This is a genomic window from Telluria sp. GW821-FHT07G12 (assembly GCF_059418525.1).
This window is the reverse complement of sequence record NZ_JBWKQA010000009.1, coordinates 121981-174979: the sequence shown is the minus strand read 5'-3', so window position 1 is coordinate 174979 and position 52999 is coordinate 121981. Positions and strand designations below refer to the sequence as shown.

Here is a 52999-nt window from a genome sequence, read left to right as displayed (position 1 = left end):
TCCGTCTTCGCGCTTTACCTAGATAACGGTAGGCGTTGACAGAGCTGGCATCAAGGGGAGTTTTTCAACGGAATAGGTCGTTTGCGGACAATCAAGACACCTCATAGGATTTTTACGTTCACAAAATGTTATGCCGAACCGACGATCGGCAGCTTCTCAATCCGGACCTTCGCTGACCCAAGCCTGCGGCAGAGCGATTTTTCTGTTCTGCCGTTCCACATGTATGATCTACAAACTCGGCCATGAGCCTTGCAATGTTTGCCCATGAGTGCGGAGGCAAGTCACCCGACATGGTGGCAACTCTGCGAGCATCGGGCCGATGAAACGTGTGGGAAGCAACGATGAGAAGCATTTTATCTGTCTGTTCAACAGCAGGGCTGATAGCTGCGTGCGCGCTGTCTCTTGTAGCCTGCTCGACACCAAAAGTTCAGCCAACGAAAGCTGGTGGGGGCTATTACCTCAACGATGGTCCACCAAAAGGTATAACGCAGGCGCAGATTGATGCAGTCAAGGAGCCAGTACCCAGGGCAGAGCGGTTTGTCACTGGTACGCTCAAGCCGTATGTTGCTATGGGAAATAGCTACCGGCCGATGAACAAGTTAATGCCCTACCACGCGCGTGGCGTGGCAAGCTGGTACGGAACCCGTTACCACGGTTTGCCGACGGCGAGTGGGGAACTCTACGACGTGATGAAGCTCACCGCTGCGCATCCGACCCTCCCCATCCCCTCTTATGTCAGGGTTACCAACGTCGAGAACGGTCAAACGCTGGTCGTTCGCGTGAACGACCGCGGTCCGTTTCTCTATGACAGAATCATCGATCTATCATACGTAGCCGCAGCCAAGCTCGGCTATGCGGCGAAAGGAAGGGCGCTGGTCGAGATCGACCTGATCCTGCCATAAAGGCTCTGTACATGTTGAGACACATAGGTCGGCTATTCGCCAATAGCGGACTTTCAGCGCGTTGACATCAGTGGTGCAATCTTTCACCGGCAGACATGTACTCAATCCTATTTTTTCTCGTTTTTTTGATCGGTTTCGCAGGAATCGTTACCAGTCGTGTCAGGGACTTGGCGCGCGGCCACGAAGACGGCATCCTGCCGTGTATCGATGAGGAATTCCGAGCACTTGTCGTCAACAGCACGGTTCCGAATCTGCGCTTCGATGGGCGCACTGCCGAGATAGTGGACGAGCACCAAGAGCATTCTGACGAAGGAAGCGATGCCTCCACATTGGTGAGGGTCCAACGATTTGCGCGGAACGAGTACGGGGAATACTTTTTCTTTATCTCTGAAGGCGACGGCCAGCCTTACCTCAAGCATGTGTCACATACTAATGCCAGGATCGCCTTAGGCAAAAAGTACATTGAGCCCACGGCTTCTATTGACGGCTGAGAACGCTCAACAAAACCTGTTGGCCCGCTGCAGGCCATGTATTGCTGGCGGTGCGACTGCTTCGCGTGAGCAACGGACGAGTGTGATAGTTCGAGACTTTTTGACGGTCGGCAACCTGCTATGCTGAGTCAAACGGCCGAGTTCGGCCAAGACCGGACCTTACCCCGGACAAAAATTAGTGCTAAGAAGCTCAGCAATGAAGTAGTTTGGTGGGACGCGGCAGAACGCGGCTTACTAAACCGCCACACATTCACAACTCATCGATTTGTGCTCATGAACATTTTTCAGCGATTTGTCGTCGGCTTGACCGCTTGCTTGGCCGCGCCTTGTTTTGCCGGTCCACTTGTCGATTCTCAGATGGGGCAAATGCTCAATTTGAAGGAAGCGCACAAGATCTCTTTGCTCGACATGCACGGCAAGCCCGTGACCGAGGAAGAGTTTATGGCGTTACCGGGCTCCTTTCAGGTTGAAAAGCACAAGAACGCGGACGGCACCGTCGATGTGGTGCTGCGCCGGAACGATCCGAACGAAAAGCCGAAGTCGCCTGCCACGCCGGTCGCGCTCAAGGTGGGCGATACGCTGCCGGAGTTCGCATTGAAGGGGCTGGACGGCCAGGTCGTCGACAGCAAGAGCTTGCATGGGCGCTACAGCGTTCTGAGCTTCTACTTCGCGGAGTGCGGGCCTTGCATCCATGAGGTGCCGCAGTTAAACGCACTGGCCAAGGCGCATCCGGACATGGGCTTTTTTGCGCTGACCTTTGACAGCGTGGGCGATGCCAAGGCGTTTGTGGAGAAGCGCAAACTGGAATGGCCCGTGCTTGCAGATGCCGATATCTACATCAAGACCCTGAAGGTGCGGTCGTACCCGCTGCTGCTAGTGGTCGGGCCAGACGCTAAAGTGGTGGCGGTGCGCAGCGGGTTGAACGAGCACGCGCCGCAGATTCTGGCCTGGGTAGACGAGGTGCTGGAGAAGACGAAGTAAGCCAATCGGCTCTGGTGTAAAAGAATGCACAGACGGATTGGCGCCATGGCCATGCAGATCTTCCCGAAGACTCTTGGCCGCTTATAGCAGCCGCTCGACCGGACAGTTCATCGCCAGCATGCGCTCCAGCGGCGGCGTCGTGCGCAACCGTTCGCGCCACCACTTCAGCGCCGCGCCTTCCTCGCCGGTGCGCCAGGCCATGAACAGGGTTTCGTCCGGCCGCGGCTCCTCGACCTCTTTCGCCACCAGGCGCCCGGCCTCGATCGCGGGACGGGCCCAGGGCTCCGGCAGGAAGCCGAAGCCGAGACCGGCCACCTGGAAGTCGTATTTGGTCTGCATGTCGGGGACCGTGAGCGTGTCCTGGCCGAACAGCAGGCCCACGGTACGCGCCTGCAGCAGGCGCACCGAGTCCGCCACCGAGATGGCGCGGTGCTCGCTCAGCTCGGCCTTGCCGAGGCGGTGCTTTACCTTGGCCAGCGGGTGCGAGGGCGCGACCACGAACACGAAGGACATGTTCCCGAGCGGCTCGGCGGTGTAGCCGCCACCGGAGGGACCTTCGCCGGCCGCGCCGGCCAGGAAGTCGACGCGGCGGTCCAGCAGGCTTTCCCAGGTGCCCGACAGGGCTTCCTTGACGATGCGCAGGCGGGTCTGGTCGGCCACTTCATAGAAGGCGCGGATATCGTCCTGCAGCCCGAGCGGGGAGAGCGCCGAGTCGACGCCGATGGTGAATTCGGTCTCCCAGCCGGAGGCGACGCGCCGCACGCGGCTTTCGAGGTCGCCGGCCGCCTTCAGCAGGTAGCGGCCTTCCTTCAGCAGCTCTTCGCCGGCGGCGGTGAGCACCACGCGCGGGCCGAAGCGCTCGAACAGCTGCACGCCGAGGTCTTCCTCGAGCTTGGAAACGGTATAGGAAATCGTCGACGGCACCCGGAACAGTTCCTTGGCGGCGGCGGAGAAACTGCCGCGCCGGGCGATGGTATCGACCGTGAGCAGTGCATCGAGGCTGATTCTTAGCATGTAACTATTTTACAATAGCGGCATGCTCATTCAAATCGCCCCCAATCTCTGGCACATGGAACGCGGCTTCAAGGTCGCCGGCCTGGCCGTCGCCTCGCGCATGACCGTGGTCCGTTTCGAAGACGGCCGGCTGTGGATTCACTCGCCGGTGCGCTTCAGCGACGCCGTGGCCGAACAGCTGCGCAGCCTTGGCCAGGTCGCCTGGATCGTCGCCCCGAACCGCGCTCACCACCTGTTCGCGAAACACGCCCAGCGCATGTTCCCGCATGCCGCCTTGTACGGCGCGCCGGGTGTGGCCGCCAAGCGCCCGGACCTGGAAGGGCTGATCGAGCTGGGCGACGCCGTCCCGCCCGAGTGGCAGCACGACCTCGACCAGGCCATCATCCGCGGCATCCCCTTCGTGAACGAGGTGGTGTGGTTCCACAAGGCTTCGCAAACCCTGATCATGACCGACGTGCTGCAATGCTGGTGCGGGAAGCTGCCGTGGAATACCTCGCTGTACGCGCGTCTGACCGGGGTGCGCTCGCACCTGGACGTGCCGCGCACGGTGCGCCTCGTCACGCGCGACAAGGCGCTGGCGGCGGGCAGCGCGCGCGTGATCCTGCAGTGGCCCTTCACGCGCGTGATCACGGCGCACAATTCGATCGTCGAGCACGAGGCGCATGCCTTGGTGGCGCGGGCGTTCAGCCGCTTCGGATATGAGCCGGCGTCCGAAAGGAAAGCTTGAGGGACGGTGCTCCGGCCGGCTTCATTTCGCTTTTTGACGAATAAAAGTGCCGAAGCAGGTGTTGGTATCTTCTTCCGCGCACATCATGAATTTCTCGCCGGATGGGACAAACAAAATAAAGTTGGTTGCCACATGGCCCACCGGCGTGGTCCCGCCCATGCAGTCCGGTTTTCCATTGTCCTTGACGATCTTGTCGACCAGCTTGTAGAAGCCGCTCTTGCCTGGGCTTGCGGAAATCGCGAACTCATTCTCTGAGGTTTCCTCGCCGGCCCAGACTTGAAAGGTCCCATTGGGTTTGACGCGACGGAGTTCATGACAATTAGTGCCTGCTACCTCGACGCGCCATTCTCCGACCAGCGGGTGATGAGAAGGAATCGGTGTACGTTTGAAGCCTTGCGAGAAGGCTGGACCTGAGCAGACGAGGGAAAGAGCGGCAACAGCCATGAAGGCCGCGACGAAGCGAGACATGGTGTCCTTTGAAAGTGCAGTAGGGGATCGGAGAACGCGTATGTTCGCTTAGCCCGGCGGTTTCGGCAACTGCCCATCGGCGCTCCTGGCTTCGGGGGGCATGGCCCAGGTGTAAAGCCTGTCCAGAGAGAGGAGGCTGCGGTATCCTTGTCGGAATTTCATTCACAAGGAAACGCATGCTCCCGTCCGTCCGGTCCATGCGCGCAGCCAGCCTGGCTGCCGCAATCTTCGTTGGTAGCGTCCCCTTCACGATCGTCCACGCCGCGCCGGCAGCTACCGCGGCGCAGGCCTCGGAAAAGAAGGTCGACCAGATCGCCGCCAGGTTCTACGACGCCCGCGCGAAATACGATCCGCTCCTCTACGCCACCGCCAACGGCGACAGCCGCTACGACGACCAGATCGGCATGGCGATCGACCCGAAGGTGCGCAAGCGCTACCTGGCTGCGAATCACGCTTTCCTCAAGCAGCTGAAGGTGGTCGACCGCGCGCGGCTCGACGCCAAGGCGCAGCTGAACTACGACATCCTGGCCGCAGAGATCCAGGCCCAGCTCGACCTCGAACGCTTCCCCGAGCACCTGCTGCCGCTGAACCACTTCGACAACGTGCCGAGCAACCTGGCCAATTACGCCAGCGGCACCGGCTCGCAGCCGCTGGAGACGCCGGCGCAGCAGCGCGCCTACCTGCACCGCCTGCAGCAGCTGCCGGCCTGGATCGACCAGGCCATCGTCAACATGAAAGAGGGCATGCGGACCGGCGTGGTGCAGCCGAAGATCGTCACGACGAGGATGCTGCCGCAGTTCCAGCAGCTGCGCAGCAGCGACCCTCAGGCCAGCGTGTTCTATTCGCCGGCCAAGCGTCTGCCCGCGGCCTTCAAGGACAAGAACAAGCGCGAACTCGAAGACGGCTATCGCCAGGCCGCGGTGAAGATCGACCAGGCCCTTGCGCGCCTGTGCGCCTTCCTCGAAAAGGATTATTTACCTGCAGGCCGCAGCACGGCCGGCTATGGCGCGCTGCCGGACGGCGCCGCCTGGTACCAGGCCCGCATCAGGAACAACACCAACCTCGATACGCCGCCGGCGCAGATCCACGAACTGGGCCTGAAGGAAGTCGCGCGCATCCAGGGCGAGATGGCGAAGCTGGCGCCCAAGCTAGGCTACGACGGGCCCTTGAAAGGCTTCCCGCAGTGGGTCGCCGCCCAGCAGAAATTCAAGCCCTTCACCAGCGAGCAGCAGGTGCTGGAGCGCTACCGCCAGATCTACGCGCAGGTGGATGCCAAGCTGCCGCAGTATTTTAGTTTGCTGCCGAAGGCGAAGCTCGACATCCAGCTCGAACCCGAGCTGACCCGCGCCACCGCCTCCGACCACTACACGCCGGTGGCGGCGGACGGTTCGCATCCGGGCGTGTTCTGGGCCGTGGTCAACGATCCGAAGGAGTACGACACGGTGGGCATGGCCACGCTGCTGCTGCACGAAGGCGTGCCGGGCCACCACTTCCACGCCGCGCTGCTGAAGGAGCTGCCGCTGCCGGACTTCCGCAAGTTCTTCACCGAGCACCCGAGCGCCGCTGCCTACACCGAGGGCTGGGCTTTATATTGCGAGACTCTGGGCCGCGAGTTCGGTTTCTATGACGATCCCGCCTACTACTACGGCCACCTGAACGACGAGCTGCTGCGCGCGGTGCGCCTGGTGGTCGATACCGGCATGCACGCGCAGGGCTGGTCGCGCGAGAAGGCGATCGCCTATGCGATGGAAAACCTCGGCTACAGCGAGGCGCGCGCCGCCAACCAGATCGAGCGCTACATGGTGTGGCCGGGCCAGGCGCTGGCCTACAAGACCGGCGCGCTGAAGATCCTCGAACTGCGCGCCAAGGCCCAGCAGGCGCTGGGGCCGAAGTTCAGCTACGCGAAGTTCCACGAGGTGGTGCTGGGCGACGGCACGCTGCCGCTGCCCATCCTCGAGGCGCAGGTGAACCGCTGGATCGAGAGCGCCAAGTAAATCAGGTCGGCTGTTCGGCGGGCGGCACGGCGTAGCGGCGCGCCACCGCGTTGCCCAGCGGGCGCAGCGTAAAGCCGAGTATGAAGGCGCAGTTGGCCGAGCCCGGGAACAGGCCGGCCAGCCCCACCGCCAGCAGGGCGATCACGCCCAGGCCGCCCAGGCGCGTGCAAATGGCCATATAGGTCGCGTCGTCCATCGGGTGCGCGCACAGCTGCGGGTTGCGGTGAATGTAGCGCGCCACCAGCAGCGAGCCAAGGCCGATCAGAATCATCACGCCCGAGTACACGCCCTGCGCCAGCTGCGAGAAGAAGTGGCCATTGACGGCGGAGGCGAAGGGCAGCAGGCTGGCCCCGCCCAGCATCAGGATGGTGCGCCATACCAGGCCGCCGTCCACATGCCGCACATGGCTGTAGACGCGGTGGTTGCCGACCCAGAAGATCCCCAGCACGATGAAGCTGACCAGCCAGGAGTACAGGTTGGGCAGCAGTTCCGCCAGGGCCTCGCGCAGCTCGGCGTCGCTGCTGATGTGCAGGTGCTCGGGCAGGCGCAGGTCGATCACGAGCAGGGTCATGGCGACGGCGAAGATGCCGTCGACCAGTGCTTCGATGCGGTGCTTGCTGAGTTGCGGCGTGCCGGTGGAGGTGGTGTGGTCCATGCGCTGTCTGGATGTTAGTGAATTGCCAATTCTCGCTTGGCTTCGCCCTCAAGGCAAGCCCCCTGGCGGGTAAAGCGTGAGGTGAACTTCTCCAGCACCAGCGCCAGGCCGTAGCACAGCAGCAGCACCGGCAGGTAAACCGTAAAGGTCCAGGCCTGCTCCTTGCCGAGGAAAGCGCGGTACAGGCCGACGGCGGCCAGCACCACGAACATGTGCGACAAATACAGCTCGTAGCTCAGGCTGCCCATGCGCGCCAGCCAGCGCAAGCCCGCGCGCGGCGCCGGCGGGTGCGCATGGAAGGCGACCAGCATGAAGGCTGCGCCCAGCACCAGTCCAACCATCACCGATTTGAAAAGATGGCGGTGCACCAGCTCGCCCCAGCCCAGCACCATCAGGATGCAGAAGGCGCCGAAGATCGCCATGGCACGGGCGTCGCGCCGCGTCGGGCGCCAGCGCTGGGCCAGCAGGGCGGCCAGCACGCCCCAGGCGATCGCCGCCATCCCGGGCAGATAGGCTTTCTCCCACCAGACTTCGTCGGCGGCAGGCACCAGGTTGCGCAGCGGGTTCAGGAGCAGCGCCCACACGACCAGCAAGCCAATCAGCAGCCGCCGCGGCAGCCACAGGCAGAGCAGCGGGAAGCCGAGATAAAACACTTCCTCGATCGACAACGACCACAGGACGTCCCAGCCGGCCGGCGCCCAGCCGGTGCGGCCTTCGTACCAGTTGAAGGTGAAGCTGAGCGCGGAACCCAGCAGGCCGGCCAGGCTTTGCTGGTCGCCGTCCGGCGCGAAACCGGTAACGCCGAACAGGGCCAGCACCGACAGCGCGGCCAGCGTGAGCAGCAGCAGCGGCAGGATGCGCAGCGCGCGGGCGCGGTAGAAGCGGCGCAGGTTCACGCGATCGAGGCCGCCATCGCGCTCGACGATGCGGGTCGCGATCAGGAAGCCGGAGATGACGAAGAAGATGAAGACCGCCTCGTAGCCATTAAAGCTGATGGCGTTCAGCAGGCGCTTCGGCAGCCAGTCCTTTAGCAGGCTCGGGCCCAGCGGCAGGCGGAAGGGCAGGGCCAGGTGGTGCACGACCACGAGCAGGATGGCGAGGCCGCGCAGGCAGTCGATGCCGAAGTTGCGGGAGGAAGGCGCAGGTGGGGGCAGAGGCGAGGTCATCCGTCCATGGTAGCGCCACACCGGCCGCGAGGAAAGGGTATTGACAGGCGCCAGCCGGTCGCCTTTGTATTATCGAAAAAATCGATGATAGGCGGTCAAATAACTCGTTTTTCTTCCGTTCCCAGGGCGTCCATAATGAACTCCATCGACAACCCACACCTGAAGGAGAACACCATGAACACCACCAAACTCTATCCCGCCGGCCGCGCGCTCGTCGGTTCCCTGTTCGTCATCTCGGGCATCAACAAGATCCTCGCCTTTTCCTATGTCGCCGGCTGGATGGGCAGCCTGGGACTGCCGTTTGCCAGCCTGCTGCTGGCGGCGGCCATCGCCCTCGAAGTCGGCGGCGGCCTGGCCCTGGTGACGGGCTTCCAGGCGCGCTGGGCCAGTCTCGGACTTGCCCTGTTCCTGGTGCCGGTCACGCTGATCTTCCACGGCTTCTGGAGCGCTCCCGCCGCCGAGCTGCAGAACCAGCTGAACCACTTCCTGAAAAACGTGGCGATCCTGGGTGCGATGCTGGTGATTTTCGACATCGAACGCCAGCGCGTGCAAGCCAAAGCCGGCGCCACCGTCCTGCGCGCCCGCACGGCCTGAGATAGCATCACGTACAATCGCTCAAGAACAGGGAGACCATCATGGAAGTGACGACCCACCGCGGCCAGGGGCCGCTGCAGCAGGTAATCGAGATCGGGCGGCACCGGCTCCTGACCGACGTGGCGCCGGAATTCGGCGGCGAGGACAGCGGCCCCGAACCGCACGACCTGCTGGCGGCGGCGCTGGCGGCCTGCACCACCCTGACGGTCAACCTGTACGCCAAACGCAAGGGCTGGCAGCTGGACGAAGTGCAGGTAAGCATCCGCCACGGCCAGGAAGGCGCGGCCTACGCCCTGCACCGCAGCATCCGCTACGTCGGCGCCTTGAGCGAAGAAGAGAAGCAGCGTTTGACGGACATCGCCAACAAGTGCCCGGTCCACAAGACCCTGTCCGGGCAGATCCAGATCACCACGGAGGCTCAGTAACATGGAACTCAACATGGACAACAATGCGCACGACGAAGAAAGCATGCTGGAAACCATCGTGGTGCCGCGCACCCATGACCTGGGCGGCGGCTTCGAAGTCAGGCGCGCGCTGCCGCACAAGGACCGCCGCATGGTCGGTCCCTTCGTCTTCCTCGACCAGATGGGCCCCCACGTGTTCAACGCCGGCACCGGCATCGACGTCCGCCCGCACCCGCACATCGGCCTGTCCACCGTGACCTATCTGCTGGAGGGCGAGATCTCGCACCGCGACAGCCTCGGCACCGTGCAGGACATCCGTCCCGGCGCGGTCAACTGGATGACGGCCGGGAAGGGCATCGTCCACTCCGAGCGCACCGGCCCGCTGGTGCGTGCGAATGGCTCGACCCTGCATGGCCTGCAATGCTGGGTGGCGCTGCCGAAGGCCAAGGAAGAGAAGGACCCGAGCTTCTCGCACATCGCCGCGGACGAATTGCCGGTGCTGGAAGGCGAGGGCGCCACCGCCCGCATCATCGCCGGCGAATACTTCGGCAAGCGCGCTCCGGTGCCGGTCGAGTCGCCGATGTTCTACGTCGACCTGGCGCTGCAGCCGGGCGCGCGCCTGCCGATGCCGGCGGAGTACGGAGAGCAGGCGATCTACGTGGTGGAGGGCACGCTGGACCTCGGCCGCGACGGCCGCTTCGGCCCCGGCCAGCTGCTGGTGCTGAAGCCCGGCGCGGCGGTGACGCTGGCGGCGGCGAACGGCGCCGGCGCCCGCGTGATGCTGCTGGGCGGCGAGCCGATGGACGGTCCGCGCTACCTGACCTGGAACTTCGTTTCCAGCTCGGCCGAGCGCATCGAGCAGGCCAAGGAAGACTGGCGCGAGATGCGCTTCCCGAAGGTGCCGGGCGAGACCGAGTTCATCCCGCTGCCCGATACCCTGGGCCGGCCGGTGCGTTATCCCTGAGCCTGCGCGGCAGACGGCTGGCCCGAGGCGTGCGCCCTGAGATAGGCGGCGCAATCGCCGGGGCTCAGCGGTTTGCTGTAATAAAAGCCCTGGATCTGGTCGCAGCCCGCCTTGCGCAGGCCGTCCAGCTGCTCCTGCAGTTCGACGCCTTCGGCAATGACTTCCAGGCGCAGGCTGTGCGCCATGGCGACGATGGCTTCGACCATCGCCATCGAATCTTCGCTTTCGTGCATGTCCTGCACGAAGGAGCGGTCGATCTTTAGTTTGTCGACAGGCAAGCGCTTCAGGTAGCTGAGGCTGGAATAGCCGGTGCCGAAATCGTCGATGCTGATGGTGCAGCCGAGATCGCGCAGGCGTCCCATCAGGTCGGCGCTGCGCTCGGGGCATTGCACCGACATGCTTTCGGTGAGCTCCAGTTCGAGGTCGCCCGGCGCCAGCCCGGCGTCGCGCACCACGGTGGCCACGCAGCCGACGATGTCGGTGCGGTGGAATTGGCGCGCCGACAGGTTGACCGCCACCGGCACGGTGGGCACGCCGTCGGCGCGCCAGGCGCGGCACTGGTCGACGGCGCTTTTCAGCACCCACTCGCCGATCTCCACGATCAGCCCGGCCTCTTCGGCCACCGGGATGAACTCCACCGGCGAAATCAGGCCGTGTTGCGGATGGCGCCAGCGCAGCAGCACCTCCAGCCCGGCCACCGAATCGTCCTTCAGCGCGATCTTCGGCTGGTACATCAGGAACAGTTCCTTGTGGTCGAGGGCGGCGCGCAGCTGGCTTTCCATGGCCAGCTTGCGGTTGAAGGCGTTTTTCAGCTCCTCGGTGAAGTGCTGGATCTGGCCGCCGCCCATCAGCTTGGCGCGCCGGCTTGCCAGGGCTGCGTTGTTCATCAGGACCTCGGCGCTGTCGCCGTCCTGCGGATAGATCGCGTAGCCGATGCTGCAGGTGAGGGGGAAGGCGCCGCCGCCCGCGGTCTTGAACTCGCGGTGCACCGCCTGCATGATCTGGCGCAGGCGGTCGCGCGCCACGCTGTCGTCGCCGAGGCCGGGCAGCAGCACCACGAATTCGTCGTTGCCGACCCGCGCCAGCAGGTCTTCCGGCCGCAGCACGCTCTGCAGGCTCCAGGTGATCGATACCAGGGCCTGGTCGCCGGCGTGGTGGCCGAGGGCTTCGTTGAGGCGCTTGAACTTGTCCAGGTTGAGCGAGGCGACCAGGGTCTGGGTGCCTTCCTTGCGCCATTTCTCGAGGCCTTCGCCGATGGTGCGCACCAGGGCCTGGCGGTTCGACAGCCCGGTCAACTGGTCGTGGTTCAGCAGGAACTCGACCTGGCCGGCGGCCGCGCTCAGCTCCGGGTTGGCGGCGTCCAGCAGCACGTGCGAGTACAAGGCCTGGGCCGCGGTGGCCAGCTGGCGGTGGTGGATCAGCTGTTCGACCATGCGCGCGAGGTCGCGCAGCAGGTCGAGCTCCTCGCCGCTGAGCTGGCGCGGTTCGCGGTCGATCACGCACAGGGTGCCGATCGCCATCCGGTCGACCGAATACAGGGGCACGCCCACATAGAAGCGCACGTGCGCCTCCCCGGTCACCATCGGGTTGCCGCAGAAGCGCGGGTCGCGGGTGGCGTCGGTCACGATCAGCGGCTCGTGCTCGAGGATCGCGTGGCCGCAGAAGGAGATCTCGCGCGCCGTCTCGGTGCCTTCGAAGCCGCAGCGCGACTTGAACCACTGGACATCCTTGTCGACCAGCGAAACCAGGGCGGTGGGCGCGTTCAGCAGCCGCGCGGCCATGCGCGTGATGCGGTCGAAGGCTTCTTCGGGGGCGCTGCCGAGCAGGCGGGTGGCGTGCAGGGCGGTCAGGCGGCGCGCTTCGTCGACGGGGATGTCTGGAATTTGCATTGGGCCTCGCGTTGTGAATCCTGTGCTTTGCGGCCCATTCTGCCATGGCGCAGCGAACTGGAGCAGAGGCAAGGGTGCGACGGCAGCACATTTGACTTTATCGTGCGCGCCTGCTTGCGATAACATTCGTGACGATGCCCTGCGCGGCAATGGGATGGAGAAGGACATGAAAGCAATCGTAACCGGCCATACCAAGGGCCTGGGCGCTGCCCTGGCCCGTAATCTGCTGGCGCGCGGGGTGCCGGTGCTGGGCCTCGCCCGCACCCGCTCCGACGGACTGGCGCAATCCTGGCCCGACCTGTTCGAGGAGGTGGAACTGGACCTGGCGGACGGCCCCGCGCTGGTCGACTGGCTCGACGGCAATGCGCTGACCGACTACCTGGACGGCACCGGCGCCGTGCTTCTGCTCAACAATGCGGGGATGCTGGCCCCGGTCGGGCCCCTCGAGGCGCAGGATCCGCGCGCGGTACTACGCGCCGTGACCCTGAACGTGGCTGCGCCGATGGCGCTGGCGGCGGCCGTGGTGCGCGCCAGCGACGGCGGGCAAAAGCGCATCATGCACATCTCCAGCGGCGCCGGGCGCCATCCGTATCCCGGCTGGAGCGTCTACTGCGCCACCAAGGCGGCGCTCGACCACCATGCGCGCGCGGTGGTGCTGGACGGCGGCCAGGACGTGCAGATCTGCAGCCTGGCCCCGGGCACGATCGACACCGGCATGCAGGCCGAGATCCGTGCCGCGCCGGAAGAGAACTTCCCGATGCGCCAGCGCTTCGTCGACCTGAAGGAGACCGGCAGCCTGGTCGACCCGGACGAATGCGCCGAGCAGCTGGTCGACTACCTGCTCGGCAAGTCCTTCGGCGATGAGGTGGTGGCCGACCTGAGGACTTTAGGCGCTTAAAGGCGCCGGCGGAATCTGCAGGCCGCGCGCCACGGCCGGCCGCGCTACAAAAGCCTGCACCACGCGGGCCACGTTCTTGAAGTCCTCGTAGCCCACCAGCTCGCCGGCTCCATAGAAACCGACCAGGTTGTTCACCCAGGGGAAGGTCGCGATGTCGGCGATCGTGTATTCCTCGCCCATGATCCAGTCGCGGCCCTCGAGGTGCTTGTCGAGCACCGCCAGCAGGCGCTTCGATTCGGCCACGTAGCGGTCGCGCGGGCGCTTGTCTTCGTAATCCTTGCCGGCGAATTTGTGGAAGAAGCCGAGCTGGCCGAACATCGGGCCCAGGCCGCCCATCTGGAACATCAGCCACTGGATGGTCTGGTAGCGCAGAGCCGGGTCGGCCGGCAGCAGCTTGCCGGTCTTTTCGGCCAGGTAGATCAGGATCGCGCCCGATTCCCACAGCGGCAGCGGCTTGCCGCCGGGGCCGTCCGGGTCGATGATGGCCGGGATCTTGTTGTTCGGGTTCAGCGACAGGAACTCGGGCGACAGCTGGTCGTTCTTGTCGAAGGCGACGCGGTGCACTTCGTAGGGCAGGGCGATCTCTTCCAGCATGATCGCGGCCTTCACGCCGTTGGGCGTGGGCAGGGAATACAGCTGCAGGCGCTCGGGCTGCTGCGCGGGCCACTTGCGGGTGATAGCGAATTGGCTCAGGTCGGACATCGGAGGCTCCCTAGTGGTGGTTGGTCGGTGTTGATTGTACTCAAGATACGTTTTCAGCGTGGGTGGGACTATCCATGAATGGACGAGCTACTGCGCTACTACGAGGAAGAGTTGGGCCTGTTCGGACAGTTCGCGCGCGAGTTCCGCGCCCGTTATCCGAAGCCGGCCGGCGAGCTGCACCTGGCGGGTGAAACCTACGAAGACCCGAGCGTGGCCCGGCTGATCCAGTCGGTGGCGCTGATGAGCGCGCGCATCCGCAAGCGCCTCGACGACGACTACCCGAAGTTCACCGAATCGCTACTGGAAAGCCTGTATCCGCACTACCTGCGGCCCATGCCCTCGCACACCATCGTGCAGGTGGGCGGCCACGGCGACGCCGAGCTGCCGGATGCCCCCGTGCTGCTGCCGCGCGGGACCATGCTGCGCACCAGCGCCCGCCACGACAGCGTGATCCTGTTCCGCACCGTCTACCACGTGCTGCTGGCGCCGCTGCGCGTGGCCCAGGTCCAGTTCGCGCCGCTGGCCAGGGCCCCGCGCTCGCTGCGCCTGCCGCGCGGCGCCGCCAGCGCCATCGGCATCACGCTGGCCACGCCGGGGCCACGCCCGCTGGGCGAGGTGCTGCCGGCGCGCCTGCGCCTGTTCGTCGACGGCGAAGCCTCCATGCGCGCGGCCCTCATCGATGCGCTGTTCCTGCGCGGCGCCTGCGCCTTCGTCCAGGCCGGCGGCGAGGCCGCCTGGCTGCCGCTGCCCTCGGTGCCGCTGTCGCTGGCCGGCTTCGAGGAAGAGGATGCGATGATCCCGTTCCCGGCGCGCGCCCATCCGGCGCTGCGCCTGCTGAGCGAATACTTCTGCTATCCCGAGAAGTTCCACTTCATCGACCTCGACACCGCCGCCCTGCGCGCGCTGCTGCCACCGCGCTGCACCAGCTTCACCCTGCACGTGGTGCTGAACGGACTGCCCGTCGACGCCGCCGCCGCGCGCCTGCTGGCCGGACTCAAGGCGAGCAACCTGCTGCTGTCCTGCACGCCGGCGATCAACCTGTTCCCGAAAGCCGGCGCGCCGCTGCAGCTGTCCCATACCAGCGCCGACTATCCGCTGCTGGCCGACGGCGCCCACGCCGCCGACTACGAGATCCACAGCGTCGACGCGGTGCGCCTGGTGCGCGAAGGGCCCCACGCAAGCGTGGGGCGATCGAGCAGCGTCACCCGCTTCGCGCCGCTGTACGCCGCAAATGGCGGCGGCGAACAGGGCGGCAATCACTACTGGGTCACGCGGCGCGACCATGCGGTGGCCGCCGTCAGCCCCGGCCACGAGATGCGCATCGCCCTGATCGACGCCGACTTCCACACCACCGACAGCGCTGGCGCCACCCTGTCGACCATGCTGACCTGCACGAATCGCGACCTGCCGGCCCAGCTGCGCTACGGCGATCCGCAGGGCGACCTGCGCACCGATGAACTCTCGGGCGTGGCGCCGATCCGCATGCTGCGCAAACCCAGCCCCAGCTACCGCTTCGGCAGCGCGCGCGGCGCGCACTGGCGTCTGATCTCGCACCTGTCGCTCAGCCACACCAGCCTGACCATGGCCGGCCTCGACGACTTCCGCAAGATGCTGGCGCTGTACGACCTGCCGCATTCGCCGGCCGCGCAGCGCCTGATCGCCGGCATCCAGGGCCTCGAGCACGGCGCCGTGCGGGCCTGGGTGCGGACCGCGCCGGTGTCGACCCTGATGCCCGGGATCGGCATCCGCATGACGGTGGACGAAGAAGCCTTCGCCGGCGGCAGCCTGTTCGTGTTCGCCCGGGTGCTCGACCATTATTTTGCGCTGAACGGACAGCTGAACTGCTTCACGCGGCTGCAGGTCGTGTCGCGCCAGACCGGTCAGGAGCTTCTTGCATGCGAACCCCGTCACAGCAGCCGCCCGCTGGCCTGATCGAGCGGCTGCTGGCCGAGCCGCAGCGCTTCGAATTCTTCCAGGCGGTGCGGCTGCTGCTGTTGTGGCTGGGCGAGCAGGGTGTGCCGCCGCGCCGCGCGCTGGAACATCACCTGCGCTTCCATAACAGCCTGGCGCTGGCCTTTCCGGCCGGGCAGGTGGAGGCGATCGCGCCTGGCACATCGCCCGACGGTCTGCCGCCGCAATTCCACCTGACCCCCACCTTCATGGGCCTGCTGGGAGCCCATGGCGCGATGCCGGGGCACGTGACCGAGCGCATCGCCGCCTGGGAAGCGACGCAGCCGGACGCCGAGCTGGCCGAAGCGCCGCGTGCCTTCCTCGACATCTTCACCACGCGCATGCTGGCCTTGTTCTATGGCGCGTGGCGCAAGTACCGGGTCGAGCATGCCGTGAGCGGGCCAGACGGCGGCGATGGCTTCATGCCGCTGCTGCTGGCGCTGGCCGGTTTCGCGCCGGAGTCGCCGCACGAGGCCGTCGACGACGCCACGCTGGCGCGCTATGCCGGGGTGCTCAGGCAGCGCCCGGCCTCCGCGGTGGTCCTGGCCCGGGTGCTGACGCATCACTTCGGCGTGCCGATCGCGCTGGAGGAGGGCATCGGCTTCTGGGATGCGCTGGCGTTTGAGGAGCAGTCCAGGCTGGGCGGCGCTGCCGGCCGTCCCGGCGGTCATCCCGGCGCGATTCTGGGCCAGGCCGCGGTACTGGGCGAGCGCTGCTGGCGCCCGGACCTGCGCGTGCGCGTGCGCATCGGGCCGCTGCGCCGCGCCCAGTTCGAGCGCTTCCTGCCGCACGCGGACGGGGCGCGCGCCCTGCGCACCATGCTCGGCCTGTTTGCCGCGCCGACCCTCAGCTACGAGGTGGTGCTGGTATTGGCGCGCAGCGAACTGCGGCCCGTGCGCCTGGCCGGCGGTCCGCAACGGCTGGGCCGCGACAGCTTCCTGATCACTGGGCCGACGGCCGGCGACCGCGCCGACATGGTCTACGACCTGCGGCCGATGACACCGCTGCCGCCATCCTCCGCACCCTTCGACATCGGCGCTTGACCTTCCCATCGTGGGAAGGATTATCCTGTCGTTACTGACAGGAGCAAGCGATGAATACCAAGGATTCCACTGCCGGGCTGCAGCTCGCGGTACAAGGCATGACCTGCGCGTCCTGCGTGGCACGCGTCGAAAAGGCATTGAAGAAGGTCCCGGGCGTCTCGGACGCCAGCGTCAACCTGGCCACCGAACAGGCGACGGTGCACGGCGCGGCGCTGGACCCGGATGCGATTGTCGCCGCCGTGGCGCAGGCCGGCTACGAGGCGGAGCCCATCCAGCGCGGCCAGCCGCGCGCCGCGCCGCAGGCATCCCGGCTGCCGTCCTGGTGGCCGGTGGCGGCCGCCGCCATCCTCAGCCTGCCGCTGGTGCTGCCGATGTTCGGCCAGCTGTTCGGCACGGATGCGGCCCACGATGCGATGCTGCCGGGCTGGATCCAGCTGCTGCTGGCGACCCCGGTCCAGTTCTGGCTGGGCGCGCGCTTCTACCGCGCCGGCTGGAAGGCGCTGCGCGCCGGGTCCGGGAACATGGACCTGCTGGTGGCGATCGGCACCTCGGCGGCCTACGGCTTGTCCGTGGCCCAGCTCCTGATGGCGCATGAGGGCGACAGGCTGCCGCACCTGTATTTCGAATCCTCGGCGGTGGTGATCACCCTGGTGCTGCTCGGGAAGTGGCTGGAAGGCCGGGCCAAACACCAGACCGTGGAGGCGATCCGCGCGCTCGAATCCCTGCGCCCCGAGTCCGCCCTGGTAAGGCGGGACGGCCGTGACCTCGAGCTGGCGGTGGCGGATTTGCGCGCCGGCGACCTGATCGTGGTCAGACCGGGCGAGCGCGTGCCCGCCGACGGCCGCGTGACGGAGGGCAGCAGCCACCTGGACGAATCCCTGCTGACCGGCGAAAGCCTGCCGGTGGCGCGCAGCGTCGGGGAGCTTGTGCTGGGCGGCGCCGTGAACGGCGAGGGCCTGCTGCTGGTGGAAGCCACCAAGGTCGGCGCGGACACCATGCTGGCCCAGATCATCCGCATGGTCGAGGACGCGCAGGCGGTCAAGGCGCCGATCCAGCGCCTGGTCGACCGCGTGAGCGCCGTATTCGTGCCGGCGGTGCTGCTGATCTCCGTGCTCACGTTGCTCGGCTGGGGCCTGGCCACCGGCGACTGGCAGCAGGCGCTGTTGAACGCGGTGGCGGTGCAGGTGATCGCCTGCCCCTGCGCGCTGGGCCTGGCGACGCCGACCGGCATCATGGTCGGCACCGGCGTGGCGGCGCGCCACGGTATCCTGATCAAGGACGCGGAAGCGCTGGAGACGGCGCACGCAGTCCGCACCGTGGTGTTCGACAAGACCGGCACGCTCACCGAGGGCAAGCCGCGCGTGGTGGCGGTCGAGGGCGGCGATTCCATGCTGGCGCTGGCCTGGGCCGTACAGCAGTACAGCGAGCACCCGCTGGCGAAGGCGGTTACGCAGGCGGCCCGGGAACGCGGCCTGTCTCTGCCGGCAGCGAGCGACGCCGCCGCCTTGCCGGGCCGCGGCGTACGTGCGCGGGTCGGGGCGGCGACCGTGTATCTTGGCAATCGGCGCCTGATGCAGGAGATCGGCGCCGCGGCGGATGCCTGGGAAGCGGCGGCGCGCCGGCACGAGCTCGATGGCCGCACCGTGTCCTGGCTGGCCGTGGAAGAGGGCGGCGTGCTGCGGGTCGAGGGCCTGGTGGCCTTCGGCGACCGCCTGAAGCCGACCAGCGCGGCGGCAGTGGCCCGCCTGGAAGCGATGGGCGTGGACACCGTCATGCTGACCGGCGACAACCGCGGTGCGGCGGCGCTGGTGGCGCGCGAGCTGGGCCTGGAACGTTACGTCGCCGAGGTGCCGCCGGCTGACAAGGCCGCTACCGTGCGCGAATTGATGCGCGACGCCGGCAGGGGCAAGGTGGCGATGGTCGGCGACGGCATCAACGACGCCCCGGCCCTGGCCGCGGCCGACGTCGGCATCGCCATGGCCGGCGGCACCGACGTCGCCATGCACACGGCCGGCATCACGCTGATGCGCGGCGACCCGCTGCTGGTGGCGGACGCCATCGCGATCTCGCACCGCACCTACAGCAAGATCCGCCAGAACCTGGGCTGGGCCTTCGTTTACAACGTGGTCGGCATCCCGGTCGCGGCGCTGGGCCTGCTCAATCCCGTGCTGGCCGGCGCAGCGATGGCGCTCAGCTCGGTGAGCGTGGTGACGAATGCATTGCTGCTGCGGCGCTGGGCGCCGGCGGCACCAAAGATTTCAACTTTTTCAACCGAAGGAGAAAACAAGATGTATGAATTGACCGTGGAAGACATGACCTGCAAACACTGCGTGGGCCGCGTGACCAAGGCCGTGCAGGATATCGACCAGCAGGCGAAAGTCGATATCGACCTGCCGACCAAGAAGGTGAAGATCGACAGTTCCGCCGACCTGGACCGGATTGCGAAGGCGATCGACGAGGCCGGGTATCCGGTCAGTGCACGGGCCTGAGGGGGATACGCGGCCGGATCGACCGGTGCGGCAGCAATTCTCCAAACATGTAGAATTGCCAAGAATGCCAAATAAACAACCCGGAACATGAAAGGCGCGCACATGGCAAAGACCGACCTGTCGAACTACAACCTTGCCGAGCTCAAGGGCCTGCAATTCGATATCGAGAAGGAGATCAAGTCCCGCCAGCAGGACGAGGTCAAGAAGGCGCGCGAGCAGATTCTCGCGATTGCCCAGGACGTGGGCGTGCCGGTGTCGGCCCTGCTCACGGCCGCCGGCGCTGCAAAGAAGGGCGGCGCGAAAAAGGGCGATGCGCAGCCGGGCCAGGCGCGCTTCCGCAACCCGGCCGACGCATCCCAGACCTGGACCGGCCGCGGACGCCAGCCCAGGTGGATCGCCGAGGCGCTCACCAAAGGCAAGTCGCTGGACGACTTCCGGATCTAGGCCTGTCCGGCTGTCCCGTAGCGCCCGTCACCGATGGCGGGCGTGGCGTATGATACGGCCTTCGACAAACAAGTATCCCATCCATGAACTTCGAAGACGTAGCGGCAGCGGCAAGCAAGCTGCAGGACGGCGGCACGCCGGTGACAATCGATTCGGTGCGTGACGCCCTCGGCGGCGGCTCGGCCGCCGCCATCTCGCGCCATCTGGCGCAGTGGCGCGCGGAGAACGAAAAGCCGCCCGAGCCGCCCAAGGCAGAACTGCCGCCGAACCTGGTCACCGAACTGGCGCGCTGGGCCCAGCAATTCGCGGAGGAAGCAGGCACCGGCACCCGCGCGGCGCTGGCTCGCCACGAAGAAGAACTGGAAGCGCTGCGCGAAGCCGGCGATGCGCTGGAGGGCGAACGCGACGCCGTGCAGGCGCAGCTCGACGAGACCAGCGCGGCCCGCGACGAAGCCCTGGCCAACCTGGCCGACCGCGACGAAGAGATCGAGCGCCTGAACGCCGAGCTGCGCAACGCCAAGCAGGTCGCCATGGACGCCCTGGTCGGCAAAGCCAAGGACCAGCTGGCGATCGAGGGCAAGGATGCCCAGCTGGCGGACCTGCGCGGGCAGCTGGAAAAGGGCGTGGCGCAGAACGCGACCCTGTCGGATGCGCGCCTGGCCGCGGAAATGGAACTGGTCGGCGCCAGGACGGCGCGCGACAGCCTGGAAGCGGAGAACGCCGACCTGCGCAAGCAGATTGCAGCCTTGCGCAAGAAGGGCTGACGGCCTCCACCATGCGCCTCACGAACCACCTCATCGCATCGTGCGCCCTGCTGGGCGCGGCGGCGTTGTGCCCTGCGCAGGCGGCGCCGGCCTGCCCGGTCCTGCAGGCGCGCTACGTGCTGAAGGCGGATCCGGCCTTCACGGCCGGTTTCGCGAAGTCGGCGCGCGGCAAGGCCGACCTGCTATGGGTGGCATCCGCGAAGACCGGCGAGACCTACTGGTTCATGATGGACATCGGGAATGGCTACACCGAGACCTATCTGTATGCTGCCGAAAATCCCGCCACGACCGGCGGCGAGGTACGCAAGCTGAAACGGGCCGACGACCTGATGTCCATGTCGCTGTACACGATGGACGACAGGCTGGGCGTCAGCTCCGAACCCGCCGCCGGATGGAAGGAAGCGCCGCGCTACCTGTTCGCGCCCACGATGGGAATGAATTTCTATTATTTCAGCAGCGTCTTCGGCCGCTCGGCCAATGACCGGGAAACCATGCCGCGCGCGTTGTTCGAACTGGCGTCCTGCAACGGCCCGGCATGATCTTCCCGATGCGGCGGCTCAGTGCCCGCCGTGCCCACCACTTTTCTTGACAGTCGCCACCGGCTCCCCTGGTGAAGTCGCCGCCGCCGGCGCACGCACCGCCTCCGGCAGCGCCCCCGTCCACTCCTTCGCCACCGTCCCCTGCGGATGCCTGTACCAGCCCGGATCGCGGAAATCGCCGCGCGCCAGGCCTTCGCGTACCTTGATCATCGTGAACATGCCGCCCATCTCGATCTCGCCGAAGGGGCCTTTGCCGTCCATCATCGGCAGGGTGTTCTCGGGCAGCGGCATGCGCATGCTGCCCATGGAGCCTCCCTTGTCGCCCATGACCATGTAGCCCGGCACCAGGTCGTTGATCTTGCGCGCCACGCCGCTGTGGTCGACGCCGATCAGGTTCGGCACGCCATGTCCCATCGCGTTCATCGTGTGGTGCGACTTGTGGCAGTGGAAGGCCCAGTCGCCCGGCGCATCGGCGATGAATTCGATGGCGCGCATCTGGCCCACGCCAATGTCGACCGTGACTTCCGGCCAGCGCGCCGCCGGCGGAATCCAGCCGCCGTCCGTGCCCGCGACCTCGAAGCGGTGGCCGTGGATGTGGAAGGGGTGATTGGTCATCGACAGGTTGCCGATGCGGATGCGCACGCGGTCGTCCTTGCGCACCACCATCGGATCCGTGCCGGGGAAGGCGCGGCTGTTGATGGTCCAGATATTCTGCTCCAGCATGGTGTTGACGTTGGGCGTGTAGCTGCCCGGCGCGATGTCGTAGGCGTTCAGCAGGAACACGAAGTCGCGGTCCACCGCATGCTTGCGCGGATCCTTCGGGTGCGTGACCCAGGAACCCATCATGCCCATGCCGATCTGCGCCATCTCGTCGGCGTGCGGGTGGTACATGAAGGTGCCGGCGTAGCGCGCCACGAATTCATAGACGTAGGTCTTGCCGGGCTCGATGCGCGGCTGGGTCAGTCCCGCCACGCCGTCCATGCCGTTCGGCAGGAGCTGGCCGTGCCAGTGCACGCTGGTCGCTTCCGGCAGCTTGTTGGTGACGAAGATGCGCACGCGGTCGCCCTCGACCACCTCGATGGTCGGGCCCGGGCTCTGGCCGTTATAGCCCCACAAGTTGGCCTTCATGCCGGGGGCGATCTCGCGCACCACGGGTTCGGCCACCAGGTGGAATTCCTTGACGTCGTCCTTCATGCGCCAGGGCAGGGTCCAGCCGTTCAGCGTCACGACCGGGTTGTAGGGACGGCCGTTCGGCGGCGCCAGCGGCGGGGCGGTGCCGGCCGAGCTCTGGACCGGGGCTTCGGGGATGGCGGCGGCCGCCGCCTTGCTGACCAGCGATGCGCCAACCATGGCGGCGCCGGCGCCGGTAATGAAATTCCTGCGGGATGTCATTCTGCGTGTTCCTTGTGTTCCTGGTCCTGGTGTTTGACGTGTTGGCCGCCCAGGCGCACGCCGAGCGCGGCCTCGAGATGCGCGTGAGCGCTCCAGAACTCCTTCAATGCCTCAATATAGCTGGACACCGCGCCCGCCTGCTCGCGCGAATCGGTGAGCAGTTCCTGCGTCGACATCAGCATGCCGTTGTAGCGCAGCAGGACCTCTTTCGAGATCCGCTTGCGCAGCGGGATGATGTGGTCGCGGTAGTGGGCGGCGACATCGTAGGCGGTGCGATAATCGAGATAGCTCTCGCGCGCTTCGCTGCGCGCCGTGACGGCCGCCTGGGCAACGCGCTGCACCGCCTGCATGTACACGCCTTCGGCCCGCGCCACCCGCGAACCGCCCCAGTCGAACAGCGGCAGCTCGAGCGTGAGCTCGTAGCCGCGCGCGGTCGGCACGTTCGTCTCGGTCTGGTTCACGTAGCCGAGATCGAGCACGTTGACGAAGCGCGTCGTCTTCGTCAGTCCGAGATTGGCGGCGGTGGCCTGCGCATCCAGCTTCGCGGCTTGCACGTCGAGGCGCTGTTCGATGGCGATGCGCTCGATGTCCTGCAGCTGCGCAGGGGCTTGCGGCAATTCCGGCAAATGATCCGGCAGGCTGTATTGCGCATCCTTGCCCCACAGGCCGAGCATGCGCGTGAGCTTCTCGCGCGCAGCCACGGCCTGCTTGCCGGCGCGGGCCAGCGCGGCCTGGGTCTCGGCGTGGTAGACCTGCTCCCGAGACAGGTCGAGCTGGTTCATGTTGCCGGCCTTCGCCATGCGTCCGGCCAGTTCCGCGCTGGCCTCGGCGGCAGCGTCGACCTGGCGCGCATAGTCCAGCGCCTGCATTGCCGCCACCGCATCGACCCAGGCCACGCGGGTGTCGCGCGCATGCTGCTCGATCTCGCGCGCGACTTCCAGCTTGACCTGCTCGAAGCGCTGCGCTTCCAGGCGGGACGCCAGCGGCAAGGTCAGGAGCCGGACCAGGTTGACGGTGAAGCTGCGCTCGATAGCAACATCGCCGGCGTTGGACAGGTGCTTGTAGTCGAGCACCGGGTTCGGCAGCCGTCCGGCCTGGGCCAGGTCGGCCTGGGCGATGCCGACCTTCCAGTAGCTCGCCTGCAGGCCCGGGTTGGCCAGCACGGCGACCTTCACCGCGTCGTCCATGCCGAGCGGCTTGGCGAGCGTGGCCTGGATAGCCTGCGCCAGCTCGCGCGCAGCGGCATCGTCACGCGCGAGACGGGGTTCGGTGCCGATACGCTCGCGCGCGCTGGCGGCCACCGCGGGGAAGCCGCCATCAGGCGCCACCGTCGTGCAGCCGGCCAGCACGGCCAGCGCCAGCGGCGCGCCGAGCATCTTGAACTTCATGTCGCCTCCTTGGGCTTTTTCATCTTGTCCATGCAGCAGCAGGATGCGCAGCCGGAACCGCAGCAGGACATCTTGCCTTCGGCGGCTTTGCCACCGTTCTTGTCGCCGGACATGCACTGCATGCCTTTGCCGGCGCCTTCCGCGCCGCCGGGCGAGCACATTGCCGGGCTGTCCTGCTTGTCCATGTTCATGGCCGGGCTCATACCCTGCATCGCCGCGTGGTCATGCTGGGCGTGGCCGGCGTGACCCGCCATGCCTTTCATGGTCAGCGCCATCGAATTGGTGGCGGCAACGGTCTCGTTGCTCTTGACCCAGTTCGCGTCCGGCGTGCCGGCAGGCGCGGCCTCGGGACGCTTTTCCAGCGTGGACTGGTAGCTAGTAGCGGGCACCGCAGCCTGCGGATCCGCAGCTTGCTGGGCGTGAGCGTGAACGCTGGACGCGGCCAGCAGCAGGCAGGCGGCGGCGCGCGCCAATTGGTTTTGGGTTTTCATGGAATTCCTCGTCAAAAAAGCGTGATGACAGCCGCCGGCAATGGCAAAGCCAAAGCGCGACGGCGCGCGGTATCAGGCGAGGAGGGTGCTGGGAGGGCGTTCGGGAAGGACGGGGTCGACGCTCGGCAGGTGGCCGGCGCGGAAGGGAATCATGGTGGTGGAGGGCGGCGCGAGCGCCAGTGGGACCGGCAGGCTGGAAGCCATGGCCGCGCCCACGCAGCAGGCGGCGCAGGTGCCGCATTTGCCTTTGTCGTGCTCACCCGCGTGCTGGCTGTCGTGCGCGGATGAAGCCTTGGTCATCGCCATGTGATCCTTCGCCATCTGCTGGTGGCAGGGCGGGAGCTCGGCCGCCGGCGCCGCATGCGCAGCCGGCGATGCATTCGCGACGCGCGGCAGCATGCTTGCCGAAGCGAATGCCTGGAAAGGCAGCGCCAGCATCAGGAAGCAGACAAGCAGCGATCGGAGTATGGATTTCACGAGCTCATTCTAGCACGCGTTACGGCACGCCTGGCGTGACGCGGCCATGCACGTGATAGCATTATCTTAAGCATCGCCATCGTCGACGGAGGCAACGAGAATGGTTCCAGCGGCCCGATCAGGCCATCGCAGAGCGCAGCGCACCCGATTCGAAGTAGATATGCTTGATCGACGGGTAGAGCGCCATCACCGCCTTTTCCAGCCGCTCGATGGCGTCTTCGACTTCGTCGATGCGCATGCCGCGCCGGAACTGGACGGCCGCCGTCAGCAGCGCTTCGTCGGGGCCCAGCTGCATGCTTTGCAGGCTGGCGACGCTGTCGATGGCCGGATCCTTCTCGAACACTTCACGCACCTTGCGCGTGGCATCCACGCCGATGCTCTCGCCGACCAGCAGCGCGCCGGTCTCGCGCGCCAGCGTGAAGGCCGCGCCCACCAGCAGCAGGCCGATCAGCACCGAGGCCGCCGGGTCGAAGTAAGGATTGTCGAAGGCGTGGCCGAGGGCGATGCCGAGCGCCGCGATGACGAGGCCGATCAGGGCCGCGCTGTCCTCGATGAAGACGGTGAACACGGACGCGTCCTTGCTGGCACGGACGGCCTGCCACAGCGAGGCGCCCGGCTTGCGCAGCTTGTTGAGGGCCTTGCGCGAGACGTTCCAGCTGTAGCCCTCGAACAGGGCGGAGATGCCCAGCACGACGTAGTTCCAGGTCGGGTCCCGCAGCGGCTCCGGATGGCGCAGCGAATCGATGCCGTGGTAGATCGAGAGCCCGCCGCCCAGCGAGAACACGGACAGGGCCACGATCAGGGCCCAGAAATACAGCTCCTTGCCGTAGCCGAAGGGGTGCTTGGCGTCGGCCGGCTGAGCGCTCTTGCTTTCGCCGATCAGCAGCAGGAATTCGTTGCCGGTATCGACCGCCGAGTGGATGCCTTCGGCCAGCATCGCCGCGCTGCCGGTGATGGCGGCCACCACGAACTTGCTGACGGCAATGCCGAGGTTGGCGAGGATGGCCGCATAGATCACCTTCAGCGAGCCGCTGTTTTCGTTCGACATGTGCTGGTCCCTTGGTCTGTTCGCTCCTGGGACCAGTGTAGCCGAAGGCAGCGGGAGGGCAGCGCATGAGCGTCCGCAACCTGCGCCAGCTGTTCGCGCCGAAGTCGGTGGCCCTGGTCGGCGCCACCGAGCGTCCGGGCAGCGTCGGCGCCACCATGCTGCGCAACCTGCGCGAGGGCGGCTTCGAGGGCCTGGTCTATCCGGTCAACCCGAAGTACGCCAGCATCGGCGGCCTGCGCGCCTGGCCGGATGTGTCCAGCCTGCCGGCGGCGCCGGAACTCGCCATCATCTGCACGCCGCCGCAGACCGTGCCCGGCATCGTGCGCGCGCTCGGCGAACTGGGCACCCGCGCCGCCATCGTGATGAGCGCCGGCGTCGCCACCGGGCGCGATTTTCGCGGACGCAGCCTGAAGCAGGCAATGCTGGATGCGGCCAATCCCTATTTGCTGCGCATCCTGGGCGCCAACAGCGCCGGCCTGCTGGCGCCGGGTGTCAAGCTGAATGCCAGCATCGCCGCCGGCGGGGCCGCGCCGGGACGGATCGCCTTCGTCTCCGAATCCGGCGCATTGATGACGGGGGTGCTGGACTGGGCCCGCACGCGCGGCATCGGCTTTTCCAGCTTCGTCTCGCTGGGCGAATCGGCGGACGTCGATTTCGGCGACGTCCTCGATTACCTGGCCAGCGACGGCGGCACCAGCGCCATCCTGCTGCACATCGAAAGCCTGCGCTATGCGCGCAAGTTCATGTCGGCGGCGCGGGCGGCGGCGCGCAGCAAGCCGACCCTGGTGCTGAAGGCCGGCCGCTCGCTGGAGGCGGCGACGGCCGGCGCCTGCCTGTCCGGCGTGCTGGCGACCCCGGACGACGTCTACGATGCCGCGATCCGCCGCGCCGGCATGCTGCGCGTGTACACCACCGAGCAGCTGTTCGCGGCGGTCGAGACCCTGGCGCGCGCCAAGCCGCTGTATGGCGAGGGCCTGGCCGTCCTCGGCAACGGCGCCGGCCCGGTGGTGCTGGCCCTGGATGCGCTGCAGTACGCCGGCGGCCACCCGGCCGTGCTGCAGGAGGACACGGTGCGCAAACTCCGCGACATGGTGCCCGAATGGCGCGGCGACGGCCCGCTCAACCTGCGCGGCGATGCGCCGCCCGAGCGCTATCACGACGTCATCGAGCTGCTGCTGCAGGACCCCGGCGCCAATGCGGTGCTGATGATCCACGCGCCGAACGCGGTGGTCAACCCGGCCGACGTCGCGCGCGCGGTGGCGCCGCTGGCGAAGAACTCCTCGCGCAATGTGCTGGGCTGCTGGCTGGGCGTGAAGTCGGTGCTGGAAGCGCGCACCATCGCCGCCGACGCCGGCATGCCGGCCTACCGCACGCCCGAGGATGCGGTGAACGGCTTCATGCAGATCGTGCACTACCGCGAAAGCCAGAACCTGCTGATGCAGGTGCCGGCCTCGGTCGGCGACGGCGAGCCGGACCGCGAGCGCGCGCGCCGCCTGGTGCGCGAAGCCCTGGAGAAGGGCCGCTACATGCTGGCCGACCCGGACACCAAGGCCATCCTCGAAGCCTACAACATCCCGGTGGTGCCGACCCGCGCCGCCGCCACGCCCGAGGATGCGGTGCGCGCGGCCGGCGAGATCGGCTATCCGGTGGCCGTGAAGATCCTGTCGCCGGACGTCGCGCAGAAGAGCGACGTCGGCGGCGTCACGCTGGATCTCGACAGCGCCGAAGCGGTGCTGGCGGCGGCCGAACGCATGCGCCGCCGCCTGGCCGAACTGCAGCCGCGCGCGCGCCTGGAGGGCTTCATCGTGCAGGCGATGGCGAGGAATCCCGAGGCCCACGAACTGATCGCAGGCGTTGCCACCGACCCCGTGTTCGGACCGGTGATCCTGTTCGGCCAGGGCGGCATGGCGGTGGAGGCGGCCGACGACCACGCGGTCGCGCTGCCGCCGCTGAACACGGTGCTGGCCCAGGAACTGGTGGCACGCACCCGCGTCGCCCGCCTGCTCGAAGGCTACCGCAACCACCCGAAGGCGGACATGGACGCGATCGAGGCGGTGCTGGTGCAGGTCTCGCGCCTGGTGGCGGACGTGCCCGAAATCGTCGAACTGGACATCAACCCGCTGCTGGCCGACAGCCGCGGCGCCCTGGTGCTGGACGCGCGCATGCGCATCGCGATGGCGGACCGCTCCGGCTCCACGCTCGACCGGCTTGCGATCCGCCCCTATCCGGCCGAGCTGGAAGAGACGGTGCCCTGGGGCGATGGCACGATCCTGCTGCGCCCGATCCGCCCCGAGGACGGCCCGGCCCACGTCGCTCTCTTCAATGCGCTGACGCCCGACGACGTCCGCTACCGCATGTTCGTGCGCGTGCGCGAGCTGCAGCCGGCGCAGCTGGCGCGCTTCACGCAGATCGACTACGACCGCGAAATGGCCTTCATCGCCACCCGGCCGGGAGCGGACGGCGTCGACGAGACGCTGGGTGTGGGCAGGGTGGTGGCGGACCCGGACAACGTCAGCGCCGAATTCGCGGTGACGGTGCGCTCCGACCTGAAAGGCAAGGGCCTTGGCCGCATGCTGATGGAGAAACTGATCGCCTACTGCCGCGCGCGCGGCACCCGCGAGATCGTCGGCGAGGCGCTGCCGCAGAATGCGCCGGTCATCGGGCTGGTAAAGAAGCTGGGTTTTACGGTCGGACCGGTGGACGAGGACGAGGGTGTGCGCAAGTTCTGGCTGACCTTGCGCTGAAAGGGGAACTGCAATGAAGCTGTATGATCGACTCCGGCTCGCGAACCTGCTGATTGCGGCAGGCCTGCTCGCGGCATCCGCATCGGTATCGGCGCAAAGCGAGGCGCCGCTGAAGGAAACCCCTGGCGCCTTCGCGAAGTCGGGCTACAAGACGGTGGCTGACGCGCTGGCCGGCGTCAAGCAGCGTCCGGGCGCGATTGTCGAGGTCACCCAGCAGGGAGGGTGGACCATCGTCACCCTGCCGGAGCCCCAGTACGAGATCTGGTCGTTCACCCCGGCGGGGCATTACGCACATCCGGCGGCGGTACGGCGCGCCATCAAGCAGAACAGCAGTCAGGTGTATGTGGAAATGAGCGCGCTCTGCGAAGCCGACAAGGCATCCTGCGACCGTCTGGTCCGCGAGTTCCAGCAGCTGAACGAGAAAATGCGCGCGGACATTCAGGGGCGCATCAGCCAGGGCGCCGGCAGGTAATCAGCGCGCCTGCGCCCGCGCCGCATCCACACGCCTGAACAGCTCCGCATTCAATTTGCGCGAATGCCCCGGCATGTGCTTGCGGGTACGCTCGATTTCCTGCAGCTCCGGCTCGGCCACCTGCGGCTTGCCGTTGGCGAGCGCCCAGACGGCGAGTTCGACACGCGCTTCCAGGCTGCCGAAGCGCTGCGCCGCGGTGGCGAACTGCGACCCCGCTTCGTCCTGGCGGCCGGCTGCGGCATAGGCCTGGCCCAGCAGGATGCCGACCTGCTCGGGACGGAAGCCCGGCTGCTCGGCCGCCAGGGATTCCAGCAGCGCGATGGTGCCTGCCGTATTGCCGCTGGCGAGGCGCGCGCGGGCGGCGCCCAGGCGCAGTTCGGCGTCGCGGGCGAACGGGCCTTGCAGGCAGGCTTCGTACTGCTCGGCGGCCCTGGCGGCCTGGCCGGTTTCCAGCAGGGCGTTCGCGAGGCGCATCTGGTTGTGCGCGGTCGGGGTCAGTTCGAAGGCGCGCTGGGCGTCGCGCACTTCGCGTCCCGGGTCCAGGCTGGCCTGGATCGCGCGGCCGGCCCTGGCCGCCGAGTGCTCGATGCGCGAGGAGGGCAGGAACACGGCGACGAAGTAGACGATGCTCCCCAGCAGCGGGAACAGGAAGAGCACGAGTAGCCAGTACATCTCGCGATGCGTGCGCACCGCGTGCACCGCGAAAAAAATGGCGACGAGGATGTGAAGACCGATTCCGAAGATTTGCATGGATACGTGTTGGCGACGAGCAGGATTGCGTGGTCTAGGATAGCTGAATGTCGAGATTCTTTACAGTACCATTGCCGCCATACATGCTCAAAAATATAAGTTATTGTTTTTCATAAATATTTTATTCCAGGCATAACAATTGCTTTAATTGAAGCAATAAAAATTCACTTAGGAAATATATCATGCCTCAATTCAACCTCCGCGCAGCCGCTTTGTCCGTCGGTATCGTCATGTCGGCTCTGGCGCCGAGCGCTCATGCCGGTCTCGTCGGCCTGTACACTTACGACGATGCTAGCAACCTCGGCAAGGACAGCAGCGGCAAGGGCAACAATTTGACTGCCGGTTTCGGTACGCCGACTGGTGTCGCCGGCAAGTTTGGCGGTGGCATGGACCTGAACGGCAACGCCGACCTCGTTTCGCCGACCGGTTACGTCAACGGCCTGCCGACCGGCAACAGTTCGTATACGATCGCGTCCTGGATCAACCCGGATACGGCGGGTGGCGGCGACGCGGGCGGCATCGTCGGCTGGGGCTATTATGGCTACAACAATCTGGTCGTGGCCCTGCGCATGAATGGTAATCAGCAGCTGCACAACTACTGGTGGGCGAACGACCTCAGCGGCAACGCAAGTAGCGACTTGACCACGGGTGCAGGCAGCAATGGCTGGCACTTCGTCGCGGCGACCTTCGATGCCATGACCAACCGTAACGCCATCTACATCGACGGCACGGAAGTGGCATCGCGCTATGGCTACGGTCTATATTCGTATAACGTCAATTTCGCGATCGGCAAGACGGTCAACGCGGAATTCTTCGACGGCCAGATGGACAACACTGCCATCTTCGACCAGGCCTTGAGCGCGGCGCAACTGAGCAAGATCGCCGCCAACGATTTCCGCGAGTTCGGCATCGCTGCCGCCGACGTGCCCGAACCGGAAAGCCTGCTGCTCATGAGCGTCGGCCTGGCCGGTCTGCTGGCCGCGCGGCGCAAGCGCAAGCAGGGCTGATGGCGTCAGGCTTCAGCGGCCCATCCCGGCATTCGCCAGCGCGTAAGGCCCCCGTGGCGGCGTTGCATCGTTTCGCCGTACTTGCCTCTAATCCAGCCAGGGATGGGCCGCCAGCCAGCGGCCCAGCTCATTGTCGTTGGCGCACTGCAGCTTGCTGAAGATGTTGGCGCGGTGGGTCTCGACCGAGCGCGGGCCGCAGGGCGGGACCAGGATGCGCGCGATCTCCTTGTTCGGCTGGCCCAGGCCCACCAGGCGCGCCACTTCGCGTTCGCGCGGCGTCAGCTCGGCCCACAGACGCAGCGCCTGGGCGCGGGCTCTGGCCTCGGCGATGGCGGCGGGCAGCTTGTCGAGCAGCTGCTGGGTGTCCGGCTTTTCGACCCAGTCGTAGGCGCCGCGCCGCACCGCCTCCAGCGCGGTCGGGATGTCGCCGTGCGCGGACAGAAACAGCGTCACCAGCGGACTGTGCTCGGCCAGCAGGCGCTCGAATACGGCCAGGCCGCTCATGCCGCCCATGCGCAGGTCGAGGATCACGCAGCCGGGCTGGCGCATGTCGACGGCGTCGAGAAAGGCTTCGCCCGAGTCGAAGGCCTGTACCGCCAGTCCCTGCGAAAACAGCAGCAGGAGGAGCGAACGGCGCAGGGCTTCATCGTCGTCGACGACGTACAGGGTCAGTGGCAGGTCTTTCATGGTGCTCATGATAGGGCGGGCAGCGTGAAGGAAAAGGCGGCGCCGCCCCCGGGGCGGTTCCCGACGGTCATGAAACCGCCATGGGCTTCGACGATGGTGCGGCAGATGTTGAGTCCCAGGCCCAGTCCATCCGCCCGGGTGGTGAAGAAGGGCGCGAACACCAGCTCGAGCTGTTCGGGCGGAATACCCGGGCCGTGATCGGCGACGGTGACGCGCAGTCCTTCGTCGACGCGCCGGGTCTCGAGCTCGATGATGCGGGGTTTGGGCCGGTCCTGCATCGCGTGCATGGCATTGTGGATCAGGTTGACGAGGACCTGCTCGAGCAGCACCCGGTCGCCGCGCAGGGGCGCGCAGGCGTCTTTCAGCATCAGGCGCAGGCCGGCGCCGAGTGCCTGCAGCTCGGGTTTCAGCAGCGTCTCGACATGGGTGACGACGCTCTCCATCGTCAGGCTTTCGTAATGCGCCCGCTGCGGGTTGATGAAGGCGCGCACCCGCTTGACGATTTCACTGGCGCGCTTAGCCTGATCGACGATCTCGTCCAGCGCCCCGGGCAGCATGTCCGCAGCGCCGCGCGCGGCCAGCGCCCGCGCCGCGACCGCGAAATTCGACAGCGCCATCAGCGGCTGGTTGAGTTCATGCGCCAGCGTGGAAGCCATCTCGCCGACGCTCGCCAGCCGCGCGCTGCGCTGCAGGCGCAGTTCCTGGTCGCGCTGCCTGGCCTCGGCCTGCTTCTGGGCCGTGATGTCGACCACGGAGCTCATCCAGCCGCGGTGCACGCCCTGGGCGTCGACCAGCGGCGCCGCGTAGACCATGGTGATCACGTCGTGCCCGTCCTTGTGCCGCAGGCGCGATTCGAAGCCGTGCGGCGCGGCCCGTCCGCGCAGGGCGTCGTCGCTTTCGCGCGCCTGCTTCTCGAGGTCGTCCGGATGCCAGTACGGGTAGGGCGGCCGGCGGCCCAGCAGTTCCTCGGCGCTGTAGCCGACCATCGCGCACAGGGCCGGATTGACGTAGATGATCTTGCCTTCCTTGTCGCGTGCGCGCATGCCCACCAGCAGCGAGTCTTCCATCGCCTTGCGGAAGGCGTGGGCTTCCTCCAGGTCGCGGGTGCGCTCTTCGACCCGGTGTTCCAGCTCGAGGCGGGCGGCGCGCTGCTCGACGAAGCGTTTTTCGCGCAGGCGCCAGTACAGCACGGCGAGCAGCAGCAGTGCCACCGCCAGCGCGCCGAGGGCAAGCGCGGCCTGGCGCGCCTGCAGGACTTCCTGCATGTCGGTGGTGACGGTCAGGGTCCAGCCCAGTTCCGGCAACGGCGTGTCTAGGGCCAGCAGCTTCATGCGGCGCCCGTCGACCTCGGTGCGCACGACATAGCCGGGCGTGTCGCTGCGCGGCTCGATCTGCCATGGCAGGGGTTCGAAGCGGCTGCGCTTGCCGTACTGGCCGTGCTCGGCCACCCAGCGCGCCTCGAGCGGCGGAACGGGGCGGATCGCGTGGAACAGCCAGGCCGGCACGGCGCTCAGGAACACGATGCCGCGGCTGTCCCGCAGCAGCACCGGATCGGGCCCGCGCATCCAGGCCGCCTGCAGCGGCTCCAGGCTGATCTTGACCACCATGACGCCGGCGATGCCGCCCTGCACGCGCACGGGTTCCGCGATGAACAGGCCGGACTGGCCGGTGGTGAGGCCGAGGCCGTAGAACAGGCCGCGCCGGCCCTGCAGGGCGTCTTCGAAATAGGGGCGCTGGCGGTAGGACTGGCCGACGAAGCTCGACGGCAGGTTCCAGTTGCTGGCGGCCAGGGTGAGGCCTTCGCGGTCGACCAGGTAGAGCGCGGCGGCGCCGGTGGTCGACTGCAGGTCGGCGAAGTAGGCGTTGACGCGCGCCCGCAGGGCCGCGTCAGCCGGCGTGCGCAGCAGCTGCTGCACGTCCGGGTGGCGTGCGGCGGCGTGCGGCAGGAAGTTGTGCTTTTCGACGATGCCGCGCAGGCCCAGCGCGTTCGCGCTGGCGGCCTGGCGCAGGGCCTCGGTCCGGGATTGCAGCTCGCGCTGCTCGGCCCAGTTGCCGGCGGCCGCGATCAGGACCAGCGCGACCACCGCGGCCAGCAGCTTGCGCCAGTGATTTGTGATGAACATCGGCAGACGATAACAGCTGCGCCGCCCCTTGAGAACACCCCTCCGTAGTTTTACGGAGGCCGGCGCGACAAGATTGCGGATGCGCGCCGGCCTCCCGGCCGCGATAGTGGAGCCCTTGGAAAAGGAGACAACAATGAACACTGTCACAACAAAACCGGCCCTCGACGGCCGCGCCGAGGCCGGCGAGCGCATTTCCGGCAAGCGCCTGCGCGCGATCTTCGTCGGCTCCGCCGGCAACCTGGTCGAGTGGTTCGACTTCTACTGCTACTCGGCCTTCGCCCTGTATTTTGCGAGTTCGTTCTTCCCGAAGCAGGACCCGACGGCGCAGATGATGTCCACCGCCGGCATCTTCGCCCTCGGCTTCTTCGTGCGCCCGATCGGCGGCATCCTGTTCGGCCATATCGGCGACCGCCTCGGCCGCAAGAAGGCCCTGATGACCTCCGTGCTGCTGATGTGCTTCGGCTCCTTGCTGATCGCCTGCGCGCCGACCTATGCGACGGCGGGCATCCTGTCGCCCTGCATCCTGCTGCTGGCGCGCCTGCTGCAGGGCCTGAGCCTGGGCGGCGAGTACGGCGCCAGCGCCACCTACCTGTCGGAGATGGCGGATTCGAAGCACCGCGGCTTCTACACCAGCTTCCAGTACGTGACCCTGATCGGCGGCCAGCTGATGGCGCTGCTCCTGCTGCTGGTCCTGCAGCGCTACCTGCTCGACGCCGAACAGCTGAAGGCCTGGGGCTGGCGCATTCCCTTCCTGGCCGGCGCCTGCCTGGCGCTGCTGGCCCTGCGCATGCGCCACGACATGCCGGAGACGCAATCCTTCGAAGCCGCGCGCAAGAAGGCCAAGGCGATGGGCGGCCTGAAACAGCTGGCCCAGCATCCGCGGGAAGTCCTGCTGGTGGTCGGCCTGACCATGGGCGGCACCCTGGCCTTCTACGTCTACACCACCTACATGCAGAAATTCCTGCGCCTGTCGGTCGGCCTGACGGATGCGCAGACCACCGCCGTCTCGGCCGCCTCGCTGCTGTTCGCGATGTGCCTGCAGCCGCTGTATGGCGCGCTGTCCGACCGTATCGGCCGCCGTCCGCTGCTGGTGGGCTTCGCGCTGCTCGGCACCCTGTTCACCGTGCCGCTGCTCACCGCGATCCGCAACGCCAGCGGCCCGTGGGAGGCCTTCATCCTGATCGCCTGCGCCTGGATCATCGTGTCCGGCTATACCTCGATCAATGCGCTGGTCAAGGCCGAGCTTTTCCCGGCCTCGATCCGCGCCACCGGCGTCGGCGTGCCCTACGCCTTCGCGGTGTCGGTGTTCGGCGGCACCGCCGAGTACCTGGCGCTGTGGTTCAAGGCTGAGGACATGGAGAGCGGCTTCTACTGGTACGCGACCGCGGTGATCGCCTGCACGCTGGCGGTGTGCTGGTTCATGCGCGATACCAGCAAGCAGTCGAAGATCGATGCGGAGATGAAGGCCTAATCAGCGCCGCGCATCAACGTCTAAACCGCACGTCTTCCTGCACCACCGGCGCCTCACCCTTGGCCGAAGCCCCGTGCTTCGGCTTTTTCGGTTTCTTCGGCTTCTTGACGATCTGGCCGCCGGCATTCGTTTCCGGTACTCGGTGGTCGGGCGAGAAGCCCGGTTCTTCCTTGCGTTCGAGCGTCTGGCCGGTCAGGGCCTCGATCGCTGCCAGCTGCTGCACCTCGTCGGCGCAGACCAGCGACACCGCCTCGCCCGAGGCGCCGGCGCGGCCGGTACGCCCGCTGCGGTGCACGTAATCCTCGGCCACGATGGGCAGGTCGACGTTCACCACCACCGGCAGCTCGTCGATGTCGAGACCGCGCGCGGCGACGTCGGTCGCCACCAGGATCCGCACTTCGCCGGCCTTGAAGCGCTCGAGCGCGCGCAGGCGTGCGGGTTGCGGCTTGTCGCCGTGGATCGAGTCGGCCGAGATGCCTTTTGCCTCCAGCAGCTCGACCAGCTGGTCGACGCCCTTACGGGTCTTCACGAAGGCCAGCGCCTGGGTCCACGCGTGGCGCTTCAGCAGGTGCAGGAACAGCTCGGGCTTGCGCTTCTTGTCGACCGGGACGATCCACTGGCGGATCGCCTTGACGGTCGTATTGCGCGGGCTGGCCTCGATGACGGCCGGGTCGCGCAGCAGCTTGGTCGCCAGCGCGCGGATCGGGTCCGAGAAGGTGGCCGAGAACAGCAGGGTCTGGCGCTTCTTCGGCAGCAGGGCCAGGACCTGGTCGATGTCGCGCGAAAAGCCCAGGTCCAGCATGCGGTCGGCTTCGTCCAGCACCAGGGTCTGCACCTGGTTCAGGCGCAGCGCGTTCTGGCGCTGCAGGTCGAGCAGGCGGCCGGGCGTGGCTACCAGCACGTCGACGCCCTTACGCAGGCGCATCATCTGCGGATTGATGCTGACGCCGCCGTAGGCCACCATAGTGCGCAGCGGCAGGCCTTCGCCGTAGGCGCGCACGCTTTCGTGCACCTGCTCGGCCAGCTCGCGGGTCGGCACCAGCACCAGGGCGCGGGCCGAGTTGCTGTTGACTTGCATGCCGTCGGTTACCAGGCGCTGCAGCAGGGGCAGGGCGAAGCCGGCGGTCTTGCCGGTGCCGGTCTGGGCCGCGGCCATGACGTCGCGGCCGGCCAGCACGGCGGGAATCGCCTGCGACTGCACCGGTGTCGGCGTCGTGTACGAAAGGGAAGAGAGGGTGCGGACGATCTGGTCGATCAGGCCGAGCGAAGCGAACGACATGGGCGGCTTATGTTCTTATGGATGAAAAGGCGACAGTGTACCGTGCCGCCGGGCGGGACGGCGGGTGCGAGCCGCGGATGCCCGCGGGCTCAGGATGCGATGACGAGGCTGCCGCCCGACAGATCGACGGTCGGCTTGACCGGCTCGCGCCGGTCCTGGCAGGCCACCGCCATCAGGCAGACCAGGAGCACCAGGCTCCAGCGCAGCGGATGATTGTGCATGATCCCCTCCATGCAGACATCCTAGCGCTGAACGCGAGATAAATCAAAAGCCGTAGTTCAGGCTGGCGCGCAGCACCGGATAGACCTTGAAGCTGCTGACGTCGTCCTGCAGGCGCAGGCGCTCGACAGCGATATCGGTGGCGATGGCGTCGCAGAGCGCTTTCGAGATCGTGCAGCCGTAACCGCCCAGCTTGACGTTCGGATTGCCCTGGAAGAAGGCGCCGAGGTCGGCGTTGAAGCTCCAGTGGTTCTTGTTGGCGGCGGCGAGCGCATTGCCCCAGCCGATGCCCAGATAGGGAGCGGCCTTGCGGTACTCGATGCGGCCCTTCACGATGCCGACGTCGGGCGCATAATAGCTATGGCCGTTCAGGGTCAGCTCGCCGAGCCCGTTGGGGGCTGCATTGGCGTCGAAGCGGTTGCCGTTGTAGACCAGGCCGCCCGTCAGGTGGAAGGGGCTGCCTTCGCGCACATACCAGTCGAACAGGATGTCCAAGGTTTGCAGCTTGCCCTTGACCGCATAGTCGACCTGGCCGCTGTGGCGGTCGAAGTCGTGCTTGAAATAGTTGGCGCCGAAGCGGCCGTTCAGGTTGGACTCCATCGGGACCACCACGTGGAAGCCGGCGCCGGTGGTGCCGAGGTCTGCGGTAATGCCGACTTGCGCCTGGGCGGCGCCGGCCAGGAACAGCGCCGCGAGGGGGAGGTATTTCATGAACATCGCTCAGCCTTCAAGATTTGGAAATGGAAACCGGGCATTGTATCGGTAACGGATGTAATTATGTGTTGCAGCGAACGGAAGGTGACATTTCGTTTGGTAAACTCGCCACATACTTATATGGAGAGAAACCCATGAAATCCTTCATCTTCGGCGCAGCGCTGTGCGCAGCAGCTTTCCCGGCCCTGGCCCAGACCAACGTCAGCATCAGCGTCGGCCAGCCCGGCTTCTACGGCCGCGTCGACATCGGCGACTTTGCGCCGCAGCCCGTGCTGTACGCGCCGCAGCCGGTGATCGTGCGCCAGGTGCCGTATTACGCGGCGGAGCCGGTCTACCTGCGCGTGCCGCCGGGCCACCGCAAGCACTGGTCGAAGTTCTGCGGCCGTTACGACGCCTGCGGCCGCCCGGTCCTGTTCGTGCGCGACGATTGGTACACCAACACCTACGTGCCGCGCTACCGGGAGCATTTCCACGGCGGCGGCTATCGCCGTCCGGAAGTGCGCGTGGTCGAGCGCGTCGAGTACCGCGACCGCGACCGTGGCCATGAACGTGGCCCCGACCGCGGCCGCTGGGAAGAGCATGGCCGTGGTCACGGCGAGGGTCATGGACGCGGACACGGCGAAGACCATGGACGCGGGCATGGCGAAGGTCACGGCCATGGCCGCGGTCATGACTAAGCTGTCCCTGCTGTAATGACGCCCGCGCCAGCGGCGTTTCCGCCTCCGTAGTAGACTGTTGTTGTTAGCCCGGCAATCCGGGCGCTACCGCGGAGGCAGACTTGCATAGCGAGATTGTGATCGTAGGAGGCGGGGCAGGCGGGCTGGAGCTTGCTTGCAAACTGGGCCGCAAGCTGGGCCCGTCCAAGGTGATGCTGGTGGATAGCCGGCTCTACCATGTCTGGAAGCCCTCGCTGCACGAGGTCGCGGCCGGCACCCTGGACATCCACCAGGAGGGCCTGTCCTACCAGATGCTGGCCCACGACCGCGGCTTCACCTTCGTCTACGGCGCCATGACGGCGCTCGATCACGCCAACAAGGTCCTGAGCGTGGGTGCGGTCAGCGCGCCCAGCGATGGCGAAGAGATCTTCCCCGCGCGCACGATTTCCTACCGCTCCCTGGTGATTGCCGTCGGCAGCACCTCGAATTACTTCGGCGTGCCCGGCGCGCGCGAACACACGATATCCCTGAATGCCACCGAAGACGCCGAACGCTTCCGCCTGCGCCTGCTGCGCCTGCTCGCCCGCGCCGCCGAGGCCAAGGGGCAGGGCGCGTCGAATCCCGGCGTGGCGGTGGCCAAGGCAGTCGGTTCCGGCACCTTCGAGTCCGGGGTGATCGCGACGGACGCGGCCGCTGGGGGCGCGCGCGCGGCCACCGCCGACGCCACCCTCACCGCGAACGAAGCCGCAACGGTGACGGATGCGGGCCTGGCGCCGCAGCGCCCGGCCAACGGCCTGGACATCGTGATCATCGGCGGCGGCGCCACCGGCGTCGAACTGGCGGCGGAGCTGCGTGAAGCCTCCGGCGCCTACGCCGCCTACGGCTTCAACCGCTTGCAGGTGCAGCGCGACGTCCGCATCACCCTGCTGGAAGGCGCGCCGCGCATCCTGGCGCCGCTGCCCGAGAAGGTCTCGGCCTCGGCCGCGCGCCTGCTCGACGAGCGCGCGATCCGCGTGGTCACCGATTGCCGGGTCACCGACATCAAAGCCGATCGCGTCACGGACAAGGACGGCAACGTGTACCCGTCCGATATCTGCGTCTGGGCGGCGGGCATCCGCGCGCCGGAAGTCCTCGCTTCGCTGGGCTTGCCGACCAATAAGGGTGGGGCCATCGAGGTCGACGACCGCCTGCGCGTGAAAGGCGTGGAAGGGGTATTCGCGCTGGGCGACTGCGCCGCCTGCGTCGACGGCAAGGGCAAGCCGGTGCCGCCGCGCGCCCAGGCAGCGCACCAGCAGGCCGACTACGTGCTGAAGACCCTGGTGAACCTGGATGCCGGCCAGGCGCCGCCGAAGGACCCTTATGTCTACAAGGATTACGGCTCGCTGGTGTCGATCGGGCACCAGACCACGGTCGGCAACCTGATGGGCTCGCTACGTGCGAGCTGGTTCGTCGAGGGCTTCCTGGCGCGGATCATGTATCTGAGTCTGCACCTGATGCACCACCAGGCGATCCTGGGCTCGATGCGGACGGGGGTGCTGGCGGTGGCGCGCTTTCTGATCCGGCGGACGACGCCTTTGGTAAAGCTGCATTGAACTTGCTGTCGTTCCCGCGAAAGCGGGAACCCATGCTGAGCCACTAAGCACGCGACGTATGGATTCCCGCCTGCGCGGGAAGTCATTTCCGGCAGTGCCGGGAATGACGTCGGGTTATTGCTTCGGCAGCACCAGCGTCAAAGCCGTACCACCCTCCGGGCCCGGCCCAAGCGTCACCGATCCGCCCAGCAGACGCGCCCGTTCGCGCAGCAGGCGCAGCCCGTGGCAGCTCAGCGAGCTGCCCGCGTTCGCCTCCGGTCCGACGCCATTGTCGCGCACCGTCAGCATCGCCTGGTCGCCGTCGTCGTCCAGGATCACCTCGACTTCGCTGGCCCTGGCGTGGGCGGCCACGTTGCGCAGGCCTTCCTCGGCGGCGCGCAGCAGGGCCACGCCTTGCGCGCGCGAGTACTCAGGTTCCTCGTCCGGCAGGCTGGCGCGCGCCTTGATGCCGTTCTCCTGACCCCATTCGACGACCAGCTCGGCAATCGCGGCTTTCGGGCCGAGGAATTCGAGCTTGTCGTTCCACAGCGCCAGCTGCATCTTGCGGTTGGTTTCGATGATGTTGTTCAGCAGCTGCTTCATCTGCGCCGCGCGGTCGCGCTGGGGCTGCTCCTTCAGGTGTGAGGACAGCAGGCCCAGGTGCATGGTCAGCGCCGTCATCGACGAGCCGAGGCTGTCGTGCAGACGCCGCGCCAGCAGGCGCCGTTCTTCGTCCCAGCAGGTGGTGAGATGGCCGAGCAGCTCGGTGAGTTCCGCGACGCGCGCGGCCGACTCGCCATCCTGATTGGGTGAAGGTGCTTGGGGTACCGAGGCTTTCATGAAAGCAACCAAATAATGTTTCCCAAAATGATACATCAGCTTCGCTCCGGGCGGCGCGCAGGAAATTCCTGTGTGTGTTTCCGTACAGTCGCCGTGGTTTTCTTGGGCGAAGCTGGGCCTACTGCTTGAAGCGCAGCCATCCAATCAAGAGGGGGAATACCATGAGCAACAAGTCGAATGCAACTTCCGCTAACGCCGCCAAAAACGCCGCCATCCACGCCGCCAACATCAGCGGGCAGGACGCCATCGCCCTGCTGAAAGCCGACCACCGCGAAGTCTCGGACATGTTCAAGCAGTTCGAGGAGCTGGGCGACCGCGCCAAGGCCAGCAAGCAGAAGCTGGTCGAGAAGATCTGCCAGTCACTGATCGCCCACACCCAGATCGAGGAGGAAATCTTCTATCCGGCGGTGCGCGAAGACGTCAAGGATTCGGACGACATGGTCGACGAGGCCGTGGTCGAGCACCAGGCCGCCAAGGACCTGATCCAGCAGCTGCAGGAAATGGACCCGGACGAAGACCTGTACGACGCCAAGGTCAAGGTGCTGGGTGAGGAGATCGAACACCACGTCAAGGAAGAGGAAGAGGAAATGTTCCCGAAAGCCAGGAAGAGCGGCCTCGACCTTCTCGCGCTGGGCCAGGAAATGGCGCAGCGGAAGCAGGAAATCCTGTCGACCCTGTAAGCAGGTAAAAAGCCTGGCGCAAATAAAAGCCTGCGCGAGCAGGCTTTTATACGTTGGCTGGGCTCGCTGCTTGTGCTGCAGCCGGTTCGGCCGGCTCGGCCAGGCGCGCCAGCAGGGTCGCCAGGTCGACCGGCTTGACCAGGTGCAGGTCGAAGCCCGCGTCCAGCACGCGGCGCTGGTCTTCGGCCAGGCCGTAGCCGGTCAGGGCGATCAGGCGGATGTCGGCGGTGGCGGGATGCTGGCGCAGCCGGCGTGCGACCTCGTAGCCGTCGATGCCGGGCAGGCCGATATCCACCAGGGCGACGCCGGGCGGCTCGGCGGTCGCCAGCTTCACGCCCTCCAGGCCGTCGCGCGCCTGGATTACCGCGTAGCCATACGAACCCAGCATGGTCGCCATCATCTCGCGGCCATCGTCATTGTCTTCGATCAGCAGCACGGTCGGCTTGGCGGCCACCGCGACGGCGTCGCTCGCCGGCTCCTGCGCCACGGCCGGCTCCGCGCGCGGCAGGCGGATCTCGAAGGTCGAGCCGCCGCCGCTGCCGGCACTGGTGGCGCCGACGCTGCCGCCGTGCAGCTCGACCAGGCGGCGCACCAGCGACAGACCGATGCCCAGGCCGCCCTGCGAGCGGTCGATCGAGATCGAGCCCTGCACGAAGACGTCGAACACATGCGGCAGCAGGTCGGGCGGAATGCCGACGCCGGAATCGCGCACGGTCAGCACCACTTCTTCGCCGACGGTGTCGATGGCGATCTCGATGTTGCCGCCGCTGGGCGTGTATTTCAGCGCGTTGTCGATCAGATTGGTGGCGATCTGCTCCAGGCGGGTCGGGTCGCCGTCGACCCAGCCGGCGTTGACCTTGCTGCTCAGCTGGTAGCCGGCGGTGCGGCCGGTGGCGCGGAAGGTGTCCAGGCAGCTCGACACCAGCGGGCCGATGTCGATGCGTTTCCTGGACAGCAGAATCTTGCCCGACATCGCACGCGACAGATCGAGCAGGTCGTCGACGATGCGCGACAGGTGCTGGGTCTGCCGCTGGATGATCAGGCGCGCGCGCCCGATCGATTCGGCGCCGGCGCCCGGCATGCCGAGCAGGGAAGAGGCGCTGCTGATGGCCGACAGCGGGTTGCGCAGCTCGTGGCCCAGCATCGCCAGGAATTCGTCCTTGGCGCTGCTCTTGCGCTCGGCCGCGCGCCGCTCTTCCATCTCGCGCACCAGGCGCTTGTTGGTGGCGGTCAGCTCGGTGGTGCGCTGCGACAGCTTTTCGGCCTGGCGCTTGAGCTGCTCGTTCTTGGTGGCCAGCGCCACGAATACCTGCACCTTGGCGCGCAGCACCTGCGGAATGACCGGAGTGAACAGGAAGTCGGCGGCGCCGCGCTGGTAGGCCTTCAGGCGGTCGATCTCGTCGGCCAGGAAGGCGGTCACGAAGATGATCGGGATGTCCGCCGAGCGCGGGCGCTGGTGGATCGCCTCCGCGGTCTCGAAGCCGTCCATGCCCGGCATGTTCACGTCCAGCAGGATGACTGCGAAATCGTGGCGCAGCACCTGGCGCAGGGCATCCTGCCCCGAACGGGCCGACAGTACTTCGTAATTGCTTTCCTCGGCCCACTGCTCGAGCAGGCTGGTGAGCGCCAGCAGGCTGGCGGCATCGTCGTTGACAACGAGGATTTTCGGCTTATCGGTGTTCGGCACGGCTTTCGGACCAGAAGGGTCAACGCATTGTATTCACAAACTTTGCAAAGGATAGCAGACCATGCCCCATTGCAAAATAAATCCGGAAAAAGTGTTGCAATTGGTCATGATAACACGGGCGAATTGCAACAAAAAATCAATCGTGCGCACCCCCGTACCATGGTTCGGTGCCGCACATACTAAGCCGCGACGCTTGTGAGATAGTGAAAACGTGTCTGGTTCAACCGTGTCAATGGAAGACAGGCGCCAACTTGAAAGGACAGACATGAATATTCAAATCATCGTAAATGATACCCATCACGACAAATGCTTCCGCGAACTGGTCGACCAGCCGGTCACGGCCCTTCGCGGCATCACCGAGCAACAGGCCAACGCCCTGCGCGACGCGTTTGGCATCAACACCATCGGCGAACTGGCTGAACTGCGCGCCGTGAAATACGCACGTGCCATCCGCACGATGGCCTCGGCCGAAGCAGAGCCGCTCGGGGAAGTGGCCAAGGAAACCCTGATCGACGACGCCGTCGAGATGACCTTCCCGGCCAGCGACCCGGTGTCCATCCAATCCAGCATCACCCGCATCGAAGTGCCGCCGGAGAAGGTCGACGCCAGCACGGACCACCAGGGTGCTGCCGCCATCGAGGCGAGCAACCAGCAAGCCATCGGTAGCAATGCCCTGGGGCAGGGCGGAGACAAGACGGCCGGCGCGGCCTGATTGTTCGTTTGTTGAATAAGGCGGGCGCAGCTGGAAACGGCTGCGCCTGTTTTTTTTGCTGTCGCGCCGGGCATTGCCCAGCCCGACTCCCCGCGAAAGCGGGGATCCATGCTGAATATCAGGAATCGGTAAATGTGATACGCCACGTCCTATCCCGACGTAGGTAGCTTTGGACGTTTTGTATGGATTCCCGCGTGCGCGGGAATGACGGTATCTGATTGATTGGCTCAGCGATGCTGCGCCAGCTCCACCCCAGCCGAGGCCGACGGCGTCACCGCCGGCCCTTGCGGCTTGACGGCCTGCGCCGCCTGGCGCGCCGCGTTGCCGTTGGCGCAGAAGCGGTTCTTGCCCGAGCGCTTGGCTTCGTACAGAGCGTAGTCGGCAATGCTGATCAGGTCGGTGACGTTTTCGGCGTCGTCCGGATACATGCTGATGCCGATACTGGTCGACAGCTGCAGGGTCAGGTCGTTGATGAAGAAGGGCTCGGACAGCGCCTCGACCAGCTTGGCCGCCGGTCCCTGGGCGTCGGCCAGGCAGTGGATGTCGCCGAGCAGGACGATGAATTCGTCGCCGCCCAGGCGCGCCACCGTGTCTTCCTTGCGCGAGTTCGACAGCAGACGCTGCGAGACCATTTTCAGGATCTCGTCGCCATAGGCGTGGCCATAGGTGTCGTTGATCGCCTTGAAGCCGTCCAGGTCCAGGTACATCACCGCCGCCTTGTGGTGGTTGCGGTTGGCGTGCTGGAGGGCGGTCTCGATGCGGTCTTCCAGCAGGCGCCGGTTGGGCAGGCCGGTGAGGGCGTCGTGCAGCGCCAGTTCCTGCTGGGCGCGGCTGTACTGGGCCAGCTCCTTGTAGAGCAGGCGCACTTCGAGCATGTTGTGGATGCGCTTGTGCACTTCCAGCAGGTCGAAAGGCTTGCTGATGAAGTCGCGGGCGCCGGCCTCGAGGGCGGCGATCTTGAAGCTGGGCTGGGCGGTCAGCGCCAATACCGGCAGATAGCCGCCTTGCTCGATCTCCTTCAAGCCCTTCATCACCTGGAAGCCGTTCAGGCCCGGCATTTGCAGGTCGAGGAGGATCAGGTCGTAGTTATGTTCGCGATGCAATGGGCATACCTGCTCCGGCAGCATCGTGGAGCTGACATCGGTGTAGCCTTCTTCCTTCAATATCTCTTCCATGAGTTCGATATTGTCGGGCGAATCGTCTACGACCAGAATCTTTGCGTTCAGGATGTCTTGGCGGCTTGGCATGCGTAATCTCGTCAAATCGAGGCTAACGGCCCGGACAACACTACTCCGAACCCACCTCTACTGCAACTTTTTCTAGTCTAGCAAACGCCACAGAATTTCTTGTAGGACAGCGCCGCGTGCGTGGGTAGGAACAACAACCGCACATTAGCGGACGCTGTTTTGCCCTATGGCAGGGGCTGCAACGCGGTGTACCAGCGGCGCCGTCGGGCCCACCACCGAAGCCACGGTAGCGATCAATTCGCTCGGTTCGACGGGCTTCGAAATATGCGCGGAGAATCCCGCCTCGAGTGCGCGCAACCGGTCTTCCGATCGGGCAAACGCGGTCAGGGCAATCGCCGGGACCTGGCCGCCTTGCTCGATCGGCAGGTGGCGCACCCAGTCGAGCAGCTCGAAACCGTCGACTTCGGGCATGCCGAGATCGCTGATCAAGAGGTTCGGCGTGCATTCCTTGAAGCGCGCAAAGGCTTCGCGCGCGCTGGCGGCGATATGAACGGTGGCGCCGCAATCGGTCAGGATGCGGTTGATCAGCTCGCGGTTGTCGCGGTCGTCGTCGACCACCAGCGCATCGACGCCGTTCAGGTTGCGCACCGTCATGTCCGGCGTGCTCGGGTTCGGCAGGATCATGGCCGCGCGCGCCGAGCGGGCCGGCGCCGGCTGCTGCTTGGCCAGCGGCAGTTCGATGGTGAAGCTGGCGCCGCGGCCTTCGCCGGGGCTCTCGGCGCGCACGGTGCCGCCATGCTGCTCGATCAGCTGCTTGACGATGGACAGGCCCAGGCCCAGGCCGCCATGGCGGCGCGTCATCGAAGCGTCGGCCTGGCGGAAGCGCTCGAACACGTGGGTGATGAACTCGGGCTTGATGCCGGCGCCGTTGTCGCGCACGGTGATCACGACGTTCGCCTCGTTGCGCGTCAGCAGTACTTCGACCAGGCCGTCGCGCGGCGTGAACTTGATGGCGTTCGACAGCAGGTTCCACACCACCTGCTGCAGGCGCGCCGGGTCGCCGGCGATCATGCCGGGATCGTCCACGTACTGCTTCTCGATGCGGATGTTCTTGGCGTCGGCGGCCGGGCGCACGGTCTCGATGGCGGCGTCGATGAAGCCGGTCGGCCCCACCACCTGCATGTCGAGCAAGACCTTGCCCGAGGTAATGCGGCTCATGTCCAGCAAGTCTTCGATCAGCTGGGCCTGGGCGCGGGCATTGCGCTCGATGGTCTGCAGGCCCTTGGCCAGGTCGTTCTGGTCGCGGCTGCCGCGGCGCAGCACCTGGGCCCAGCCGAGAATGGCCGACAGCGGGGTGCGCAGCTCGTGCGACAGGGTGGCCAGGAATTCGTCCTTCATCTGGCTGGTGCGCTCGGCTTCGGCGCGCGCCAGCCTTTCGTTCTCGAGCAGTACCTTGCGCTCCTCGGCGGCGCGCTGGGCCGCTTCGTACAGGCGCGCATTGTCGATCGCCACCGCAGCCTGGGCGGCAATGCCGCGCACGATGCGCTCGGTACGTTCGGTGAACACGCCTGGTTCCGGGTGACCGAAGAACATGGTGCCCAGCACTTCGCCCGAGTGTGCGATCACCGGCACCGCCAGGTAGCTGCGCACCGGCGGATGGCCGGCGGGCGTGCCGGCCCGCACGCCGAACAGCGAGTGGCCGGAGAAGCGCGGGTCCTGGGCGATATCGTCGGCGCGCAAGACTTCCTGCAGCGCCTGGCCCGGCGCCGCCACGCCCGGCCCGAACAGGGCGTTCGAACCGGTCTCGCCGAAGGGTTCGAACTCGGCGGTGCTGGCGCCGGACACCGTGTACAGCGAGAACATCTTGCCGTCCGCACCGTCGCGGCCGTGGTACAGGAAGGCGCCGTGGCGGGCGCCGGCAATGCCGGTGGCGGCGTCGGTGGCCGCCTGCAGCAGCGAATGCAGTTCGCGCGTGGAGGCGAGGGCGCTGCCGGTGCTGTTCAGCAGTTCCAGCACGTGCGACTCGTCGCGCAGCGCCTGCTCGGCGCGCTTGACTTCGTCGACGTCGGTATTCGTGCCGAACCAGCGCGCGACCCGCCCGTGACGGTCGCGCACCGGATTCACACGCGTCAGGAACCAGCGGTATTTGCCGTCCGCGCCGCGGATCGGGTATTCCATTTCGAAGGGGTCGCCACTGCGCACGCTGGCCTGCCAGCGCTCCAGCACCAGCGGCAGCACGGTCGGCTCGCAGGTCGATTGCCAGCCCCAGCCGACCACCTGGTCGGGCGTGGTGCCGGTGTAGTCGAACCAGCGTTCGTTGAACCAGACGATGGCGCCGTCGGCCTGGGCCATCCAGGCCAGCTGGGGAATCGTGTTGGCCAGCGCGCGCAGCACTTCCTCGCTCTGGCGCAGGGTGTCTTCGGCGCTCTTGCGGGCGCTGATGTCCTGCACCACGCCGGTCATGCCCAGTACGCCTTCGCGGCGGTTCGGCTGCGCATAATCCGCGCGTCCGACCAGGGTTACCCAGCGCGCCTCGCCACCGTCGCCCAGCAGGCGGCATTCGAGATCGACCTCGCTCTGGCCGGCAAAGGCCTGCAGCACCGCGCGGCGCACGGTTTCGCGGTCGTTCGGATCGAGGCGGGCGCGCAGCTGGGTCCAGGCCAGCGGCGTTTCCGCCGGCAGGTCGAAGATGGCGGCGGCGCGTTCGCCCAGGGTCAGCTGGTCGCTCGCCGCGTCCCAGCGCCAGTCGCCCAGGCCGCCGGCCGCCAGCGTCACCTGGAGCCTGTTATTACTGAGCAGAAGAGCCTGCTGGTCGGCCTTGCGGCGATCGATGTCCTGGAAGTACAGGGTCAAGCCCTCGGGCGAGGGCAGGGCGCGCACCTCGAACCAGTGGCGCAGCGCCGGATAAAAGAATTCCTGGATCGCCGTTGCGTGGCGCTCCATGGCATTGCGGTAGAGGGTTTCGAGCGCGCTGCCGCGCAGTTCCGGGAAGGCGTCCCACAGGTCCTGGCCGATCAGCTCGGTGCGCGTCTTCTGCAGCGGAGACAGCATCTCGAGCGCGCGGCCGTTGATGTACGTGATGCGCCAGTCGTGATCGACGGCGCAGAAGCCGTCGGTCAGGCTTTCGAGCATGTTTTCCATGCGCTCGTTGGCACGGCGCAGCGCTTCCCTGGCCTGGCTCAGCTCGTCGCTCATCGCGCCTCCTGTGCCGTCGCCGTGCCGGGCCGGACTGGCGCGGAGGCTCTAGGGGTGCTGCAGGTAGAAGCGATTTGAATCATGTTCCGTGGCTGTGTGCGTGCGCAAGGGCCTGCCGCGCGGGAAGCGCGGACGGTCCCGCCCTGCGTACTTGGCAAGCCGTACATGAATTCTAGCCCAGCGCAGGCGGTTTGATGCACACCGTTGCCCGCCTCAGGCACGTGCCTGCTTCTGGCCGGCCACCTTGTCGAGTGCCGCCTGAAGCTGGTCGAGTTCGTAGGGTTTTTGCAGCGACAGGTAGGGGAATTCGACGTGGCGCAGCAGCGTATCGCCGTAACCGGAGGCGAAGATCACCTGCATCGCCGGGGCATCGGCCACTGCCTTGCGCGCCAGTTCGACGCCCGACATGCCGGGCAGGCTGACGTCGGTGAACAGGACATCGTAGCGGCCGGCGGCCAGGCGGGCCAGCGCATCGTCCGGGTGGCCGACGCCGTCGGCATGGTGGCCGAAGGCGCGCAGCATCTCGCAGACCAGGTATTGCGAATCGACGTTGTCCTCGACCACCAGGATGCGCAGCGGACCGGCCGCGGCCTGCTCGGCAGCGCCGGCGGCGGCGGTGGCCGGCGCCAGGACGCACAGCACGCCGTCGGCCTTGCCGTCCGCCGAGCGCAGCGGCGTGAAGTGGAGATCGTGCGTCGCTTCCGCACCCGCGGCAACGCCGGCAAAGCCGAAGGAGCGCGCGCCGGCGATGACGGCTTCGCCATTCCAGGCGCGCTCGAGTTCATTGCTTGCGACGGCGAGCGGCGGCGGCATTACCGGCGGCACGTTGCCGCCCGGGAGCTTGCCGTAGCCGGGGCCGGCCAGGGCGCCGTAGGCCTCGTTGAAGACCACCGTCATGTCGCGGCCCCATACCAGCAGCGCGGGCAGCGGCAGGTTGAACAGCAGGTCGGCCGCCATACGCAGGGGCCATGGCCATTGTCCGGGATCGCCGAGCCGGGTGGCAGACCAGTCATAGGCGCTGGAGGAGCGGGCGGATTGTCCGGGTTGGATCATGGCAGGATGTAAATGTTGTTATCTAAACGAAAAGAACGAAATCCTACACCAAATCGGAAAGCGGGGGCGGCGCGCACGCGCGCAAAAAAAAGCCCGCTCAGGGAGCGGGCTGAATCTATCCTTGGAGGAGAATAGAGGAGACATGAGCATCATGCTGCATCGCAAAAAATAAATCCAATTTATATTAGTAATGACAGTTATTAATAGTCTAAATGGCACAGCAGAGGCCGCTTGAGTGTGCTTCCCCTCGCGCACGCTTGGTGCACTCGGGAAAATGCTCTACGATAGCAAGATGATGAAGAGTTCCTCGCTGTATTTACTACTGTCCGGGTCGCGTCCCGCTGCCCTGCGGGCCGCCACGTTAACCGACGTCTTCGATTCCTGACCCGGCCGATGCACCGTCCAACGAGCTCTTCGTCGAACCGCGGCATGCGCCACCGGCTGGCCGGCTGGACCTTGTTGTGCGCCGCCGCCCTGTGCTGCGAGCATGGCCTGCTGCCGCCGGCGCGGGCCGAGAATGCCGTTACCAGCCCGGCCCTCGAGCGGCGCGTGAAGGCGGCCTTCCTGTATAAATTCCTCGGCTATGCCGAATTCCCCGCGGGCGCCTTTGCCGACACCGCCAGCCATGTCACGATCGGCGTGCTCGGCGCCGACGACCTGGCCGCCGAGCTGGCGCGCATCGTCAGCGGGCGCACCGTGAACAACCGTCCGATCGTGGTGCGCGTGCTGCGCGAGTCCGAGCTGGGGACCCCGGTGCACCTGCTGTTCATCGGCGGCCTCGATGGCGGCCGGGTGGGGCGCCTGGTGCGCGGGGCCGGCAACGCGCTGCTGGTCGTGACCGAATGCGAAGGCGGTCTGCAGCAGGGCAGCGCGATCAATTTCCGTATCGTCGACGAACGCGTGCGCTTCGACGTCGCGCTGGACGCGGCGGAACGCAATGGCATCAAACTCAGTTCGCGCCTGCTGACGGTGGCGAACCGGGTGCAGAAAGGAGCGCTGCAATGACAGGCGCGATCGCAAAGGCGGGCGACAACTCGGTGCGCCGCAAACTCATCCTGATGGCGGTGTCGACCACGCTGGCGGCCCTGGTGGCGGCCTCGGTGGCGATGCTGCTGGTCGACCTGCGCGCCTTCCAGCGCTACTGGACCGACGACCTGATGACCCAGGCCGACATCATGGCGCGCGTGACCGCGCCGGCGCTGGCCTTCAACGACGAGGAGACGGCGCGCCAGAACCTGGCGGTGCTGCGGGTACGCCCGCAAATTCTCGCAGCCGCCATCTATACCAGCAACGGTACCCGCTTCGCCGGCTACGTGGCGCCGGGCACGGCGGGCAGCGCGACCCGGCTGCCGCCGCGTCCGCAGGCTTCCGGCTACCGCATCGAAGGCGGCGAGCTGGTCGTGTTCCGCAACATCGTCGAGAACGGCGACATGGTCGGCACCGTCTACCTGCGCTCGCGCTACGGCCTGTTCGAGCGCCTGCTCAGCTACGGCGCCATCCTCGGCGCGGTGATGCTGGGCGCGCTGGCGATCGCCTGGCTGGTCGCCTCGCGCCTGCAGGAAGCGATCACGCGGCCGCTCGAATCCGTAACAAGCGTCGCGCGCCAGGTGATGCAGCGGCGCGACTATGCCCTGCGCGTGCCGGGCAAGGAGAGTGGTGAGATCGGCGTGCTGATCGACGCCTTCAACGAGATGCTGGCCGAGATCGGGCGCCGTTCGGACGCGCTGCAGGAAGCCAACGCCACGCTGGAACACGAGATGCAGGTGCGTCAGCGCGCGGAACAGGCGCTGATCGTGGCCGACCGCCGCAAGGACGAATTCCTGGCGACCCTGGCGCACGAGCTGAGGAATCCGCTGGCGCCGATCCGCACCGGCCTCGACATCCTGCGCCTGCGCAGCGGCGACGCCCAGGCCACCCAGCGCGCCACCGACATCATGGAACGCCAGCTGCGCCAGATGGTGCGCCTGGTTGACGACCTGCTGGACGTCTCGCGCATCAACACCGGCAAGTTCACGATCAAGTCCGGCCGCGTCGAGCTGAAGGCGGTGGTCAACGACGCGCTCGAGGTGGTCCGCCCCTACATCGACTTGCACGGCCACGAGCTGCAGATCGACCTGCCGGACCGCCCCGTGTTCCTGAACGGCGACGCCACGCGCCTGGCGCAGATCCTGTCGAACCTGCTGAACAACGCGGCCAAGTACACCAACCGCGGCGGCCGCGTCAGCCTGAAGGCGACCGTCGAGGACCGCACCCTGGTGGTGGTCGTGGCGGATACCGGCATCGGCATCGCGCCGGACATGCTGAACACCGTGTTCGAGATGTTCGTACAGGTCGATTCGACGCTGGAGCGCTCGACCGCCGGCCTGGGTGTCGGCCTGTCGCTGGCGCGCAAGCTGGTGGAACTGCACGGCGGGGCGATCGAGGCGCACAGCGCCGGCCTGGGCGACGGCAGCCAGTTCGTGGTGCGCCTGCCGATCGTGGTCGATCCGGAGCTGCCGGCCAAGCCAACCCCGGCGGCCTTTATCGGCGGCGAGACCTACCGCATCCTTCTGGCGGACGACAACGTCGACTTCGTCAACAGCATCGGCGCGCTGCTGACGGCGATGGGGCACAGCGTGGTCATCACCCACAACGGCCCGGATGCGCTGGCCGCGGCCAAGCGCTTCTGCCCGGATTACGCCTTCCTCGACATCGGCTTGCCGCAGATGTCCGGCTACGACCTGGCGCGCGGCATCCGCGGCCTGTCCTGCGGCGCGATGACGGTGATGATCGCGGTGACCGGCTGGGGCCAGGAGAAGGACCGCCAGCTGGCCTTCGAGGCCGGCTTCGATCACCACATGGTCAAGCCGGTCCGCTTCGAGCAGATCGAGGAAATCCTCGGCAACCGCAGCCTGATCAAGAAGCTGCGGACATAAAAAAAGCGGAAGCGCTTTCGCACCTCCGCTCCAATGCCGTGTAGACGGACGCTGGAACTCAAGCAGCCTGGTTCGCGGCCTGCTTGCGGCGGCGAGCCAGGAAGCCCAGGACACCCAGGCCAGCCAGCATCATGCCGTAAGTTTCAGGTTCCGGAACCGGAGCCAGCATCACGGCGCCGCCAAACGAGGCCGAGGTATCCGACACGAGGTTACCGCTCACCAGGACGTAGTAGTCGCCGGCGGCCAGGTTGTCGCTGGACAGGGTCCAGACATCCATTTCACCCGAGTGCAGCGAAGTACCCGAGGTGACCAGGGTATCACCAGCGGTGCCGCCAGTGCCGGTGCCGCCGCCAACGCGATACAGCGACAGGGCGCTGAAATCGAGGCCGGTGTCTGCAGTGCGGCTGATCGACGAAACGATGGCATCGAAGTTCATGCTGGTGGTGCCGGTCACCGAGAAGGTGAAGTGGTCGGCAAAGGTGGCGCCATTGTTGTTCATGGCAAAGGTGTCACCGAAGAAGCCGCTGCCATCGGTCAGGTCCAGGACCTGCGGGGTGTTGCCGATAACGGTGGCGGTAGGTGCCGGGGTCGTCTGTGCCATGACGGCCGACGAACCGAAGGTTGCGGTAGCAAACACGATACCAGCGATCAAAGATTTATTCATTTCTTACCTCGCAAAGAAACAGCTGCGTCCTGCAGCTTGGTTTTTCAAGAATCGGGGAACTTCATCGTAGCAAAACGTCGATAAAGCGCGTGAAAAACGGCTAATGTGTGCGCTTCTGCGAGGAAAAATGCGTCCGATCAATAATTTCCGACAGGACTCGACTTCTACCCGATTCTCATAGAGGAGGCGGGTCTGATTGCATTAACGAGTAGAAAAACTTATCAGGGTTGCCAAGTATTTGTAGGATCGATCCTACTTGCAGACGCGAGAATCTCCTCGGCCGAGTTCATTTCCGTTGGCGAACTTTTATTGAACGCTCGGCAAAAAACTTGCCGGCTTGGACTGCTCGTATGGATGAGCGTATGGAAGAGGCAAATAAAATGGCTCAGAAATCGCTTTCTGAGCCATTCTCATCGAAAAAGTGGTGCGGCTGGCAGGAATCGAACCCACGACCCCTTGGTTCGTAGCCAAGTACTCTATCCAGCTGAGCTACAGCCGC

General features: G+C 66.4%; 48 protein-coding genes and 1 tRNA gene. 25 read left to right on the top strand and 24 right to left on the bottom strand.

Translation table 11 applies throughout. The features are described 5' to 3' along the window. Positions 1 to 341: 341 nt before the first annotated feature. The 3 genes from AC07PE_RS25540 (at position 342) to AC07PE_RS25530 (ending at position 2374) form a co-directional block, all read left to right on the top strand. Positions 342 to 902, top strand: coding sequence for a septal ring lytic transglycosylase RlpA family protein (locus tag AC07PE_RS25540; protein WP_498769846.1), 561 nt, complete (start codon positions 342 to 344; stop codon positions 900 to 902). A gap of 95 nt (positions 903 to 997) precedes the next feature. Continuing rightward, positions 998 to 1393: a hypothetical protein gene (locus AC07PE_RS25535; RefSeq protein WP_498769844.1), complete on the top strand. Its 396-nt coding sequence runs from the start codon at positions 998 to 1000 to the stop codon at positions 1391 to 1393. A 273-nt stretch (positions 1394 to 1666) separates the two neighbouring features. Beyond that, the gene (locus AC07PE_RS25530) at positions 1667 to 2374 is read left to right on the top strand and encodes a TlpA family protein disulfide reductase (protein ID WP_498769842.1); all 708 of its coding nucleotides are present in this window, start codon (positions 1667 to 1669) and stop codon (positions 2372 to 2374) included. Positions 2375 to 2455: 81 nt separating this feature from the next. On the opposite strand, the gene AC07PE_RS25525 is transcribed toward AC07PE_RS25530, so the two are convergent. Beyond that, complete coding sequence (locus tag AC07PE_RS25525; RefSeq protein ID WP_498769840.1) at positions 2456 to 3388, bottom strand: LysR substrate-binding domain-containing protein; 933 nt, start codon at positions 3386 to 3388, stop codon at positions 2456 to 2458. A 22-nt stretch (positions 3389 to 3410) separates the two neighbouring features. On the opposite strand from AC07PE_RS25525, the gene AC07PE_RS25520 reads away from it, so the two are divergent. Next, on the top strand, positions 3411 to 4115 hold the full coding sequence (locus AC07PE_RS25520; protein ID WP_498769838.1) for a DUF4336 domain-containing protein: 705 nt from the start codon (positions 3411 to 3413) through the stop codon (positions 4113 to 4115). 21 nt (positions 4116 to 4136) lie between these two features. On the opposite strand, the gene AC07PE_RS25515 is transcribed toward AC07PE_RS25520, so the two are convergent. Further along, positions 4137 to 4583 (bottom strand): hypothetical protein, encoded by a 447-nt coding sequence (locus AC07PE_RS25515; protein WP_498769836.1) that lies wholly within the window; start codon positions 4581 to 4583, stop codon positions 4137 to 4139. Between the two features lie 176 nt (positions 4584 to 4759). Here AC07PE_RS25515 and AC07PE_RS25510 point away from each other — a divergent pair, with 176 nt between their 5' ends. Beyond that, positions 4760 to 6577, top strand: coding sequence for a DUF885 domain-containing protein (locus AC07PE_RS25510; RefSeq protein WP_498769834.1), 1818 nt, complete (start codon positions 4760 to 4762; stop codon positions 6575 to 6577). Between the two features lies 1 nt (position 6578). Here AC07PE_RS25510 and AC07PE_RS25505 read toward each other — a convergent pair whose 3' ends face one another. Further along, positions 6579 to 7232 carry a TMEM175 family protein gene (locus tag AC07PE_RS25505; protein WP_498769832.1) on the bottom strand — a complete coding sequence of 218 codons (654 nt, stop codon included), beginning with the start codon at positions 7230 to 7232 and terminating at the stop codon, positions 6579 to 6581. A 14-nt stretch (positions 7233 to 7246) separates the two neighbouring features. Further along, entirely contained in the window at positions 7247 to 8398 is a 1152-nt protein-coding gene (locus tag AC07PE_RS25500; RefSeq protein ID WP_498769829.1) for an acyltransferase family protein, read from the bottom strand. A 174-nt stretch (positions 8399 to 8572) separates the two neighbouring features. Here AC07PE_RS25500 and AC07PE_RS25495 point away from each other — a divergent pair, with 174 nt between their 5' ends. From AC07PE_RS25495 to AC07PE_RS25485, 3 genes are read left to right on the top strand one after another with little or no spacing between them, the layout of a single operon-like run. Then, positions 8573 to 8992: a DoxX family protein gene (locus tag AC07PE_RS25495; RefSeq protein ID WP_498769827.1), complete on the top strand. Its 420-nt coding sequence runs from the start codon at positions 8573 to 8575 to the stop codon at positions 8990 to 8992. Positions 8993 to 9033: 41 nt separating this feature from the next. Beyond that, complete coding sequence (locus AC07PE_RS25490; protein WP_498769825.1) at positions 9034 to 9417, top strand: OsmC family protein; 384 nt, start codon at positions 9034 to 9036, stop codon at positions 9415 to 9417. Between the two features lies 1 nt (position 9418). Continuing rightward, positions 9419 to 10360 carry a pirin family protein gene (locus tag AC07PE_RS25485; RefSeq protein ID WP_498769823.1) on the top strand — a complete coding sequence of 314 codons (942 nt, stop codon included), beginning with the start codon at positions 9419 to 9421 and terminating at the stop codon, positions 10358 to 10360. Here the strand turns inward: AC07PE_RS25485 and AC07PE_RS25480 are convergent. Further along, positions 10351 to 12249 (bottom strand): putative bifunctional diguanylate cyclase/phosphodiesterase, encoded by a 1899-nt coding sequence (locus AC07PE_RS25480; RefSeq protein ID WP_498769821.1) that lies wholly within the window; start codon positions 12247 to 12249, stop codon positions 10351 to 10353. The genes AC07PE_RS25485 and AC07PE_RS25480 overlap by 10 nt on opposite strands. A gap of 166 nt (positions 12250 to 12415) precedes the next feature. Between AC07PE_RS25480 and AC07PE_RS25475 the strand changes: the two genes are divergently transcribed. Next, positions 12416 to 13147, top strand: a complete 732-nt coding sequence (locus tag AC07PE_RS25475; protein WP_498769819.1) for an SDR family oxidoreductase — start codon at positions 12416 to 12418, stop codon at positions 13145 to 13147. Here AC07PE_RS25475 and AC07PE_RS25470 read toward each other — a convergent pair. Next, the gene (locus tag AC07PE_RS25470; RefSeq protein ID WP_498769817.1) at positions 13136 to 13849 is read right to left on the bottom strand and encodes a glutathione binding-like protein; all 714 of its coding nucleotides are present in this window, start codon (positions 13847 to 13849) and stop codon (positions 13136 to 13138) included. The genes AC07PE_RS25475 and AC07PE_RS25470 overlap by 12 nt on opposite strands. 78 nt (positions 13850 to 13927) lie before the next feature. Between AC07PE_RS25470 and tssF the strand changes: the two genes are divergently transcribed. From tssF to AC07PE_RS25440, 6 genes are all read left to right on the top strand, one after another. After that, complete coding sequence (gene tssF / locus AC07PE_RS25465; protein WP_498769815.1) at positions 13928 to 15781, top strand: type VI secretion system baseplate subunit TssF; 1854 nt, start codon at positions 13928 to 13930, stop codon at positions 15779 to 15781. Further along, positions 15745 to 16842, top strand: coding sequence for a type VI secretion system baseplate subunit TssG (gene tssG, locus AC07PE_RS25460; RefSeq protein ID WP_498769813.1), 1098 nt, complete (start codon positions 15745 to 15747; stop codon positions 16840 to 16842). The genes tssF and tssG overlap by 37 nt, the downstream gene beginning before the upstream one ends. A 50-nt stretch (positions 16843 to 16892) precedes the next feature. After that, the gene (locus AC07PE_RS25455; RefSeq protein WP_498769811.1) at positions 16893 to 19331 is read left to right on the top strand and encodes a heavy metal translocating P-type ATPase; all 2439 of its coding nucleotides are present in this window, start codon (positions 16893 to 16895) and stop codon (positions 19329 to 19331) included. Positions 19332 to 19433: 102 nt separating this feature from the next. Then, complete coding sequence (locus AC07PE_RS25450; protein ID WP_498769809.1) at positions 19434 to 19775, top strand: H-NS histone family protein; 342 nt, start codon at positions 19434 to 19436, stop codon at positions 19773 to 19775. Positions 19776 to 19858: 83 nt separating this feature from the next. Then, positions 19859 to 20539: a DNA-binding protein gene (locus AC07PE_RS25445; RefSeq protein ID WP_498769807.1), complete on the top strand. Its 681-nt coding sequence runs from the start codon at positions 19859 to 19861 to the stop codon at positions 20537 to 20539. An 11-nt stretch (positions 20540 to 20550) separates the two neighbouring features. Continuing rightward, a complete protein-coding gene (locus tag AC07PE_RS25440; protein ID WP_498769806.1) occupies positions 20551 to 21078 on the top strand; it encodes a hypothetical protein in 528 nt (175 codons plus the stop codon). Between the two features lie 18 nt (positions 21079 to 21096). On the opposite strand, the gene AC07PE_RS25435 is transcribed toward AC07PE_RS25440, so the two are convergent. The 5 genes from AC07PE_RS25435 to AC07PE_RS25415 form a co-directional block, all read right to left on the bottom strand. Beyond that, entirely contained in the window at positions 21097 to 22470 is a 1374-nt protein-coding gene (locus AC07PE_RS25435) for a multicopper oxidase family protein (RefSeq protein ID WP_498769805.1), read from the bottom strand. Beyond that, positions 22467 to 23858 carry a TolC family protein gene (locus tag AC07PE_RS25430; RefSeq protein WP_498769803.1) on the bottom strand — a complete coding sequence of 464 codons (1392 nt, stop codon included), beginning with the start codon at positions 23856 to 23858 and terminating at the stop codon, positions 22467 to 22469. Before AC07PE_RS25430 ends, AC07PE_RS25435 begins: the two co-directional genes overlap by 4 nt. Next, positions 23855 to 24349 carry a hypothetical protein gene (locus tag AC07PE_RS25425; RefSeq protein ID WP_498769801.1) on the bottom strand — a complete coding sequence of 165 codons (495 nt, stop codon included), beginning with the start codon at positions 24347 to 24349 and terminating at the stop codon, positions 23855 to 23857. Before AC07PE_RS25425 ends, AC07PE_RS25430 begins: the two co-directional genes overlap by 4 nt. Before the next feature lie 72 nt (positions 24350 to 24421). Next, positions 24422 to 24826, bottom strand: coding sequence for a DUF2946 family protein (locus tag AC07PE_RS25420; RefSeq protein ID WP_498769799.1), 405 nt, complete (start codon positions 24824 to 24826; stop codon positions 24422 to 24424). A 118-nt stretch (positions 24827 to 24944) separates the two neighbouring features. Next, entirely contained in the window at positions 24945 to 25790 is an 846-nt protein-coding gene (locus AC07PE_RS25415; RefSeq protein WP_498769797.1) for a cation diffusion facilitator family transporter, read from the bottom strand. A gap of 149 nt (positions 25791 to 25939) precedes the next feature. On the opposite strand from AC07PE_RS25415, the gene AC07PE_RS25410 reads away from it, so the two are divergent. Together AC07PE_RS25410 and AC07PE_RS25405 are read left to right on the top strand one after the other, a co-directional pair. Continuing rightward, complete coding sequence (locus AC07PE_RS25410; RefSeq protein WP_498769795.1) at positions 25940 to 28618, top strand: bifunctional acetate--CoA ligase family protein/GNAT family N-acetyltransferase; 2679 nt, start codon at positions 25940 to 25942, stop codon at positions 28616 to 28618. A gap of 13 nt (positions 28619 to 28631) precedes the next feature. Beyond that, positions 28632 to 29090 (top strand): hypothetical protein, encoded by a 459-nt coding sequence (locus tag AC07PE_RS25405; protein WP_498769793.1) that lies wholly within the window; start codon positions 28632 to 28634, stop codon positions 29088 to 29090. Here AC07PE_RS25405 and AC07PE_RS25400 read toward each other — a convergent pair whose 3' ends face one another. Next, positions 29091 to 29840 (bottom strand): hypothetical protein, encoded by a 750-nt coding sequence (locus tag AC07PE_RS25400; protein ID WP_498769791.1) that lies wholly within the window; start codon positions 29838 to 29840, stop codon positions 29091 to 29093. Between the two features lie 182 nt (positions 29841 to 30022). Between AC07PE_RS25400 and AC07PE_RS25395 the strand changes: the two genes are divergently transcribed. Further along, positions 30023 to 30847: a LamG-like jellyroll fold domain-containing protein gene (locus AC07PE_RS25395; RefSeq protein ID WP_498769789.1), complete on the top strand. Its 825-nt coding sequence runs from the start codon at positions 30023 to 30025 to the stop codon at positions 30845 to 30847. Positions 30848 to 30934: 87 nt separating this feature from the next. Here the strand turns inward: AC07PE_RS25395 and AC07PE_RS25390 are convergent, their stop codons facing one another. Together AC07PE_RS25390 and AC07PE_RS25385 are read right to left on the bottom strand one after the other, a co-directional pair. Next, positions 30935 to 31534: a response regulator transcription factor gene (locus AC07PE_RS25390; protein WP_498769787.1), complete on the bottom strand. Its 600-nt coding sequence runs from the start codon at positions 31532 to 31534 to the stop codon at positions 30935 to 30937. A gap of 5 nt (positions 31535 to 31539) precedes the next feature. Next, positions 31540 to 33657 carry a sensor histidine kinase gene (locus tag AC07PE_RS25385; RefSeq protein ID WP_498769785.1) on the bottom strand — a complete coding sequence of 706 codons (2118 nt, stop codon included), beginning with the start codon at positions 33655 to 33657 and terminating at the stop codon, positions 31540 to 31542. 133 nt (positions 33658 to 33790) lie between these two features. On the opposite strand from AC07PE_RS25385, the gene AC07PE_RS25380 reads away from it, so the two are divergent. Further along, positions 33791 to 35128: an MFS transporter gene (locus AC07PE_RS25380; RefSeq protein ID WP_498769783.1), complete on the top strand. Its 1338-nt coding sequence runs from the start codon at positions 33791 to 33793 to the stop codon at positions 35126 to 35128. 13 nt (positions 35129 to 35141) lie between these two features. On the opposite strand, the gene rhlE1 is transcribed toward AC07PE_RS25380, so the two are convergent. From rhlE1 to AC07PE_RS25365, 3 genes are all read right to left on the bottom strand, one after another. After that, positions 35142 to 36407, bottom strand: a complete 1266-nt coding sequence (gene rhlE1, locus AC07PE_RS25375) for an RNA helicase RhlE1 (RefSeq protein ID WP_498769781.1) — start codon at positions 36405 to 36407, stop codon at positions 35142 to 35144. Between the two features lie 89 nt (positions 36408 to 36496). Continuing rightward, on the bottom strand, positions 36497 to 36628 hold the full coding sequence (locus tag AC07PE_RS25370) for a hypothetical protein (protein WP_498769780.1): 132 nt from the start codon (positions 36626 to 36628) through the stop codon (positions 36497 to 36499). A gap of 43 nt (positions 36629 to 36671) precedes the next feature. After that, the gene (locus tag AC07PE_RS25365; protein ID WP_498769778.1) at positions 36672 to 37337 is read right to left on the bottom strand and encodes a hypothetical protein; all 666 of its coding nucleotides are present in this window, start codon (positions 37335 to 37337) and stop codon (positions 36672 to 36674) included. A 137-nt stretch (positions 37338 to 37474) separates the two neighbouring features. Here AC07PE_RS25365 and AC07PE_RS25360 point away from each other — a divergent pair, with 137 nt between their 5' ends. Continuing rightward, positions 37475 to 38017 carry a hypothetical protein gene (locus tag AC07PE_RS25360; RefSeq protein ID WP_498769776.1) on the top strand — a complete coding sequence of 181 codons (543 nt, stop codon included), beginning with the start codon at positions 37475 to 37477 and terminating at the stop codon, positions 38015 to 38017. Between the two features lie 101 nt (positions 38018 to 38118). After that, positions 38119 to 39588, top strand: a complete 1470-nt coding sequence (locus AC07PE_RS25355; protein WP_498769774.1) for an NAD(P)/FAD-dependent oxidoreductase — start codon at positions 38119 to 38121, stop codon at positions 39586 to 39588. A gap of 114 nt (positions 39589 to 39702) precedes the next feature. Here AC07PE_RS25355 and AC07PE_RS25350 read toward each other — a convergent pair whose 3' ends face one another. Continuing rightward, positions 39703 to 40407, bottom strand: a complete 705-nt coding sequence (locus AC07PE_RS25350; RefSeq protein WP_498769772.1) for a sensor histidine kinase — start codon at positions 40405 to 40407, stop codon at positions 39703 to 39705. Between the two features lie 161 nt (positions 40408 to 40568). Here AC07PE_RS25350 and AC07PE_RS25345 point away from each other — a divergent pair, with 161 nt between their 5' ends. Beyond that, the gene (locus AC07PE_RS25345; RefSeq protein ID WP_498769770.1) at positions 40569 to 41087 is read left to right on the top strand and encodes a hemerythrin domain-containing protein; all 519 of its coding nucleotides are present in this window, start codon (positions 40569 to 40571) and stop codon (positions 41085 to 41087) included. Between the two features lie 46 nt (positions 41088 to 41133). Here AC07PE_RS25345 and AC07PE_RS25340 read toward each other — a convergent pair whose 3' ends face one another. Beyond that, complete coding sequence (locus AC07PE_RS25340; protein WP_498769768.1) at positions 41134 to 42774, bottom strand: response regulator; 1641 nt, start codon at positions 42772 to 42774, stop codon at positions 41134 to 41136. 265 nt (positions 42775 to 43039) lie between these two features. On the opposite strand from AC07PE_RS25340, the gene AC07PE_RS25335 reads away from it, so the two are divergent. Continuing rightward, complete coding sequence (locus AC07PE_RS25335; protein WP_498769766.1) at positions 43040 to 43486, top strand: hypothetical protein; 447 nt, start codon at positions 43040 to 43042, stop codon at positions 43484 to 43486. 227 nt (positions 43487 to 43713) lie between these two features. Here the strand turns inward: AC07PE_RS25335 and AC07PE_RS25330 are convergent, their stop codons facing one another. From AC07PE_RS25330 to AC07PE_RS25320, 3 genes are all read right to left on the bottom strand, one after another. Continuing rightward, on the bottom strand, positions 43714 to 44733 hold the full coding sequence (locus tag AC07PE_RS25330) for a response regulator (protein ID WP_498769764.1): 1020 nt from the start codon (positions 44731 to 44733) through the stop codon (positions 43714 to 43716). A 144-nt stretch (positions 44734 to 44877) separates the two neighbouring features. Next, the gene (locus AC07PE_RS25325) at positions 44878 to 47868 is read right to left on the bottom strand and encodes a hybrid sensor histidine kinase/response regulator (RefSeq protein WP_498769762.1); all 2991 of its coding nucleotides are present in this window, start codon (positions 47866 to 47868) and stop codon (positions 44878 to 44880) included. A gap of 213 nt (positions 47869 to 48081) precedes the next feature. Beyond that, complete coding sequence (locus AC07PE_RS25320; RefSeq protein WP_498769760.1) at positions 48082 to 48921, bottom strand: response regulator; 840 nt, start codon at positions 48919 to 48921, stop codon at positions 48082 to 48084. A gap of 393 nt (positions 48922 to 49314) precedes the next feature. On the opposite strand from AC07PE_RS25320, the gene AC07PE_RS25315 reads away from it, so the two are divergent. Beyond that, positions 49315 to 49926: a TOL_0243 family YfiR-like periplasmic protein gene (locus AC07PE_RS25315; RefSeq protein ID WP_498769758.1), complete on the top strand. Its 612-nt coding sequence runs from the start codon at positions 49315 to 49317 to the stop codon at positions 49924 to 49926. After that, positions 49923 to 51836, top strand: a complete 1914-nt coding sequence (locus AC07PE_RS25310) for a sensor histidine kinase, YfiR-like protein-associated (protein WP_498769756.1) — start codon at positions 49923 to 49925, stop codon at positions 51834 to 51836. Before AC07PE_RS25315 ends, AC07PE_RS25310 begins: the two co-directional genes overlap by 4 nt. 58 nt (positions 51837 to 51894) lie before the next feature. Here AC07PE_RS25310 and AC07PE_RS25305 read toward each other — a convergent pair whose 3' ends face one another. Together AC07PE_RS25305 and AC07PE_RS25300 are read right to left on the bottom strand one after the other, a co-directional pair. Continuing rightward, positions 51895 to 52473, bottom strand: a complete 579-nt coding sequence (locus AC07PE_RS25305; RefSeq protein WP_498769754.1) for an FxDxF family PEP-CTERM protein — start codon at positions 52471 to 52473, stop codon at positions 51895 to 51897. 449 nt (positions 52474 to 52922) lie between these two features. Next, positions 52923 to 52999, bottom strand: a tRNA-Arg gene (locus AC07PE_RS25300).

What these genes read in the sequence shown, in the direction of transcription:
- AC07PE_RS25430 (WP_498769803.1), bottom strand. Translation starts at nt 23,858, where the DNA reads ATGAAGTTCAAGATGCTCGGCGCGCCGCTGGCGCTGGCCGTGCTGGCC.
- tssF (WP_498769815.1), top strand. Translation starts at nt 13,928, where the DNA reads ATGGACGAGCTACTGCGCTACTACGAGGAAGAGTTGGGCCTGTTCGGA.
- AC07PE_RS25515 (WP_498769836.1), bottom strand. Translation starts at nt 4,583, where the DNA reads ATGTCTCGCTTCGTCGCGGCCTTCATGGCTGTTGCCGCTCTTTCCCTC.
- AC07PE_RS25470 (WP_498769817.1), bottom strand. Translation starts at nt 13,849, where the DNA reads ATGTCCGACCTGAGCCAATTCGCTATCACCCGCAAGTGGCCCGCGCAG.
- AC07PE_RS25330 (WP_498769764.1), bottom strand. Translation starts at nt 44,733, where the DNA reads ATGCCAAGCCGCCAAGACATCCTGAACGCAAAGATTCTGGTCGTAGAC.
- AC07PE_RS25535 (WP_498769844.1), top strand. Translation starts at nt 998, where the DNA reads ATGTACTCAATCCTATTTTTTCTCGTTTTTTTGATCGGTTTCGCAGGA.
- AC07PE_RS25505 (WP_498769832.1), bottom strand. Translation starts at nt 7,232, where the DNA reads ATGGACCACACCACCTCCACCGGCACGCCGCAACTCAGCAAGCACCGC.
- AC07PE_RS25315 (WP_498769758.1), top strand. Translation starts at nt 49,315, where the DNA reads ATGCACCGTCCAACGAGCTCTTCGTCGAACCGCGGCATGCGCCACCGG.
- AC07PE_RS25520 (WP_498769838.1), top strand. Translation starts at nt 3,411, where the DNA reads ATGCTCATTCAAATCGCCCCCAATCTCTGGCACATGGAACGCGGCTTC.
- AC07PE_RS25365 (WP_498769778.1), bottom strand. Translation starts at nt 37,337, where the DNA reads ATGAAATACCTCCCCCTCGCGGCGCTGTTCCTGGCCGGCGCCGCCCAG.
- AC07PE_RS25310 (WP_498769756.1), top strand. Translation starts at nt 49,923, where the DNA reads ATGACAGGCGCGATCGCAAAGGCGGGCGACAACTCGGTGCGCCGCAAA.
- AC07PE_RS25525 (WP_498769840.1), bottom strand. Translation starts at nt 3,388, where the DNA reads ATGCTAAGAATCAGCCTCGATGCACTGCTCACGGTCGATACCATCGCC.
- AC07PE_RS25485 (WP_498769823.1), top strand. Translation starts at nt 9,419, where the DNA reads ATGGAACTCAACATGGACAACAATGCGCACGACGAAGAAAGCATGCTG.
- AC07PE_RS25440 (WP_498769806.1), top strand. Translation starts at nt 20,551, where the DNA reads ATGCGCCTCACGAACCACCTCATCGCATCGTGCGCCCTGCTGGGCGCG.
- AC07PE_RS25360 (WP_498769776.1), top strand. Translation starts at nt 37,475, where the DNA reads ATGAAATCCTTCATCTTCGGCGCAGCGCTGTGCGCAGCAGCTTTCCCG.
- AC07PE_RS25530 (WP_498769842.1), top strand. Translation starts at nt 1,667, where the DNA reads ATGAACATTTTTCAGCGATTTGTCGTCGGCTTGACCGCTTGCTTGGCC.
- AC07PE_RS25380 (WP_498769783.1), top strand. Translation starts at nt 33,791, where the DNA reads ATGAACACTGTCACAACAAAACCGGCCCTCGACGGCCGCGCCGAGGCC.
- AC07PE_RS25450 (WP_498769809.1), top strand. Translation starts at nt 19,434, where the DNA reads ATGGCAAAGACCGACCTGTCGAACTACAACCTTGCCGAGCTCAAGGGC.
- AC07PE_RS25390 (WP_498769787.1), bottom strand. Translation starts at nt 31,534, where the DNA reads ATGAAAGACCTGCCACTGACCCTGTACGTCGTCGACGACGATGAAGCC.
- AC07PE_RS25395 (WP_498769789.1), top strand. Translation starts at nt 30,023, where the DNA reads ATGCCTCAATTCAACCTCCGCGCAGCCGCTTTGTCCGTCGGTATCGTC.
- AC07PE_RS25405 (WP_498769793.1), top strand. Translation starts at nt 28,632, where the DNA reads ATGAAGCTGTATGATCGACTCCGGCTCGCGAACCTGCTGATTGCGGCA.
- AC07PE_RS25435 (WP_498769805.1), bottom strand. Translation starts at nt 22,470, where the DNA reads ATGACATCCCGCAGGAATTTCATTACCGGCGCCGGCGCCGCCATGGTT.
- AC07PE_RS25445 (WP_498769807.1), top strand. Translation starts at nt 19,859, where the DNA reads ATGAACTTCGAAGACGTAGCGGCAGCGGCAAGCAAGCTGCAGGACGGC.
- AC07PE_RS25500 (WP_498769829.1), bottom strand. Translation starts at nt 8,398, where the DNA reads ATGACCTCGCCTCTGCCCCCACCTGCGCCTTCCTCCCGCAACTTCGGC.
- AC07PE_RS25370 (WP_498769780.1), bottom strand. Translation starts at nt 36,628, where the DNA reads ATGCACAATCATCCGCTGCGCTGGAGCCTGGTGCTCCTGGTCTGCCTG.
- AC07PE_RS25425 (WP_498769801.1), bottom strand. Translation starts at nt 24,349, where the DNA reads ATGAAAACCCAAAACCAATTGGCGCGCGCCGCCGCCTGCCTGCTGCTG.
- AC07PE_RS25540 (WP_498769846.1), top strand. Translation starts at nt 342, where the DNA reads ATGAGAAGCATTTTATCTGTCTGTTCAACAGCAGGGCTGATAGCTGCG.
- AC07PE_RS25455 (WP_498769811.1), top strand. Translation starts at nt 16,893, where the DNA reads ATGAATACCAAGGATTCCACTGCCGGGCTGCAGCTCGCGGTACAAGGC.
- AC07PE_RS25385 (WP_498769785.1), bottom strand. Translation starts at nt 33,657, where the DNA reads ATGTTCATCACAAATCACTGGCGCAAGCTGCTGGCCGCGGTGGTCGCG.
- AC07PE_RS25480 (WP_498769821.1), bottom strand. Translation starts at nt 12,249, where the DNA reads ATGCAAATTCCAGACATCCCCGTCGACGAAGCGCGCCGCCTGACCGCC.
- AC07PE_RS25350 (WP_498769772.1), bottom strand. Translation starts at nt 40,407, where the DNA reads ATGAAAGCCTCGGTACCCCAAGCACCTTCACCCAATCAGGATGGCGAG.
- rhlE1 (WP_498769781.1), bottom strand. Translation starts at nt 36,407, where the DNA reads ATGTCGTTCGCTTCGCTCGGCCTGATCGACCAGATCGTCCGCACCCTC.
- AC07PE_RS25510 (WP_498769834.1), top strand. Translation starts at nt 4,760, where the DNA reads ATGCTCCCGTCCGTCCGGTCCATGCGCGCAGCCAGCCTGGCTGCCGCA.
- AC07PE_RS25495 (WP_498769827.1), top strand. Translation starts at nt 8,573, where the DNA reads ATGAACACCACCAAACTCTATCCCGCCGGCCGCGCGCTCGTCGGTTCC.
- AC07PE_RS25400 (WP_498769791.1), bottom strand. Translation starts at nt 29,840, where the DNA reads ATGCAAATCTTCGGAATCGGTCTTCACATCCTCGTCGCCATTTTTTTC.
- AC07PE_RS25410 (WP_498769795.1), top strand. Translation starts at nt 25,940, where the DNA reads ATGAGCGTCCGCAACCTGCGCCAGCTGTTCGCGCCGAAGTCGGTGGCC.
- AC07PE_RS25335 (WP_498769766.1), top strand. Translation starts at nt 43,040, where the DNA reads ATGAATATTCAAATCATCGTAAATGATACCCATCACGACAAATGCTTC.
- AC07PE_RS25325 (WP_498769762.1), bottom strand. Translation starts at nt 47,868, where the DNA reads ATGAGCGACGAGCTGAGCCAGGCCAGGGAAGCGCTGCGCCGTGCCAAC.
- AC07PE_RS25490 (WP_498769825.1), top strand. Translation starts at nt 9,034, where the DNA reads ATGGAAGTGACGACCCACCGCGGCCAGGGGCCGCTGCAGCAGGTAATC.
- tssG (WP_498769813.1), top strand. Translation starts at nt 15,745, where the DNA reads ATGCGAACCCCGTCACAGCAGCCGCCCGCTGGCCTGATCGAGCGGCTG.
- AC07PE_RS25345 (WP_498769770.1), top strand. Translation starts at nt 40,569, where the DNA reads ATGAGCAACAAGTCGAATGCAACTTCCGCTAACGCCGCCAAAAACGCC.
- AC07PE_RS25475 (WP_498769819.1), top strand. Translation starts at nt 12,416, where the DNA reads ATGAAAGCAATCGTAACCGGCCATACCAAGGGCCTGGGCGCTGCCCTG.
- AC07PE_RS25320 (WP_498769760.1), bottom strand. Translation starts at nt 48,921, where the DNA reads ATGATCCAACCCGGACAATCCGCCCGCTCCTCCAGCGCCTATGACTGG.